Source organism: Providencia sp. PROV122 (assembly GCF_028482365.1).
In the GTDB taxonomy this organism is placed as follows: Bacteria; Pseudomonadota; Gammaproteobacteria; order Enterobacterales; family Enterobacteriaceae; genus Providencia; species Providencia stuartii.
On the sequence record NZ_JAMPQI010000016.1, the window covers coordinates 1 to 42,267 of the forward strand.

At 42.7% G+C, this 42,267-nt stretch carries 30 protein-coding genes, 1 tRNA gene and 1 riboswitch; of the genes, 15 read left to right on the forward strand and 16 right to left on the reverse strand.

Annotated features, from left to right (window positions below):
* Window positions 1-77: transfer RNA gene (locus tag PSE69_RS13010), tRNA-Met, on the forward strand.
* A 96-nt stretch (window positions 78-173) separates the two neighbouring features.
* Here PSE69_RS13010 and amiC read toward each other — a convergent pair.
* Window positions 174-1,424, reverse strand: coding sequence for an N-acetylmuramoyl-L-alanine amidase AmiC (amiC, locus tag PSE69_RS13015; RefSeq protein ID WP_014657669.1), 1,251 nt, complete (start codon window positions 1,422-1,424; stop codon window positions 174-176).
* A 246-nt stretch (window positions 1,425-1,670) separates the two neighbouring features.
* Between amiC and argA the strand changes: the two genes are divergently transcribed.
* Entirely contained in the window at window positions 1,671-3,014 is a 1,344-nt protein-coding gene (gene argA, locus PSE69_RS13020; RefSeq protein WP_014657668.1) for an amino-acid N-acetyltransferase, read from the forward strand.
* A 53-nt stretch (window positions 3,015-3,067) separates the two neighbouring features.
* Here the strand turns inward: argA and PSE69_RS13025 are convergent, their stop codons facing one another.
* The 13 genes from PSE69_RS13025 to rppH all read right to left on the reverse strand — a co-directional run bounded on the left by PSE69_RS13025 (window position 3,068) and on the right by rppH (window position 22,388).
* The gene (locus tag PSE69_RS13025) at window positions 3,068-3,637 is read right to left on the reverse strand and encodes a hypothetical protein (protein WP_053110613.1); all 570 of its coding nucleotides are present in this window, start codon (window positions 3,635-3,637) and stop codon (window positions 3,068-3,070) included.
* A gap of 50 nt (window positions 3,638-3,687) precedes the next feature.
* Complete coding sequence (gene recD / locus PSE69_RS13030) at window positions 3,688-5,544, reverse strand: exodeoxyribonuclease V subunit alpha (protein WP_171831082.1); 1,857 nt, start codon at window positions 5,542-5,544, stop codon at window positions 3,688-3,690.
* Window positions 5,544-9,152 carry an exodeoxyribonuclease V subunit beta gene (gene recB, locus PSE69_RS13035; RefSeq protein WP_154610304.1) on the reverse strand — a complete coding sequence of 1,203 codons (3,609 nt, stop codon included), beginning with the start codon at window positions 9,150-9,152 and terminating at the stop codon, window positions 5,544-5,546. Before recB ends, recD begins: the two co-directional genes overlap by 1 nt.
* A gap of 5 nt (window positions 9,153-9,157) precedes the next feature.
* Entirely contained in the window at window positions 9,158-12,055 is a 2,898-nt protein-coding gene (ptrA, locus tag PSE69_RS13040) for a pitrilysin (protein WP_036943241.1), read from the reverse strand.
* Window positions 12,056-12,073: 18 nt separating this feature from the next.
* Complete coding sequence (gene recC, locus PSE69_RS13045) at window positions 12,074-15,448, reverse strand: exodeoxyribonuclease V subunit gamma (RefSeq protein WP_121874940.1); 3,375 nt, start codon at window positions 15,446-15,448, stop codon at window positions 12,074-12,076.
* Window positions 15,426-15,803 (reverse strand): prepilin-type N-terminal cleavage/methylation domain-containing protein, encoded by a 378-nt coding sequence (locus PSE69_RS13050; protein WP_004924951.1) that lies wholly within the window; start codon window positions 15,801-15,803, stop codon window positions 15,426-15,428. Before PSE69_RS13050 ends, recC begins: the two co-directional genes overlap by 23 nt.
* On the reverse strand, window positions 15,800-16,243 hold the full coding sequence (locus tag PSE69_RS13055) for a YgdB family protein (protein ID WP_004924954.1): 444 nt from the start codon (window positions 16,241-16,243) through the stop codon (window positions 15,800-15,802). Before PSE69_RS13055 ends, PSE69_RS13050 begins: the two co-directional genes overlap by 4 nt.
* Window positions 16,240-16,827: a prepilin peptidase-dependent protein gene (locus PSE69_RS13060; protein ID WP_004924958.1), complete on the reverse strand. Its 588-nt coding sequence runs from the start codon at window positions 16,825-16,827 to the stop codon at window positions 16,240-16,242. The genes PSE69_RS13055 and PSE69_RS13060 overlap by 4 nt, the downstream gene beginning before the upstream one ends.
* A gap of 9 nt (window positions 16,828-16,836) precedes the next feature.
* Complete coding sequence (locus tag PSE69_RS13065) at window positions 16,837-17,322, reverse strand: prepilin-type N-terminal cleavage/methylation domain-containing protein (protein WP_121874941.1); 486 nt, start codon at window positions 17,320-17,322, stop codon at window positions 16,837-16,839.
* Window positions 17,323-17,591: 269 nt separating this feature from the next.
* Window positions 17,592-18,443, reverse strand: coding sequence for a thymidylate synthase (locus PSE69_RS13070; RefSeq protein WP_004924967.1), 852 nt, complete (start codon window positions 18,441-18,443; stop codon window positions 17,592-17,594).
* Window positions 18,444-18,625: 182 nt separating this feature from the next.
* Window positions 18,626-19,528, reverse strand: coding sequence for a prolipoprotein diacylglyceryl transferase (gene lgt / locus PSE69_RS13075; RefSeq protein ID WP_004924969.1), 903 nt, complete (start codon window positions 19,526-19,528; stop codon window positions 18,626-18,628).
* A gap of 75 nt (window positions 19,529-19,603) precedes the next feature.
* A complete protein-coding gene (gene ptsP, locus PSE69_RS13080) occupies window positions 19,604-21,850 on the reverse strand; it encodes a phosphoenolpyruvate--protein phosphotransferase (RefSeq protein WP_154610303.1) in 2,247 nt (748 codons plus the stop codon).
* A 4-nt stretch (window positions 21,851-21,854) separates the two neighbouring features.
* A complete protein-coding gene (gene rppH, locus PSE69_RS13085) occupies window positions 21,855-22,388 on the reverse strand; it encodes an RNA pyrophosphohydrolase (protein WP_004924973.1) in 534 nt (177 codons plus the stop codon).
* Between the two features lie 113 nt (window positions 22,389-22,501).
* Window positions 22,502-22,600: riboswitch (TPP riboswitch) on the forward strand.
* Between the two features lie 59 nt (window positions 22,601-22,659).
* Between rppH and thiB the strand changes: the two genes are divergently transcribed.
* The 6 genes from thiB to rluA all read left to right on the forward strand — a co-directional run bounded on the left by thiB (window position 22,660) and on the right by rluA (window position 32,441).
* Entirely contained in the window at window positions 22,660-23,664 is a 1,005-nt protein-coding gene (gene thiB / locus PSE69_RS13090; protein WP_004924974.1) for a thiamine ABC transporter substrate binding subunit, read from the forward strand.
* Window positions 23,640-25,253: a thiamine/thiamine pyrophosphate ABC transporter permease ThiP gene (thiP, locus tag PSE69_RS13095; RefSeq protein WP_121874943.1), complete on the forward strand. Its 1,614-nt coding sequence runs from the start codon at window positions 23,640-23,642 to the stop codon at window positions 25,251-25,253. The genes thiB and thiP overlap by 25 nt, the downstream gene beginning before the upstream one ends.
* Window positions 25,237-25,944, forward strand: coding sequence for a thiamine ABC transporter ATP-binding protein ThiQ (gene thiQ / locus PSE69_RS13100; protein ID WP_121874944.1), 708 nt, complete (start codon window positions 25,237-25,239; stop codon window positions 25,942-25,944). Before thiP ends, thiQ begins: the two co-directional genes overlap by 17 nt.
* Before the next feature lie 53 nt (window positions 25,945-25,997).
* On the forward strand, window positions 25,998-28,349 hold the full coding sequence (locus PSE69_RS13105) for a DNA polymerase II (protein ID WP_004924981.1): 2,352 nt from the start codon (window positions 25,998-26,000) through the stop codon (window positions 28,347-28,349).
* Window positions 28,350-28,729: 380 nt separating this feature from the next.
* Complete coding sequence (gene rapA, locus PSE69_RS13110; protein WP_121874946.1) at window positions 28,730-31,636, forward strand: RNA polymerase-associated protein RapA; 2,907 nt, start codon at window positions 28,730-28,732, stop codon at window positions 31,634-31,636.
* 151 nt (window positions 31,637-31,787) lie between these two features.
* The gene (gene rluA, locus PSE69_RS13115) at window positions 31,788-32,441 is read left to right on the forward strand and encodes a bifunctional tRNA pseudouridine(32) synthase/23S rRNA pseudouridine(746) synthase RluA (protein WP_004924987.1); all 654 of its coding nucleotides are present in this window, start codon (window positions 31,788-31,790) and stop codon (window positions 32,439-32,441) included.
* Between the two features lie 95 nt (window positions 32,442-32,536).
* On the opposite strand, the gene djlA is transcribed toward rluA, so the two are convergent.
* A complete protein-coding gene (gene djlA / locus PSE69_RS13120) occupies window positions 32,537-33,352 on the reverse strand; it encodes a co-chaperone DjlA (RefSeq protein WP_004924988.1) in 816 nt (271 codons plus the stop codon).
* Window positions 33,353-33,533: 181 nt separating this feature from the next.
* Here djlA and lptD point away from each other — a divergent pair, with 181 nt between their 5' ends.
* The 6 genes from lptD (at window position 33,534) to apaH (ending at window position 40,367) form a co-directional block, all read left to right on the forward strand.
* Window positions 33,534-35,900, forward strand: coding sequence for an LPS assembly protein LptD (lptD, locus tag PSE69_RS13125; RefSeq protein WP_272675276.1), 2,367 nt, complete (start codon window positions 33,534-33,536; stop codon window positions 35,898-35,900).
* 138 nt (window positions 35,901-36,038) lie between these two features.
* Entirely contained in the window at window positions 36,039-37,358 is a 1,320-nt protein-coding gene (surA, locus tag PSE69_RS13130) for a peptidylprolyl isomerase SurA (RefSeq protein ID WP_004924993.1), read from the forward strand.
* The gene (gene pdxA, locus PSE69_RS13135; protein ID WP_036944132.1) at window positions 37,339-38,334 is read left to right on the forward strand and encodes a 4-hydroxythreonine-4-phosphate dehydrogenase PdxA; all 996 of its coding nucleotides are present in this window, start codon (window positions 37,339-37,341) and stop codon (window positions 38,332-38,334) included. Before surA ends, pdxA begins: the two co-directional genes overlap by 20 nt.
* The gene (rsmA, locus tag PSE69_RS13140) at window positions 38,331-39,140 is read left to right on the forward strand and encodes a 16S rRNA (adenine(1518)-N(6)/adenine(1519)-N(6))-dimethyltransferase RsmA (RefSeq protein ID WP_014657655.1); all 810 of its coding nucleotides are present in this window, start codon (window positions 38,331-38,333) and stop codon (window positions 39,138-39,140) included. Before pdxA ends, rsmA begins: the two co-directional genes overlap by 4 nt.
* Window positions 39,141-39,159: 19 nt before the next feature.
* Window positions 39,160-39,537: a Co2+/Mg2+ efflux protein ApaG gene (apaG, locus tag PSE69_RS13145; protein ID WP_004924999.1), complete on the forward strand. Its 378-nt coding sequence runs from the start codon at window positions 39,160-39,162 to the stop codon at window positions 39,535-39,537.
* A gap of 2 nt (window positions 39,538-39,539) precedes the next feature.
* Window positions 39,540-40,367, forward strand: a complete 828-nt coding sequence (apaH, locus tag PSE69_RS13150; protein WP_004925002.1) for a bis(5'-nucleosyl)-tetraphosphatase (symmetrical) ApaH — start codon at window positions 39,540-39,542, stop codon at window positions 40,365-40,367.
* Window positions 40,368-40,549: 182 nt separating this feature from the next.
* Here the strand turns inward: apaH and folA are convergent, their stop codons facing one another.
* The gene (folA, locus tag PSE69_RS13155) at window positions 40,550-41,053 is read right to left on the reverse strand and encodes a type 3 dihydrofolate reductase (RefSeq protein ID WP_121874947.1); all 504 of its coding nucleotides are present in this window, start codon (window positions 41,051-41,053) and stop codon (window positions 40,550-40,552) included.
* Between the two features lie 169 nt (window positions 41,054-41,222).
* Here folA and PSE69_RS13160 point away from each other — a divergent pair, with 169 nt between their 5' ends.
* Window positions 41,223-41,837 (forward strand): LysE family translocator, encoded by a 615-nt coding sequence (locus tag PSE69_RS13160; protein ID WP_272675275.1) that lies wholly within the window; start codon window positions 41,223-41,225, stop codon window positions 41,835-41,837.
* Window positions 41,838-42,267 lie beyond the last annotated feature (430 nt).

Here is a 42,267-nt window from a genome sequence, read left to right on the forward strand (position 1 = left end):
CGCGGGGTGGAGCAGCTTGGTAGCTCGTCGGGCTCATAACCCGAAGGTCGTTGGTTCAAATCCGGCCCCCGCAACCAATTCTTATTTTTCCTATTAAATCAATGCAATAATAAAAAAGGCAACTCACTTTTCAGCCAGTCACCTTTTCTAATTTATCGATTTTATTCTAGCGGCTAATTTCTAATCGCTAATTCGCCGCCATTACGAAAATAGGCTTTAATCCCTTGGAAGATAGATTCCGCCATCTGCTGCTGGAACTTCGCGGTTTTCAATTTACGCTCTTCTTCTAAGTTACTGATAAAGGCTGTTTCAACCAAGATTGAAGGGATCTCCGGCGCCTTCAATACCGCAAAGCCTGCCTGATCAACTTTATTTTTATGTAGCCGATTGACTTTGCCCATGCGCTTTAAAACCTCATCACCAAATTTGAGGCTGTCATTAATGGTTGCTGTTTGCACTAAATCAAGCATGGTATGGTCAAGGTAAACATCACCACTTTTGCTCACCCCACCAATTAAGTCAGCCTCGTTCTGTGTCTGAGCGAGGTAACGAGCGGTATTACTGGTGGCACCTTTAGTCGATAAGGCAAACACAGATGAACCGTGAGCTGAGCGATTGGTAAAGGCATCAGCGTGAATCGAAACAAACAAGTCTGCCTGCATTTTTCGAGCCTTAGCGACCCTAACCTTCAATGGAATAAATACATCCTCGTTACGAGTCATATAGGCACGCATTTTGGGATCTTTATCGATTAACGCTTTCAAACGGCGAGCGATTTGTAAAACCACATCTTTTTCTCGCGTTTTGTATTTCCCCATTGCGCCGGGATCTTCCCCCCCATGCCCTGGGTCAATCATAATAATAATGGGGCGATCTCGACCTGCTTTACCCGGTTTCTTCGCCTGAGCAGGCATTTTCTCTTCTAAATCGCCTTTATTATAATCTTCCAATAAGGCAAGCAATGGATCGTCCGATGTTTCTACCCCTTTACCCGGATAGAAATCTAACACCAAACGGTTTTTAAATTCAGCAACGGGCGCGATAGTAAAAATCTGTGGGCTGACTTTATTTTTGACTTCAAAAACAAGACGCACTGTTTTTGGATCAAACTGCCCGACCCGTACTAATTTTAAATGCGGGTCGCGAGATTGGATTTGAGTTCCCATCTGCTTCAGAATGTTGTTCAGCTGTACCCCTTCCAAATCGATAACGATGCGTTCAGGGTTATGCAGTACCAACTGGCGATATTTTAATGGAGCACTCGATTCTAGCGTCACGCGCGTATAACTTGATGCAGGCCAGATACGTACTGCGATCACATTTGTATTCGCAGCAAAGCCAAATGGGCTGACACTAAGCAACATAACCGCTGCCGCTCCTTGTAAAAGGCGGCGTTTAGATGGACAGTGATCTGGGTGACTCATCAATAATTCCGAACCTAAAACTGAATATCAGGTGATTTTAGAACAAAAGCCAAATAGAGGCCAGAAACATAAACTCTAGCGAATCATTCGCATACTGTCATCAAGAATACACATTTAAATATAGAGATATGTAAACCCAAATAATAAAAATGTTACAAGTCTTATCCTATATTTTGCTTGATATTTATCGCTAAAAAGAATAAAAATACATTAATAGCGAATAAAAATTCAGTTAAGAGGGTGGTTATGAAAGAGCGCAGCACCGAATTGGTAGATGAGTTTCGCCATTCGGTTCCTTATATCAATGCCCACCGTGGCAAAACATTTATTATTATGCTTGGTGGAGAAGCAATTGCGCATGAGAATTTTCCGAGTATTGTCAATGATATAGGATTATTACATAGTCTTGGTATCCGCATTATCGTAGTTTACGGCGCTCGCCCTCAAATCGAAGATATTTTAGCCGAGCATAATTATGAGGCTGTTTATCATAAACATACCCGCGTAACGGATGCGAATACACTTGAATACGTTAAGCAAGCCTCTGGTGCCTTATTACTTGATATTACGGCTCGTTTATCGATGAGTCTGAGTAACACACCTTTACAAGGCGCTCATATTAGTGTTGTCAGCGGTAACTTTGTGATCGCGCAACCACTCGGTGTGGATGATGGCGTTGATTACTGCCATAGCGGGCGTATCCGCCGCATTGATGAAGATGCTATCAATAAACAACTGGATAATGGCTCTATCGTACTTATTGGTCCGGTTGCCGTGTCTGTTACTGGTGAAAGTTTTAATCTCACTTCTGAGGAAATAGCCACTCAACTCGCAGTGAAAATGAAGGCTGAAAAGTTAATCGGCTTTTGTTCTTCACAAGGAGTCGCTGATAAAGATGGCAATATTTTATCAGAATTATTTCCCGATGAAGCCGAAGATAGGATCCAAGAGCTGGAATCCGAAGGGGATTATTATTCAGGTACTGTGCGCTTTTTACGTGGCGCGGCGAAAGCTTGCCGCCGCGGTGTTCGTCGCAGCCATTTATTAAGTTATCAAGAAGATGGCTCGCTAATCCAAGAGCTCTTTTCGCGCGATGGCATTGGTACGCAAATTGTCATGGAAAGCGCCGAACAAATCCGTCGTGCTAATATTAATGATATCGGCGGTATTCTTGAGTTAATTCGCCCTCTTGAGCAGCAAGGCATCCTTGTAAGACGTTCACGGGAGCAACTTGAGATGGAAATCGATAAATTTACGATCATTGAACGAGATAACTTAGTGATTGCTTGTGCGGCTCTCTACCCTTACCCCGAAGAAAAACTGGGGGAAATGGCTTGTGTCGCCGTGCATCCTGACTACCGTAGCTCTTCGCGGGGAGAAGAACTTTTACATCGTGTTTCCCTACAGGCTAAGCAATTAGGGTTAGCAAAGCTATTTGTTTTAACCACACGTAGTATTCATTGGTTCCAAGAAAGGGGCTTTATTCCCGCAGAGATTGAGATGTTGCCATTGAAAAAACAGGCGCTATATAACTACCAACGCCGTTCTAAAATTTTGATGCTAGATTTACATGCAAAAGCCGATAAATAGACTTTAGCTCGACTAACCTGACAATTTACTTACTGTCAGGTTAGTCAATCAACCTAGGCGATTTGTACCACTCTTGATTTTTGGCATAGCGGTATGCTATCGATTAAAGGTTGTAGCAGTGATGACATTTCGGCAAATGATGCGCCATAGAAATAGAACGCTGTTTCTGTAGGGCCTTCCCACACACCATGGATCGCACCAATATCTTCTACAGCCTCGTCTAATTTATCGAAAATATCGTTAATATCGCTATTTTCATAAACTTCGTCGGGCAAATCAGTACCATTTAAATAAAGGGCTAACCCTTCTTCATCACCAAATTCAATCACAGTGTCTTCACCATGAATAACTAAACGTGATCCTTTCGGCGCCAACATGGATGAAAACAATTGAATAATTAAGCTGATATTTTCATCATTCGCCTCTGCAACAGATAACTCAATATCACACTCATCAATTTCACCATTGTCTGAAAGTAACGTGCCACCACCTGTCACATGAATATCTTTTTCCATACTTTGCATAACATGCATAAAGGCATCTTCTAAGTCTGCACGTCTTTCTGGCTGAATTCTCGCTTTAAGCGTGACTGTTATTGCCGTCGTTGTTGGCTGGGTATCCATATTATTACCTTTTGCATTTAAGTCTAATTATGTAGCCAAGGCTACTACGTTTATTTTACATTCATGAGCTGTATTGCTAAGCCACTACGTCGTTTCGTCGGTGTCTCAATGGCACGGCGTAAAATCTTAATCGTGCAATACAAAGAAAGTTCTTTTTTGGCGCGAGTTATTGCAGTATACACAAGCTCTCGAGTGACGACTGGTGAATATACCTTCGGTAGTACTAAGGCGGTATGAGCAAACTCTGAACCTTGTGATTTATGTACAGTCATTGCATATGCTGTTTCATGTAAAGGCAACCGATTAGGTTGGATCCCCTTAATTGAGCCATCGGGATACTGAAAATAAGCTCTAAGTGCCCCTTCTTCATCAGGCAGGATTATCCCTATATCGCCATTAAATAGCCCTAATGGACTATCATTTCGGCTGATCATAATTGGCCTACCTGCATAATGTTTATTTATTTGGTTTAATGGCCGATGAATAAGCCCCTGCCGATGAAGCAGTTTTTCTAATTTTTCGTTTATCCCTGTTACACCATAGGGGCCATCTCTCAAAGCTGTCAACAAACGAAATTGATTAAATTTAAATAAAATCTCAGCCGGATCCTGTCTAGCTTTTACTGATAGAAGATAATCTCGATAGAAATTAGATGCCGCTATCAACATCTGTGCATAATCATCCTCACTTTCTTGTAAATAAGTATGCACGTCATTTAATGTGCTGTTTAATAACTTTTCAGCACGCTTGGTATCTCCATCATTAACCGCAAAAGCAAGCTGCCCGATACCCGAAGAAGCCGAAAAACGGTAACTTTTACGCAGTAGGCAGAGGCTATCTCTGATCAAAGGGCCTGTATTTGATGTAAAGTGATCGAGTGCGTATCCTGTCAGTTGAGCCAATTCTTGGGCACGTTGGGGGCTATATCCTTGATCCGCAAATTGGCAAATATCTCCAAGTACAGCCCCCGCTTCGACGGATGCTAATTGATCTTTATCCCCTAAAAAGATCAATTTGGCATTTACTGGCAAGGCTTCGATTAATTTACCCATCATGGGTAAATCCACCATGGAAGCCTCGTCAACAATCAAAATATCCAGTGTTAATAAATTATCACGGTGATAGCGGAATTGCTGGCTTTCAGGTTGTGCCCCTAATAGCCTATGCAGTGTTTTTGCCTGATTAGGCAACATATGTCGCTCTTCATCGGTCAATGACAAGCCATCGAGTGCTGCCCCCAACGACTCTGTTAAACGTGCCGCAGCTTTACCTGTCGGCGCTGCTAATTCAATTTGAATACGTTGTTTATTCTCTACAGCCAATTTAACCAATGCCGCTAAAATTCGAGCAACTGTGGTTGTTTTCCCCGTGCCAGGCCCCCCTGAAATCACGGAAACTCGGCTAGTGACAGCCACTGCGGCAGCTATTTTTTGCCAGTCAATTTCATCACTTTGCGGGAAAAGAGCGTCTAATATTCCTTTAATGCGCAGAGCATCATATTGAGGTAGTCCGGTGTGTGAAAAGTAGTCTGAAACACTTTGCTCATATTGCCATAGCCGCTGAAAATATAAAAACTCCCCCGATAACACCAAGGGGGATAATTCACTTTCCCCCGCTAGGCAGACAAAAGGAGCATTTTTAACTAGGTGATAAATGGTTTCTGGATCAGGTGTACCTATTGCGTGCCAAAATTCGTCTGCAAGTTCAGGATGGCGCCCTGCAAACAGTTTTTCCTGACTGAAATCAGATAATGACAAGCAGACATGCCCCGCCATCGTCTCAGCACTCAATAATGCGGTAAGCAGTAATAATGTTGGGTTTTGCTCTTGTGTAATGTTATAAGCAAACTGGATATCAAGGGGAGTGAATAATCGCGCTTCGAGCGCTTTATTAAACAGCGCTTTCATCATGGCTCACTTCCCTCTTGTGCGTTACGAAATAGTTGGTCCAGTTCGTCGATAAATGCCTTTTCTGGCCGATAATAAAAAATACCATTTTTTGACTCTGCCCGATCAATGCCACGAAGAAAGAGGTAATAGACGCCACCAAAATGAACATCATACTGATAGTTAGGTAATCGCTGTTTAAGGTAACGATGCAGCGCTAATGAATATAATTGATATTGAAGATCATAACGGTGGTCAATCATCGCTTCAGCCATCGCAGATTGCGTATAGCTAGCCGCATCATCACCGAGGTAATTTGATTTATAATCAAGGAGATAAAATTTCCCTTTCCATAAAAACGTTAAATCGATAAACCCTTTTAAAATACCTTGTACTTTTTCAAAATTAAGCGGAGGGCAAGCCGCAGATAGCGGATCATATCGATGAGTAATGCGATCAACATCTTCAGCTTGAAGCAAGTTATCAATAGGAAGATAAAACTGTAGTTCATCTAACATATCTTGAGGCGCTAATGCAGACAAGCATAAACCATCATCTGCCAGTGGCGCATCCACAATAGCCGCCAACCATGCCTGTAACATGTCAGCCCATTTGGTATCAAACCCTGCTCCTTGCAATTTCTCAACTAACCATTCAAGGGGGATCTCTTGTGAAAAGTCCATTTCTTCCATAAGTTCATGAAGAAAAGTTCCCGGTGCAGTTCCGCGGGGAAACAGATGTGGTGTCAACGTAAATTCATCGATTTCTGGTAAAGTGGCATCTAAGCTAGCTTCCACATCTATTTTAGGTGCCAGTGAGGTCGCAAGCTGCTCAGCACTTATCGCTTGCTCATTACCACTGCCACTATGACCACTGCTATAGCTCAACCCTGAATAACTGGTTACTCTCCAATGGTAGTCAAAGAAGCGAGTAATATCCCTAGCTGACAATGACTCATTATCATCTTGATCAAAAGACATTGAGATAGATTCTGTATACTCAATGCGCTCCACACTAATCGCAGTACCGGCGAGCTCTGCTAATCCTTTATTGAGTAAGCTAAAATCCCCTGCTTCTCCCTTTTGAATTAAATACCCCAAAGCAGATAAGTGTAGGTCGGTTTCACCACTTTTCTTGCGGTTACCTTTAATTATTGGCGCAATACCAACACTACAATGATAGATTGCACGTGTTAAGGCAACATAGAGTAGCCGTAAGTCTTCCGCCAAACGCTCTTCATCCGCAAGCGCAACGTTCTCTTCACTATCATCTAAGTCTAAATGAGTGCCGTAATTCTCCCTGTCATGGTACAGCGCCTTTGATTGTGGTAAAAAATTACTCGCAAATGGCAGCCAAACAATCTTGTATTCAAGGCCTTTTGATTTGTGGATGGTACTGATTTGAACTAGGTGTTTATCACTTTCTAAACGCATTTGCTGTGCGTTCGATTGATGATCAGGATGAGCAATTTGCTGTGTTAACCAACGCACTAATGTGTGCTCACCTTCTAATTGAAGAGACATCTCTTGAAGCAGTTCACCAATATGCATCAAATCCATTAAACGACGTTCACCTTCCACGGCAGAAAGCAATGATTCTGCAATATGGCGCTCCGCCATCAGAACCCGAAGCATCGGCAGAACCCCGCGCTTACGCCAAATTAGCGCGTATTGAGAAAACTCATCCACCAGCGCTTCCCATGCCTTTTCATCGTAATTTAGCGCATCAATCTCTTTGGCGTTTAGCCCTAAAGTTCCCGTTGCTAGTGCACTACGTAAAATACGCTCTTTTTCTGGCGACAGTACCGCTTGTAAAATCCATAAAAGGTCACGCGCTTCTTGGGTCGCAAAAACACTTTCTCTATTCGATAGGAAGACAGATGGGATACCCAACTGATTGAGTGCATCACGGATCAGTGTTGCTTCACGTCGGCTTCTCACCAAGACTGTAATATCAGCCGCAGAAACCGGATGTTGTTTTCCATCACTATGCTGAAATAAGCTTGTTCCCTCAGCTCCCCCTTGTAACCATTGACTGATCTGTGCGGCGCATTGTGATGCCATTGTTTGCTCATAATCAGCAATAGAAACCGCTTCTGCATCAATTTGCCAAAATGTTAGCGCTTTTACTGCTTGACCATGATGCTTTAATATCTTGCCCGCATTTTTGGCTGCAAAGTTGACAGGGTTAAATGGGATCTGCTCAAAAATAAAAGGTTTTTCGCAATGGCTAAAAATACGGTTAACAGCTTCAACCATTTGCTCGGAGGAGCGATGGTTAGTTTCTAGTGTATAGTGAGCACTAACCTGCTTTTTCGCTGCAATGTAAGTAAAAATATCAGCGCCGCGAAACGCATAAATAGCTTGTTTAGGGTCACCAATAAATAACAATGCACTATTTTCAACCTCATGATAAATCCGCTGAAAAATACGATATTGTTGAGGGTCGGTATCCTGAAACTCATCAATCATCGCAACAGGGAAACGCTGGCTAATGGCTTTAGCTAAGTAATCTCCGCCCTGCTTTTTTAATGCGTTATCTAAGCGAGTGAGCAAATCATCAAACCCCATTTCGCCTCTACTGTGTTTTTCTCGGGCAATGTTTTGCCTAACTTCTGTTATGGCAACGGGAATAATCAGATCTTTAATGGTTAGGGATTGCGAAAGAAGTTCATCAATGAGCGCGAATACCTCGTGCTCAGGGCCTGAGCCACTTTTCGATTTATCATGTAAGGCAGCTTGCGAAAACCGAATAATTTCTTTTGGCAGTTGGTAATCTTGTGTTTCTTCCTCTGCCCAGCGTGCCATTTTATCTAACCAGCTCGGTAAAAAGCGCGAGCTATAACTACGTTTATCAACATCCGAGCTAACAATCCGTTTTTCAATTTCAGAGCACCCTGCTAGCCATAAAGACTTCACTTGAGTAATGAGTTCGATTAAACGCTGGTGACGCTCTTCAAAGGTTTCTTTATTTGGCGTTTCATTAACTATGTATGGCATATCACCTTGTAAAAAAGGCTTAATATCCGCCAGTAATGCTTCCGGACTATTCCATTGTGACAAAACAACTTTTGCCATTGAATAATCGAGTGGATAGAAATGACGCCGCCAAAAATCAGCACAAGCTTGCTTTTGAATCGGAAGTTCATCTTGGATCATCGTCTGTTCAAATAAAACGCCTGATTCAAAAGCATTGTGAACTAACATTCTCTGACAAAAGCCATGAATGGTATAAATCGCAGCTTCATCCATTTGACGCTCAGCGGTAAGTAACCAATTTATGGCAAACTCACGTTGCTCTGGTGTTGGAATTTGCGAGAGTAGCTCTAAATATTCCGGCTCTTTTTCGAAACCGACCCCATCACGGATACAAGCAAGGCGCATTTTATGAATTCGCTCACGTATACGCCCTCGTAATTCATTAGTTGCGGCTTCTGTAAATGTCACTACGAGAATTTCTTCAACTGTAAGAGGTCGGGGGAAAGCATTCTCCCCCCCTAACCCTAATAGTAAACGCAGATAGAGTATCCCTATCGTATAGGTTTTGCCTGTACCCGCAGAGGCTTCAATTAACCGTTGGCCTTGTAATGGTAACGAAAAAGCATCTAACAATTGGGAACTTATCTGCATTTTACTCACTTCGCATCTTCCTTAACTGGCAAGATTTTTTGAAATTCTGACGCATTCGGATAGAACACCCAGCCTTTTAGTGGTGCATATCCTGTTTTTTCATTGACATCTTGACCAATAACTTGAGATGCCAACGCTAACCCTTGACGTTTCATCACCGCTTTTTGGTAGTACTCAATCACTTGCTGCTGAGTCACTTTCTCAAATAACGCGAGTACTTTCTCTCGGGTATCGAACGTAAAAATATTGCGGTTAAAGTCTGAAGAATAACGTCCAACCTCTTCATAGAAAGTTTGTGGAGGTTGTTTCATTTCAGTAATAATCGATTGTTTATACTGTTCAAACTCTTGGGCTGGTAGTTTGTTCAGCTTATCGAGCGCAACTTGATAAAACTCTTGGTAACGAGAGTTCAAGTAGTCCGGTGTTTTTGCGTTACTTTGCAATAAGAAACCAATTCCCCACTGGTCACCTAACCCAACTTTGAAAGCAAAAACCGCATACCCAAGTTGCTCATTTGTTCTTAGTTGATCGTAAAACCAAGGCTGAATGATATTAGACAGAAGGCCAGACAATACCGCCCCTTCAATACGGCTATAACCTTCAGGGATAAATATCTCTGCCAAAGCGTTATCTGTACTTTGAGCTTGGTGATGGAAATCCGCTAAATATGGTTTATCAACAACGACGATATCACCACGCCACCAATTTGTTCCTTTGCTCTTAAGTAACTTTTGGGCATCTTGGATCACTTTCACGCTTTGTTTATCGGTTAAATTACCAATAACCATCGCCTGTAGCGCTGCACTATCCACAACTTTGCTACGATAATCTGTAATATCTTTTAGCGAAATGCTATCAAGCACTGATAACCGTTCTTCTTGCTCAAAATAAGGTACGGTATCGATACGACGCAGTGGTTGCATCGCTAATTCATAAGCTTTGGCATTATTAGCAACTTTAATTTGCTCCTGATACCAAGATTTCGCCTGAGCCAGTTCCCTTTCGGTAGGTTCAAAGCTGACATAAAGCTTGGTCATTGATAAAAACAACTCAGGTAAATGCTGTGTATAACCACTCGCATTAAACTGTAAGCCAAGTCCTTGGGAAACAGAAACAGACATCCCAGCAACGGATGCTTGGTATTGCAATTCATCCATTTTTAAAGAAGCAATATATTGCAGTAACGCGCCTGTCACTTGCGATTTAGCATCCTGCATCCCCTCTTTCGTTCTAAGAGATAAATTAATTGTTGCCTTCGGTTCGTCCGCGAAATATTGGCTAGGCATATAGAGCACTCGAGTGTTATCTGTTTGATAGATAAGCTCTGGGTGCTTATATGTCTTATCAACCTTAATTAATGACAAGTTATCAGGAATGTATGGGTTTAATTCAGGCAATCTAAATTTCATTTTAGATTCCAATTTATCCCATTGTGCTAACTGCTTTTCTGTAATTTTATCAACCTGATAAGGTGCATTCACAAAGTAAGCTTTTTTGTTATGAGGCTCATCCGGGCTAATAAACCAAATCCTCGCATCTTTTGCCGTTAATTCAGATAGACGAGCCTTAATGGCAGCAGGATCATACTTGTCTGCAATATAATCTGAGTCCAGTACATGCTTCACTGGTACATTGATCATTTGGTCTGATAACCACTCAATGTAATTCATATCTCTGACAATGGAGCCATAACGAAAAGAGAGATTCAGTACATTGGCAATTTCTTCAAAATAATTTTTATTAATACCGTCTTTTTTCAGTAAATCGATATAAGAGAAAACAGCCGCAATAATCTGATCGCGCTCTGCTAACCCTTTATCGGTTAACGTAATATAAATTGAGAAAACACCATCATTGCGATCTGCATTTGGTGTTGATGACGCACTGATCCCTTCGGCAAGCCCTTGAGATATTAACCAATCAGCAAGCGTACCTGGGCTGCGATTCCCAATTAGGTAACCAATATACTCATCACTTTTACTACGAAAGTCAGCCATATTGTTTTTTATACTAAACTCAAGCTGAATTGCTTTTTGTGGCTGAGCGGGAACATAGTGAATGATGATCCCCTTTTCGTTATCTGTAACGGCTGGCACATCTGTCGATGGTGCAGTGACTTGACGATCTGGGATGCGTCCAAAGGTTTCTGCTGCTATTTTTGCCAATGACTCTATAGACTGGTCGCCATAAAGCACACCATTCATCAAATTTGCAGAGTAGTATTGCTTATAAAAACCCACCAGCTCTGCTTGTAATTTACTGTTCGGTTTATCTTGTAGCGTCTCTAAGTTTCCACCGGAAAAACGTGAGTTCGGATGCTGAGGATTTAACGTTTCCGAACGAACCTGCCATAACCGCATGCCATCACGGGAGCGCGCCATCGTCAGTTCAGCATTGACCGCATTACGCTCTCTGTCTGCATTAGTTGGGTCGAGCAATGGATCTGCCAATGCATCAGCCAATCGATCGGTTGCTTGTTGAAGTGCACTATTTTCAACTTCCAAATAATAAGCAGTACGATGAGCGGCAGTACTTGCATTATGACTACCACCGTGTTTTTGCAAAAACTCAGACAAACTGCTTGGTTCTGGATATTTTTTAGAGCCCATCAACACCATGTGTTCTAAATAGTGCGCTAACCCCAATTGACTATCTGGATTTTCTAGACTTCCAACAGGAATGGATACCGCCGCTAATGACTTTGTCGCTTTAGGATCGGACACCAATAGAACAACCATGCCATTATTTAACTTGATGGCTTGATAAGTTCTTGGGTCATTTTCACTCTTATTGATAGTCTCAGGTAAAACTTGCCAAAGGGGTTGTGCGGCTACCGCTCCCCCCCAAGCCACTAAGGCCAACAACAAGAAAAATTGAGCGATACTTTTGGATAAACGTAGCATCCTTTAATGCTCCCCTTTTTATTTTAAATGTTCTGCCATTGGCAGAAGGTAACGCTGAGTATTTTCCAACAGCGCCTGAATTAAGTTCTGATCGATGTTTCTACAAACTCGTAAAACATAATCGTCTTCCATTTCACCTCTTTTCATTGAAGAACCTTGAAGACTTTGCATTAATGCGGACAGTGCTTTTTGCTGAATCTCCTCAGAAACAAAGTCATACTGTTTGCTCTTTTTATCAAAGCAAGCGGACAACCAGTTCCAACCGCTTTGATTTAACAATAATAGTGGTGAATTTAGCCCATCACAGTAACCTGTGATTAATTGCTCTAAGTATTTTTTCGCATCGTCTTGTTTTACACTAGAAAAGTGCCAAATGCTATTCTCTCTACCAAGCGCGATACTCTCACCTTCAGCGATAGCAAAATTAAATAATAAGTGTTCAACCCACAGCTGAACGCCATCATTTGCGGTTAAATAGGCAGGCCGATAGCGCAACACCCCTTTTTCATGAATATTCTTTAATACCCCATTAATTTTGATGCCATTAATTTGAATATCAATAACGTGATCAAATAGTTGTGCATTCTGCTCTTTAATCTTCTCCGCAAGTGGCGCAATATCCTTAACTTGCTGCTCCCAAAAAAGCTGACCAAATTGTTTTGCAGGTAGCTGCCCCGCCGCCCTTAATGCCTGATATAAAGGTGCCGGATTCTCATCTTTAATGAGTAAGGCTAAAAGTCGCTCATTCACTTTATAGCGCTGTAACCTATCCAGAATAAAAGGTTCATCTTCTGGTAGCTCTGTTTCTTCAATCGTAAAATGAATTTTTAAGCGCTGCTGGAAAAAAGCCCTAATTGGGTGCCGATAGAAGCGTAACAGTTGTTCAATCGAAATATCGGTCACTGGCTCTCGTTCATCCAAGGTAGAGATAAATGATTTGTTCCCTTGAAAAGTTGTTTTGGCCGCTGGTAACCACTCACTCGCAAAGCTTTGATAGGGTGAATTAGCTATAAAGTTTTCTTTCGCAAATGGCACTCTATTGTGTTGGAACACCAAATGCTCTTTTAATTTTATCGCGCTGTCATCAATATTAAGGGCTTCATCGCCTTCCAGACAGAAACTCTGGCAAATATAATCTAACAACTCGGTAACCAATACCGATGGGTTACACACCTGATTATCCTGGATAGATAAGCCGATATAACTGATATAGAGCTGTTGTGCAGCTGAATTCAATGCTTCCAAAAACAGATAACGGTCATCATCCCTACGCTTCCTATCCCCTCTAGCTGGTTTTTCTGCCATTAAATCGAACCCTAATGGCGGAATTGTTCGAGGATAGATACCATCATTCATGCCTAGCAAGCAGACCACCTTAAAGGGCACTGAACGCATAGGCATTAGTGTACAAAAATTGATAGCTCCCGCTAAAAAGCGTTGGCTGATCTTCTCTTCATCGAAACAGACTGCCAATTCATCCCGAATTAAGCGTAAAGGCACCTGTTCATCATAGCCAGAGCCCTGCGCATTTTGGATAACTTTATGCCACTGCTCTGTAACAAGAGTAAGTACTAACTCAGCATCTCCGTCAACGTGAAAGAAGCTGTCAATTAGCTGCTGGCAAACCTCTTTCCACTCATCAAGAGTTCTTTCAATGTCTAGTAAGGTTCGCCATTCTTTTAGTGTATTCACTAATAAAGCGAGTTTACCTGCTAATTGAGCAGCTAAACCACTACTCTCATCATACGGTAAAACATCATGCCAAGGGCCATATCGACTGTCCATCGCATAACCTAACAGCATGCGACTTAAACCAAACTCCCAGGTATTTTGCCCTATCACTGGAAGCGATAAAGCGCGAACGTTATCATCATCCAATCCCCAGCGGATACCTGACTCATTAACCCACCTGCGTAACAAGCCTAATTCCCTTTCATCAATATCAAAGCGTGCAGCAAAAGCAGAGACCTCAAGTAATGTGAGTACTTGCTCCGTTGAAAAACGGCTTTGAGGCAGGTCGAGTAACAGTATAAATGCCTGTAAGATTGGGTGTGCTTGTAAGGCTTTTCTATCTGAAATAGAAAACGGGATATATCGCTTAGACGCGGTATTACCAAAGACGGCTTGGATAAATGGAGTATAACTATCAATATCCGAAACCATCACAATGATATCCCTCGGGGTCAATGAGGGGTCTTGTTCAAACAGCGCCAATAATTTGTCTTGTAAAACTTCCACTTCCCTTTGAGCACTGTGGCAAGAATGAAATGTGACGGATTGATCAGATAAGGTTAATACCCGCTTATTTTGACTTGTATTGTAATCCGTTAATGTGGTTCCTAGCTGAGCATGGTTTTCGAGATCTAAAATGTCTTGCTGCAAATGCTCTAGTAAACAACTACGATCGGTATCCACAAATGCTGAAATTTCATTTGCACCATCGATTTGTGAAATAAAATAGAGGTTATCTCTCCCCAATTTTCCCCATGATGCCAGCAGTGGGTTCGCTAACTCTTGCTCTCCCTCTGCATTAAATAACCCTTGAGCATGCTCATCTATTTTAAAACGTGATATTTCATGCTTATCAATATAATGATGCAGTTTTCTTTTTTGAAGTTTTGCGAGAAAAGCGTGGCTATGGATATCCCCCCAATAGTAGCGGCAAGGGTTAGTAAACATTAAATGGATATCTGTGTGTTCTGCAATGGCATTCAATGCTTGCAGGTAAACAGGTGGTAATGAAGAGATACCGCAAATAAAAATGCGTTTTGGTAGAGCATCTCGTACGCCCTGAGTGGTGGACAATTTATCGATAAAGCTCTGATAAAGATTCGCTCGGTGCCATGGGGATTGCCCAAGTGAGTCAGTATAAGCAACTAACCGCAGCCATAACCGTTTCTGCCATAGCTGATTGGTTCCTAAACCATCAATAAGCTCATTTTGTTGCCATTTTTCAATCCACTGAGGCCGATATACTAAATATTGGTCAAATAGATCCGCGACACGCCCAGCAAGTTGATGTAGCTTACGTTTATCTAAGTCATTATGAAGGTAATGGCGTAGTGGCTCAAATTCATCTTCATCGATCACTTCAGGTAAGATTTTCATCAACTTCCATGTCATCGCCTGCTTAGTGTAAGCGCTCTCTTTTGGTATATCCGGTAATACCCGTCGAAACATATCCCAAATAAAGGTTGCCGGTAATGGATAATAAATATTCGCTGCTATTCCGAAGCGTTTTGCTAATTCTATCTGTAACCATTGAGACATACCGGGGCTTTGTACCAAGATTATCTCTTGTTCGAACGGGTGAGAAAGAGGCTCATTCTCCATTAAGTGAGCTATCAGTTCCTTTAACAGCTCTAACTGATTAGAATGATAAACCTGAAACATTGTTATCTCCTGTTCTACAAAACCAGCGGTTTAGAGAAAGTGCTTGCCTAGTCGTTGATAGGGTTACTTTGATATCACGACAACCATCTAATACGGTGAATGTCTGTGAGCTTAGCTGCCAATCGGGGTACATACCCCCTGAATTTTCAGGGATGGGCACCACACCTACCGTTGTGCGTTCCAAATTGCTCTGTAACTCTCTTAATGCTATTGAATTATGAAATATCCAATTGAAATTCAAGGTAATATATTGGCTGTAGTTTAACAGAGCAATTAACAAAATAGCAAAAACAACGAGGGCGATCATTGATTCTATTAATGCGAAACCTTCCTGTTGACTGGTGGGCGACCTCATGAACAAAATCCTTTTTGATTAACAGGGCAATAATCCAACCAACCTTTTATACGTGGCCTGACTTTTTGGGTTTTAGAGATAGGCGCGACCCAACGATAAACCGTCACATAGTGCCGCCCTTTATATAGACCTTTGCCCGATAAAACAAACTGCCCACTCTTATAATGTTTAATACAGCTCACCCACGTTTGAGTTGGTGGTCGTTGGCATTGCCAATTTGCCCCTCTGTACGTCGTTAACCGCCAAGATTGCTTTAACCCCCACGCTAGCGCTGATTCTGCTTGGTTAAAAGCTTCGATATAGTTTTTTTCACGAAAAAACTCATCACGGGCATTATCTTGATAAAAATGTAAGGTTTTTAATAATAATAACCCCATAGTCATCAACACAATGACCATGACTAACGCAATGTTTCCTCTTTGCTCCCCAACTCGCCTCATCGTAAGTTTCTCAGCAAAACAGCGGTACGATAATGCAGCACTTTGTGAGGCAAATGAGGGCTTTCAATATCAAGGCTCATTTCAAGTATTGATTGTGATTGATCCCAAGTAAATCTCATTGAATTCACTTTAATCATTAAGGGGTCAAACAAGGATAACCACCGATTGCCATCACAATCCATCACATTACGGTTTGACTCTAATTTTCTATCATTGAGCCGGTAACCAAAAAAATCAGACTCCTTATTTCTGCCTCTGACAGGTCTCCATGTACCTGATAAATTTTGGTCGTAAGCGAAAATAATGCAGGAATTAGGGTGACGACCTAAAAATTTAGCACCGATCTTGATAGGCTCTCCTTGGCAAGAGAAACTACTACAATAGCCAATACGCCTAAAATCCTTTTCCATATTAATAAGCACCTGCCTAACCTCCCTATCTACCTGATACTGAATATAAGATTGGTGAGTCTGTTTAAACAAATTCGGGAGAACAGCAATGGCAGCAAGACAAACTAAGCTACTGATAGCCATTGCTATCAATGTTTCAACTAAGGAAAAACCGTGTTGTTCATTGATTTTCATAAGAGAAACTCAACAACGCGGAATTCCAGTCAGTTTATCATTGCTACACACCCTGATCCGCCCCATCGCTGACATGAATACCGTGATCTGCCCAAAATCATTTTTCAATTCAAGACGAAAAGAGTGGCTAGTCCCTTGCTTCCCATAAAAATCAACAGATAAACGAGAAGCCGTTTTAATTTCAATGCCTTCAAATTGGGTCGATGCTAATGCTGCAATGGATTTTCTAGTTCCGGCCTCTTTGATGCTTAACGTCCATTCTCCTTGAGAGAGTGCTATCGATAAAATGCGATGTCGATTTAAATAAACACTCTCCATCAAATGACGGTAAATAAATACGGTAACCTGCCGTGCAGCATCAATTAAGCGTAACTTTTGCTGTTGTTGCTGCCAGTTATATAACGCGGGCAACAAAGCTAAAGAACAAATAAATAACACCACTAAAAGCTCAATGAGCGTGAAGCCTTTCTCTCCTTTCACTATTCGAATTTCCATATATCGCCGCCATTATCTTCGCAAAATGTGCACTTAATATTGTCGACGATGGCAAATAAAAACAGCGTGATTAGTTCACTCTACATAGCCTTTCGCAAACTATTATGAAATTCATAATAGCTGTTTCGTTATTTTAGGAAGCGCTTCGCAAAAAATGATGAGGGCGAAAAAAAGAGGTAACAAACTGAATTTGGAAAAGGTAAAAAAAAACCAAGGCGCGGTTCAAAATGACCATACGCCTTGGTTTATCAACGTATCTCTAGGTTGCGTTATACCGTAAATGGATACTTGATAGCTTCGTGGCACTGATACCCCTCTAGGGTGAAGTCATCAGTGCTAACCCAAGTTTCAATATCTTCCAACGTTTTAATTTGAGGGTTTATCGATAATGAAGGCAAAGGGAAAGGTTCACGCTTCAACTGTACATCACGCATCAATGGCAATTGGTTTTCATAAATATGCGCATTCACAATTTTATGGTACGCCTTACCTGCTTTATGACCCGTAATTCGTGCCATTAATGCCAATAATACAAAGCACTGCACTTGGTTAAAGTTTAAACCTAGTGGTACATCACAACTACGTTGATAAGAGGTCAAATGGAGGGTATCACCTAATAATGAAAATGTATGGGTGTGCATGCAAGGACGCAGACACCCCATTTCAAATTCACCGGGGTTATAAAAAGTAATGATTTCAGCGCGGTCATCAATACCATTTTTTAGGTTATTAACTACCTTTTTAAGCTGATCAAGGTGTGAACCATCAGGACGTTGCCAAGAGCGACCTTGGACACCGTATACACGCCCCATATCATCTTCACCTTTTCGATGGGGATTATTTAGCCATGCTTGGTTTTCATTAGCATTAGCATTCCATGTATTACAGCCAATTTCACGAAACTGAGCAGCGCTATCATAGCCACGTAGGTAGCCTAATAGCTCGGCAATAGCTGCCTTATAAAAGCTTTTTCGGGTCGTGATTAATGGAAACTGGTTATTCGCAACATCATATTCCAGATCAGCATTAATCACAGTTAAACAACGTACCCCCGTACGTTTATTTTCAACCCACTGGCCTTCATCAATGATGCGCTGACATAACTCAAGATACTGCTTCATAATCACTCTCTTACTCAATAGGCTACAAAATTGCCGATAACTGTAACCTTATAATATTAATAGATTTTAACTAACGCGAAGTACCGCTTGGCGGCAAATAAATCAACCACTCAGGTTGTGGCTAATGTGAGGAAACTTAGCCGACAACCTAACTACTTGGAGTATGACAACCCTATATTGATTTATTTACTTGGCTGCTGCTCTTTATTATCAGGCTTATGTGCGGGAACATTTTTACCATACTTATATGCCCAAATGATCATCAACACACCAATAATAATCATTGGTATTGATAAAATTTGGCCCATACTGATCCCACTGAATAAGCCTAGCTGAGCATCAGGCTGCCTAAAGAACTCAACGATAATGCGGAATGCACCATAACCAATTAAGAATAAACCTGAAACACTGCCCATTGGGCGAGGTTTACGGACAAATAAGTTAAGGATAAGGAATAACACAACGCCTTCTAAAAACATCTCATAAAGTTGAGATGGGTGGCGAGGAAGCACGCCATACTGCTCTAGAATAGGGATTAATGAAGGGTCTTGTGCCGCAAGTTGAATATCTTCACTACGGGAATTAGGGAATAAAAATGCCCATGGGGTATCAAGTGTTACACGCCCCCACAACTCACCATTAATAAAGTTACCTATCCGCCCCATGCCAAGACCAAATGGGATCAGTGGAGCGACAAAATCTGAAACTTGCAAAAAACGACGGCGTGTACGATGCGCAAACCACATCATTGCACAAATAACACCAATTAAACCGCCATGGAACGACATGCCGCCATCCCAAACCTTAAATAAATAAAGGGGGTCATCTAAAAATACAGGAAGGTTGTAGAAGAAAACATAGCCGAGTCTTCCACCGACAAAGACACCTACAAAGCCAATATAGAGTAAGTTCTCAACCTCATTTTTTGTCCAACCGCTATTAGGTTTGCTTGCACGGCGACTAGCAAGCCACAATGCGAAAACAAACCCTACAAGATACATAAAACCATACCAGTGTAGTGATACTGGCCCAATTGAGAACATTACGGGATCAATTTCCGGAAATGCTAAGTAGCTGTTACTCATCGTTCCCCACTTTATTTGTTAATCTAAAATCATAGCGCATCATAGCATAGCTCATACGCAGGTGAATAAGGCAGATTAGATCCCGCCTCGAGCAAAGCCACCAAGCCCATTTTTCTCCATAAATAGACTTATTATTTGCCTAATACTGTCGCTTGTTTCCGCAGTTAAAAGCTCAGGCACTAGCTGCTCAACTTTTTCAGGCTGTAGCCCTCGAATAAGATACTTCACTCTTGGTACGCTTCTTCCACTCATACTTAAGGAACGATAGCCTAATGCAATTAACGCCATCACCCCAAGGGGTTGCCCCGCCATTTCACCGCAAACACTGACTGATATCCCAACCCGTTGACACTCTTCATGAACTTTTGCTAAAAAACGGATCATTGAAGGATGGAGGTTGTCATAAATGGTGGCAACATGCGTATTGTTGCGGTCAACTGCAAGTAAATATTGCGTCAGATCATTCGTTCCAATTGAGATAAAATCTATCCGTTTTTTTAACTCAGGAAGAAGAAACAGTAAAGACGGAACTTCAAGCATTACCCCAATTTCCGGCATAGGAACGGTTTGCCCCGTTGCTAAACTTACTTCTTCTTTTGCCCGCTTAATCAATGTGATCGCTTCATCCACCTCATTGATACTCGTGATCATCGGCAGTAATATGCGCAAGTTTTGTGTTGCAACATTTGCATGTAGCATAGCTCTAAGTTGGATTAAGAAAATTTCTGGCTGATCTAGCATCACGCGAATGCCTCGCCAACCTAAGCATGGGTTTTCTTCATTGATTGGCATATAAGGTAATTGCTTATCTGCACCAATGTCTAATGTCCTCAATACCACAGGCTTATCGGCAAATAACTGCAAAATCTCTTGGTATAACTGCTTCTGCTCATCCTCTGACGGGAAGCCATTATGGAGCATAAAAGGGAGTTCTGTGCGGTATAACCCAACACCATCAACAGCGACATTGATCTGCTGTTCATAACGGGGGCTTAAACCTGCATTCAGATGGATATGTACGCGCTCGCCATTTTTTAACTCTGATTCCTGCTCAAGTGCACCTTCAGCGAGCCGACTCAGTACATCTTCCTCTGCAATAATTTGTTTATATTCCTGAGCAACAATATTTTCAGGCTCTATGAAAATTTCACCACGATAACCATCAAGGATCAAAAAGCGGTTGTGAAGCAATGAAGGGTCAATATCCGCCCCCATTATCGCGGGGATCCCCATTGCCCGTATCAAAATAGCCGAATGAGAGTGTGTCGCGCCATCTCGCACGATAACACCTGCAAGTTGCTCTAATGGCATTTCAGCTAACAAACTCGCGCTCAATTCGTCCGCCACTAAAATAAAACGTTCAGGCCACTGATCCATTGAAGTCAAGCTGTCATCCAGATGAAATAGCAAACGCTGTCCTAACGCGCGTAGATCGGCTCCTCTTTCGCGAAGGTAGAGATCACGTAAGCGTGAAAACTGCTCAACATAGTCCTCAATAACGATTTTAACCGCCCACTCCGCCATTGAGCCTTGTTCGATTGCGGAAAATAAGCGTTTTTTTAGTTGAGGGTCATGGAGTAGATGATTGTAGAGGTCGAAAATCGCAGCACTCTCTTTTTGGGAGTTTGCAATAAAACGTTTGCTGATACGGCGGCATTCTGAGGCGGCACTTTCTATCGCAGTTATTAAACGCTGTTTTTCCGCATTTTGGTCTAAGGCACACGCCTCACAAATACTGTCGAATGACGGTTGTGAGCTATCTTGCCAGCCATATGCCATGACAATTCCCTGAGAAACTGAAATGGCTTTAATACGGCTTTGCCTATATTGACCAAACACCCCTTTGGTTTGCGCTTGCGACAATATTACGGCTAATTGCATGGATAGCGTCACCATAAAAGATTCTTCGGTTTCGCTAAAGAAACGTCGCTCACGTTGTTGAACGACTAACACCCCAAGTAATTGGCGACGATATACGATAGGGACACCTAAAAAGGCTTTCAATCGCTCTTCTTTTAATTGGGGAAGGTATTTAAATTCGGGATGTTCACGGATATCAGCAAGATTCAACATCTCAGACTGGCGTCCAACCGCACCAACGACTCCCTCATCAAAACCAAGGCGAATAGCAACACCGCTAGGCTTTTTTAACCCGCGGGTTGCCATTAGGTAATAGCATTGACGTGAGTGGTCTGCCAAATAAATTGAACAAACGTCAGTCTGCATGGCATGACAAGTTTCATTGACCAAAACTTCTAGCGCTCCGGTTAAACTTGTCGCCATGGCAACTTTTTCAACAATCTCACGTAGACGCGTCAACATGATATTATCTCGCTCCACGCCTACGATGAGTGAATGCAGGTCTTTGTACTGGCTTTTGTTCCTGTAATGACATGACAACAGGTGCAAATTCTTTCATAACACGGCGATACACTTCCCGTTTGAAAGAGACCACTTGCCTCACAGGATACCAATAACTGACCCATCGCCAGCCATCAAATTCTGGCGATTTACTGCGCTGAACGTTTATATCTGCTTCATTGCATTGAAGTTGTAGTAAAAACCAACGCTGTTTCTGCCCGATACAAACAGGTTTTGTGTCCCAACGCACCAAACGCTTGGGTAATTTGTAACGCAACCAATTGCGAGTTGAAGCTAACAACCTAACATCTTTACGTTGTAGGCCAACCTCTTCGAACAATTCACGGTACATAGCCTGTTCTGGCGATTCCCCTGGGTTGATTCCTCCCTGAGGAAATTGCCATGAATGTTGACCATAGCGGCGGGCCCATAAAACCTGCCCTTGCCGATTACAAATTACAATTCCTACATTCGGGCGGTAGCCATCATCATCGATCACCAGACTACCTCAATAACCAAATTTGAAAGATAACTAATTGTTTCACACATACCCTAACTGGTAAACCTATATCAATAGAGTTTGCAGATATGAGTAAAGACACTACAATAGCGTCTATCTCAACGGGGTGCCAAACATTATTTAGGCTGAGAATTAACCCGTAGAACCTGATCCGGGCAATGCCGGCGTAGGGATTTGAGCTACCATCAACATAATTTGTTATGGTGCCCTCTCAAATCCTGTGTGCTTTCTCTCTAACGCAGGAAAAAACATGTTTAAAAAATCGCTCCTTCAGTCACTCTTTGCACTTACTGCTCTCGGTATTACCCATATAGCATGGGCAGAAAAGCCGACTTTAACCGTTTACACCTATGACTCATTTGCTGCCGAATGGGGACCTGGACCACAAATTAAAAAAAATTTCGAAAAACAATGTCATTGTGAACTTAAGCTCGTTTCGTTAGGAGATGGTGTCGCTCTTCTCAATCGTTTACGTATGGAAGGGAAAAAAAGTAAAGCGGACATCGTGTTAGGGCTAGATAATAACTTGATAGATTCTGCCGAGAACACAGGGTTATTTGCGCCAGCAGAGATCAATACTGACGCAATGAAATTACCTATTGAGTGGAATAATTCAACTTTTATCCCATATGACTATGGTTATTTTGCGTTTATCTATGACACAGATAAAATCAAAAACCCACCCAAAAGCATGAATGAGCTACTCAATAGTGAGCAGCCATGGAAAATTATTTACCAAGACCCTCGAACCAGCACACCCGGCTTAGGCTTAATGCTGTGGATTGAAAAACTCTATGGCGATAAATCTGCCGATGCGTGGCAAAAAATAGCGAATAAAACCCTAACAGTGACAAAAGGTTGGAGTGAGTCCTATGGCTTATTCCTCAAGGGCGAAGGTGACTTTGTACTTAGCTACACTTCATCGCCGGGTTATCAAATACTCAATGATAATAAAGATAATTATGCGGCTGCCTTATTTGATGAAGGGCACTATATGCAAGTGGAAGTTGCAGCAAGATTGAAAAATAGCTCGCAACCTGAGCTGGCAAAGCAGTTTTTACAATTTATGTTAACGCCTGAATTCCAAAATACACTCCCTACGACTAATTGGATGTATCCTGTCATTGATACACCACTCCCTGAAGTTTATAACGTCCTTCCTGTGCCTAAAAAATCACTGCAATTTAGTGCACAAGAAGTTGCCAAAGAACGTCAGTCATGGGTCCGTTTATGGCAATCCGCCGTCAGTCGTTAATTAATTTATCACTTATACCGGGGGCTTTGGCCTCTGGTTTATTAGTGTCTGTTGCACTATTGGCTTTTGGTGCACTGTGGCTTTTTTCGCCTGAAACTTCATGGAGTGAGATTTTTAGCGACCGCTACTTATGGCATGTGATCGGCTTTACTTTTTGGCAAGCCTTTTTATCAGCGCTGTTCTCTGTACTGCCTGCCATTCTCCTTGCCAGAGCGCTCTATCGACGCCGCTTCCCCGGTAGAACGCTATTTTTACGCCTCTGTGCAATGACGCTTGTTTTACCCGTCCTTGTCGCTGTTTTTGGTATTTTATCTGTTTATGGAAAAACAGGCTGGCTCTCATCACTCTTTCAGTTGGTCGATATCGAATACCAATTCACCCCTTATGGCCTAAAGGGGATCTTACTTGCCCACATTTTCTTTAATATGCCACTTGCTACTCGTATGTTGCTGCAATCGCTCGAAAGTATATCAATAGAGCAGCGGCAAATTGCAGCACAACTCGGGCTTAATGAGTGGCAACAATTTCGTATTTTAGAGTGGCCATATTTGCGTAGACAGATGCTACCTACCGCAGCGTTAATTTTCATGCTCTGTTTTGCCAGCTTTGCAACGGTTCTTGCTCTTGGTGGTGGCCCCGCAGCAACGACGATTGAACTGGCTATTTATCAAGCTCTTAATTACGACTTTGATCCGGGGCGTGCTGCAATTTTGGCGCTCATCCAGTTATTTTTCTGTGTTGGATTAATGTTTCTCAGTCAGAAAATAAACAGTTTGTTTTCTATTGGTCATAGCCAACACAATCATTGGTATGATCCCGCAGACAATATTTTTCGCCGAGTACGAGATGCCCTTGTGATCACCGCCGCTATTTTGCTGCTGCTTCCGCCCCTGCTCGCAATTATTGCTGATGGGGTTAATGGCCGTTTGTTGGATGTTCTTAACCAATCCGCGCTTTGGCAAGCCGCTTCCACATCGCTATTTATCGCGTTATGTGCTGGCCTATTGTGTGTCTTGCTCACCATGATGCTGTTATGGAGTAGCCGCGAATTACGCTTACGCCATGCAATAAAATTAGGGCAAACGATGGAATTAAGTGGGCTTGTGATTTTAGCCATGCCTGGCATCGTACTTGCGACTGGTTTTTTTATTCTCTTTAATGAAACGATTGGTATTCCTGAATCGCCCTATGCGTTAATCATATTGACTAATGCCCTACTTGCCATCCCTTATGCATTAAAAGTCTTAGAAAACCCAATGCGGGATCTGGCTGAACGCTACAACCCTCTTTGCCAATCACTAGCGATTGGTGGCTTCAATCGATTACGGATCATTGAATTAAAAGCGTTAAAAAAGCCCCTCGCTCAAGCTCTCGCTTTTGCTTGCGTTATTTCTATTGGTGACTTTGGGGTCGTGGCGTTATTCGGTAATGAAGATTTTCGTACTCTCCCTTATTACCTTTATCAGCAAATAGGGGCTTATCGAACAAATGACGGTGCCGTAACAGCGATGTTACTCCTTTTATTATGTTTTACTTTATTTAGCCTACTCGAACGTATATCAGGAAAAGATTATGATAAAGTTAAATAACATTGATTATCAATATGATAACCTGAATATGCAATTTGATTTCTCCATCAAAGTAGGCGAGCGCGTTGCTGTAATGGGGCCTAGCGGTGCGGGCAAAAGTACACTGCTTAGCCTTATTAGTGGCTTTCAATTTGCCAAAAGCGGCTCAATTCAGCTAGCAGGGGCTGATCATACCTTCACGCCTCCTGCCAAACGCCCAGTTTCGATGTTATTTCAGGAAAATAACCTATTTGCTCATTTAACGCTCAGACAAAACATTGGATTAGGGTTACATCCGGGGCTGCGGTTAAGCCGAGAACAAATACAACAGGTTGAATTAATTGCTACGCAAGTTAGCCTCGATGAGTTTCTTGATAGGTTACCCGCCCAATTATCAGGGGGGCAACGCCAGCGGGCCGCACTGGCTCGCTGTTTGATCCGCCAGCAGCCAATCCTCTTATTGGATGAACCTTTTTCAGCTCTCGATCCCGCCTTACGCAATGAGATGCTATTACTCCTTGATGAGATCTGCCAATCACGGGATATCACACTGGTCATGGTATCGCATAATATCGAAGATGCACTACAAATCGCCCCAAGAACGCTAGTGATTCATGAAGGTGCTGTGGCGTATGACGGCTGTACCAAAACACTGTTATCAGGTAGTAATTCAGCCTCTGAATTATTAGGCATAACAAAAAATACTGTATAAAACCCCACCCATGTCGTATAGTAGGCTTGTTAATTATTGATGCGAGCCTCTCTATGCCTCAATTTATGTCTCCTGCTGAAAAAGGCTTTATTTTAAGTCGTCATTGGAAAGACACCCGCCATGGGGTTGAGGTTAGCTATTGGCTTATCACTGATAATGGCCCTCGTAAAGTGACGGTTCCTCTGCAACAAGCCATCGCTTTTGTTCCCCTTTCATCACTACCGGCGATCAAACCTCTGCTTGATGAACAAGCAAACTTATCCTATCGCCCCGTTGAGTTATCCGATTTTCGTCGTGAAAAAGTTGCAGCTATTTATTGTCAACAATATCGCCAATTACAAAATCTGGATAAACGCTGCCAAGAACTCGGTATTGAATTGCTTGAAACGGATATTCGCCCCTGCGAGCGCTATCTTATGGAGCGTTTTATCACTGCGCCTGTATGGTTTTCACAAAATCAGCAAGGTGAATACCAACTCAAACCTTGTGATAGCTATCGTCCACTGATTAAAGCTGTATCGTTAGACATAGAAACCAGCCAATACGGTGAATTATATTCAATTGGGTTATCCGGCTGCGGTGATAATGTGGTTTTTATGTTAGGGCCAGAGCAAGGTTCTGCACTCAACAATACCCATCGGCTTGTTTATGTGAATAGCCGCCCACAATTGCTTGATAAACTGAATGAATGGCTACAACAGTATGACCCTGATGCCATTATTGGCTGGAATCTCATCCAATTCGATTTAAATGTACTCCAAAAGCACGCCGAACGTTATGGCATCCCACTCCAGCTTGGTCGCCAAGGGAAAAAGCTGGAGTGGCGTGAACATGGCTTCAAACAAGGTGTATTTTTCGCTTCGGCAGAAGGTCGTTTAATTATTGATGGCATAGATGCGCTCAAAGCAGCGACATGGAACTTTCCCTCATTCAGTCTTGAGTTTGTTGCGCAAGATTTACTGGGTGAAGGGAAAGCCATTGACAGCCCTTATGACCGTATGGATGAGATCAATCGCCGCTTTCATCATGATAAGCCCGCGTTGGCTCACTACAATATTCAAGACTGCCTATTAGTCCATCGTATTTTTGAAAAAACCGATTTAATGGCTTTCTTGCAAGAACGCTCGACTGTCACTGGGCTGGCGGTAGATCGTATGGGTGGCTCCGTGGCGGCATTTTCACATTTATACATTCCCCGCCTGCATCGCTTAGGGTTTGTGGCACCAAACCTGACAGAGCAAAAGCTACAACATAATCCGGGGGGCTTTGTGATGGATTCACAGCCCGGTTTATATGACTCGGTATTAGTACTCGACTATAAAAGTTTGTACCCTTCGATTATTCGTACTTTTTTGATTGATCCTGCCGGTATGATTGAAGGGCTAGCTCACCCTGATCAGCAACATTCTGTTCGCGGTTTTCGTCAAGCTTGGTTTTCACGTAAAACACACTGTTTGCCTGATATTGTCAGCCATATATGGCAAGGCCGTGATAAAGCCAAACGAGAAGGTAATGCGCCATTATCTCAGGCACTTAAAATTATTATGAATGCCTTTGCTGGCGTCCTTGGTGCTGAAGGATGTCGTTTTTTTGATCCCCGTCTTACCGCATCCATTACCATGCGGGGTCATGAGATCATGAAAATAACCAAGCAATTAATCGAAGCCAAAGGCTATCAAGTAATTTATGGGGATACTGACTCCACTTTTGTCTGGTTGAAAGAAGCCCATACACAGGAGCAAGCACAAAGAATTGGCTTCGAGCTGCGTGATTACGTGAATAATTGGTGGAAACAGCATTTGCGGGATGAATGGCAGCTAGAAGGGGTACTTGAATTAGAGTACGAAACCCACTATCGACGTTTTTTAATGCCGACTATTAGAGGTTCCGAGTCAGGCAGTAAAAAGCGTTATGCTGGACTTAGTGGGGATAAAATGGTGTTTAGGGGATTAGAGACAATCCGCTCCGATTGGACCCCGTTAGCACAATTGTTTCAAAAAGAGCTGTATACACGTATTTTTCATCGGCAACCCTACCGCGAATTTATCCGTGACTATGTGCAAGCGATTCGTAATGGCGAATACGATGAACGCCTTGTTTACCGTAAGCGTCTACGCCGCAAATTATCTGATTATCAACGTAATGTGCCGCCTCATGTAAGAGCCGCTCGCAAAGCCGATGAATACAATTTACAACAACAGCGCCCACAACAGTATCAAAATGGGGGATGGATAAGCTATATCATCACTCTCGCGGGGCCTGAGCCTTTAGAAATTATCACGGCAAAGCCTGACTATGAGCACTATATTTTGAAGCAGATAAAGCCTATTGCCGACGCCATTTTACCTTTTTTACAAGATGATTTTGATACTATTTTAACGGGCCAGATAACTTTACTCTTTTAAGATTGGGGTTAATTTTTACTCAATTTTTTGCTAAAATGGGAAACCATCAACCAAACTTCTGGTTGAAAACCTTCATTGCTAGAATCAAAAGGGAAAATACCTGATAGCACAATAGTGAGAAACACTATTGCTTCGGTATTGTTGTTTTTTTAACAGGTGACGATAAGCCTTGCTTGAATTAATATAACGCCCCTTTGGTATCTCGCACTTCGTTTCTACACTATGTTTGCGAGACAATTAACAATAATTGTCCTTTGGGCAGCGACTACAATTCATATTCACATTGCCCTTGTTTACTAACACAGAGTGAAGGCAAATATATAATTTGTCTTAAAAAATCTAAAAATAAACTATTAAATTTATGGAACTGAGTTAAACCTATGCCATTTACTCTTGGTCAGCGCTGGATAAGCGATACAGAAAGCGAACTCGGATTAGGCGCCGTTGTGGCTATTGATGCCCGTATGGTGACTTTACTTTTTCCCGCCAGTGGTGAGAATCGTCTCTATTCACGTAATGATGCACCTATTACCCGAGTTATGTTCAATGAAGGTGATATCATTACCAGCCATGAAGGCTGGCAACTCAAGGTCGAAAGCGTCACAGAAGATGACGGCCTGCTCACTTATATTGGTACTCGCCTTGATACAGAAGAGCAAGGCGTTAGCCTAAGAGAAGTTTTTCTCGACAGCAAACTCACCTTCAATAAACCTCAAGATCGCCTATTTGCAGGTCAAATTGACCGTATGGATCGCTTTGCTTTACGTTATCGCGCACGTAAATTTCAAAGTGAGCAAGTTAAGCACCAAGCGACAGGTTTACGTGGTATTCGCGCAAGCCTTATCCCACATCAGCTACATATCGCTAATGAGGTAGGTAAACGCCACCACCCTCGCGTATTACTGGCCGATGAAGTGGGTCTGGGTAAAACCATTGAAGCTGGGATGATCATCCATCAACAGTTAATGGCAGGCCGTGTTGAACGTGTGTTAATCATTGTGCCTGAAAGCTTGCAACATCAATGGCTCGTTGAGATGTTACGTCGTTTCAACCTCCGTTTTTCACTGTTTGATGATGGTCGTTATAGTGAAGCGCAACATGACAGCGATAATCCATTTGAAACAGAACAGTTGGTGCTGTGCTCATTAGACTTTGTACGTCGCAACAAACAGCGCTTCGACGAGCTCGTTGAAGCGGGTTGGGATATGATGATTGTCGACGAAGCTCACCATTTACAATGGAGTGAAGCAGCTCCTAGTCGTGAATATCAAGTGATTGAAACCTTGGCAGAGAATATCCCTTCTGTTCTGCTGCTAACCGCAACGCCGGAGCAACTGGGCCAAGAAAGTCACTTTGCACGTCTTCGCCTGCTCGATCCCAATCGTTTCCATGATTATCAAGAGTTTATTGATGAGCAAGCCAACTATCGCCCTGTTGCGGATGCGGTCGCACTGCTATTAACTGGTGAGAAACTCACCAATGACCAACAAAATCTACTCAATGATCTGATCAAAGAGCAAGATATTGAGCCGTTATTGAAAGCCGCTAACGTTGACAGTGAAGATGGCAACGCGGCTCGCCAAGAGTTGATCAGCATGTTAATGGATCGCCATGGTACTAGCCGTCTTCTATTTAGAAATACCCGTAATGGTGTTAAAGGCTTCCCTCGTCGTGAATTGCATTCGCTGAAAATGCCGCTTCCTACCCAATACCAAACAGCAATCAAGGTTGCAGGTATTATGGGGTCGAAAAAAGATCTCGAAACGCGCGCTAAAGAGATGCTCTATCCAGAGCAAATTTACCAAGAGTTCGAAGGTGAAAATGCAACTTGGTGGAACTTTGACCCTCGCGTTGAGTGGCTCATGGGCTACCTAATGGCTAACCGTAACGAAAAAGTTTTGGTGATCTGTGCAAAAGCCGCCACAGCGTTGCAATTAGAGCAAGTATTGCGTGAACGTGAAGGGATCCGCGCCGCGGTATTCCATGAAGGTTTGTCACTACTTGAGCGTGACCGTGCGGCAGCTTACTTTGCTTCAGAAGAGGATGGTGCACAGGTTCTACTTTGCTCTGAAATTGGCTCTGAAGGACGCAACTTCCAGTTTGCTAACCAATTGGTGATGTTTGACCTCCCCTTCAACCCAGACCTATTAGAGCAACGTATTGGTCGATTAGATCGTATTGGGCAAACACGCGACATCGTTTTAAGCGTACCTTACTTAGAAAATACTGCACAAGCCGTGTTATTGCGTTGGTACCATGAAGGTTTAGATGCTTTTGAGCACACTTGCCCTACCGGACGCTCCATTTACGATAAATATTATCAACAACTGCTGCAATATATGGCTGAGCCAACGGTAACCGACGGTTTTGAAGAGTTCTTAAAAACCTGCCGTGAAGAGCACGAAGCATTAAAAGCACAGTTAGAACAAGGCCGCGACCGTCTACTTGAAATGCACTCCAACGGGGGGGAATCAGGTATTCAATTAGCCGAAACGATCGGTGCGGAAGACAATGATACTGAATTGGTTAATTTTGCCCTTAACTTGTTTGATATTGTTGGCATTAACCAAGAAGATAAAAGTGATAACTTGCTGATTTTGACCCCATCCGATCATATGTTAGTTCCTGATTTTCCAGGGCTACCTCAAGATGGTTGCACAATCACTTTTGACCGTGAGCAAGCGTTATCTCGTGAAGATACCCAGTTTATTAGTTGGGAGCACCCGATCATCCGCAATGGCTTAGATTTAGTCTTGTCTGGTGACACAGGGAGCTGTGCCGTTTCTCTGCTTAAAAATAAAGCGCTTCCTGTTGGAACATTACTTACCGAATTGGTGTATGTCCTAGAAGCACAAGCGCCGAAGCACTTGCAGATTAGCCGTTTCTTGCCTGCAACCCCGATCCGCTTGTTGATTGACTTAAAAGGGAACAACCTCTCTTCACAAGTTGAGTTTGAAAGTTTTAACCGTCAGCTCAATGCGATTAATCGCCATATGGCAAGTAAATTGGTTAATGCGGTACAAAATGAAGTGCATTCGGTCCTGAAAATGTCCGAAGCGATGGTGGAAAAAGAAGCCGAAACGCTTATCGCGAATGCGAAAGAGGCCGCGGATAAAGCTCTTTCACTAGAATTAGCTCGTCTTGAAGCACTGAAAGCGGTTAACCCAAATATCCGTGATGAAGAGTTGGATGTGATCGAGGAAGAGCGTCAGCAACTGCTCACCAATATTGGGCAAGCAACATGGCGTCTTGATGCTATTCGTTTAGTGGTTGTCACTCACCAGTAGCCACACGTTTTTAATTAAACTAACACCGCTTGGTTATTTCTCTCACTAAGGGAGAAATAACCTTGCTGATAACGCAATGAATTGGCTTTTGGCGTTTATCCACGCGCGATGCTGATCATTGATTTAGTGAGATCTTGGAGCCTTATTGTCTATGATGGAGCCTTACCATCCCCCTACTGATCCTTGGCTATATGTTCTGTATCAAGATGAACATATCATTACGGTGAATAAGCCAAGTGGGTTACTGTCTGTTCCCGGTAAAGCCCCTGAACACCATGATAGTATTATGAGTCGCATACAGCGCGACCATCCACACGCTGAGTCTGTCCATCGCTTAGACATGGCAACCAGTGGCGTCATGGTTGTCGCACTAAATAAAGCCGCTGAACGGGAATTAAAGCGCCAATTCCGTGAGCGAGAGCCTAAAAAACACTATATTGCCCGAGTTTGGGGCCATTTAGAGAAGCAGGAAGGTTTAGTGGATTTGCCGCTTATTTGCGACTGGCCAAATCGACCAAAGCAAAAAGTCTGCTTTGAAACAGGAAAAGCCGCACAAACAGAGTATCAGGTCTTGGAATATGAAGAGCAAGCAACCCGTGTAAAGCTATCCCCTATTACAGGCCGCTCTCATCAACTCCGCGTACATATGTTAGCGCTAGGCCATCCAATTCTTGGAGATAGGTTTTATGCCCATGAGCAAGCGCGTGCACTTGCCCCTCGCTTACAGCTTCACGCCCAAGAGCTTTACATCACGCACCCTGCCTATGGCACACCGATGCATTTTAGCTGCCAACCCGATTTTTAAATTTATTCATCAACTATTAGGCCGTAATAGCAACAATGCTACGGCCTATTGGCTAAATAAAAACCACATCGCAGAGTGCGATATGGCGAGAAAATTTATTTGAAGCCGCGCTCTTTTTTGATTAAATCATAAGCCGCTTGTATTGACTGAGCCTTCTGTTTCGCAAGTTCCATCATCTCGGGGGGCAACCCTTTCGCTATCAACTTATCAGGGTGATGTTCACTCATTAATTTACGATACGCCCGTTTAATTTTCGTTGGTTCATCATTAATAGAAACACCAAGTACCTTGCAAGCATCTTCAAGAGTTGGGCCATTCGATGATTGATAGTATCCGCCTGATTGCTGATGAGAATAGCCGTGACCAAACTGTCGGCCACCTTGGATCATATTTAAAAACTGTTCAAATTGTGTTTTAGAGATCCCTAACTCTTCTGCAATAATAAACAGAACCTTTCTTTCGTTTGGGTGCAAGCTGCCATCGGCAAATGCCGCCTGTAACTGAATTTCCAGAAACATCTGAATTAAGTCGAAACGACCATAGCAAGCCATACGTAATTGCTTCAGTACATCACGTAGTGGAAAGTCCGGTGATTTACCTTCCCTAAACGCTTGTTGCGCCGCTTTTCGTGTTTCCCCATGTATTTGCATTCTATCCATCAAATTTGATGCTAACTGAATGTCTGTCTCGGTTACACGGCCTTTTGACTTAGTTAGATGACCCAATATTTGGAAGGTACTGGCGAAAAAAATAACCTGACGATCACGTTTATTCATTGCACTAGCAAACTTACGTTGTGCCAAGGCTTTATCAAAACCATGCCCTAAAATTAAACCAATTAGCGTGCCCCAAATGCCAAAACCAGAGGCTATTGCCAGTACGACACCAATAATTTTGCCCCAATAGTGCATATATCCCTCAATTCTTCAATGCTCAGAATCCAATTTTGCATTATCATACTATCCATTCTGCTCGGTGCATAACTACAAGCGCGTAAAGTTTTATACATTATACTGGCGCAATGTAGTTGGCTAAGTTAGTCTTTGAGCGTTTGTCGGCTATGCCAATTACGACGGAACCGCATATTTAATGATGAAAAAAAGTTATCCAACACTACTTGCATCCATGGTATGGATGGCAATTTATAGTCAGCAAGCGCATGCTGACCTAGCAGCACAATGTATGCTGGGCGTCCCGGTTTATGACAAACCACTAGTTGAGGGCGATCCCAAAGATTTACCGATCCGTATCACCGCTGAAGATGTTCAGGGCGAATACCCTAACTTTATTGAATACAGCGGCGATGTGGATATCCAACAAGGTAACCAAACGCTGACTGCCGATAGCGTTAAATTGACGCAGGTTAACCCTGATAGTGCTGATCCAATCCGTGAAGTTACTGCAACAGGTAACGTTCACTATGATGACCCACAAATTATTCTCAAAGGCCCTAGTGCTTGGTCTAACCTGAATAATAAAAATACTGACGTGAATGACGGCAACTATATGATGGTGGGTCGTCAGGGTCGCGGTGAAGCGAAAAAAATGAAAATGCGTGGTGAAAACCGCTATTCCATTATGGAAGACGGTACATTCACCACCTGTTTACCGGGCAATAATAGCTGGAGCGTTGCAGGCTCCGAAGTGATTATTGACCGTGAAGAAGAAGTGGCTGAAATTTGGCATGCACGTTTTCGCTTGGGTGATGTCCCGGTATTTTATAGCCCATACATGCAATTACCTATCGGTAACAAACGTCGCTCCGGTTTCTTAATTCCAACAGGAAGCTACTCTAATAATGATGGCCTAGAGTTTTCACTGCCTTACTATTGGAATATCGCGCCTAATTACGATGCGACAATTACCCCACAATTCATGACCCACCGTGGCATAAAATTAAATAACGAATTTCGTTACTTGGTCACGCCGGGAACGGGAACTATCGCCTTCGATTTTATTAATCACGACCGCGCGTATGTGAAAGATAAAGAGCGTAATAAACGTGATGCACGTGACAGTGATGACCGCTGGTTATTCTACTGGCGCCATTCAGGAACTTATAACCAACATTGGAACTTCAACGCCGATTACACCAAAGTAAGTGATCGCCAATACTTTACGGACTTTAGCTCGCAATACGGGAATACAACAGACGGTTATGCGACGCAAAAATTCAGTACTGGCTATTCGGCTGAAAACTGGAATGCAACCCTAACGCATAAGCAGTTCCAAATTTTTGTGGAAGATCCCAATCGCCGTGCTTATAAAGCTGAGCCGCAGTTGGACTTTAACTACTACAAAAATAATTTAGGTGCCTTTGACTTACACACCTATGCGCAAGCTGCTCGCTTTACCAGTGTTGGCAAAAATAACCCAGATGCAACGCGTTTGCATATCGAGCCTGAATTAAGCCTTCCGCTGTCAAACGGCTGGGCGAACATGAACAACAGCTTCAAATTGCTGGCAACCCATTATGATCAAGATATTCCTAAAGCGAATAACAACGCCAGCTTAGAGAAAAATGTCACACGTGTTCTTCCTATATTTAAGAGCGATGCCAAAGTCGTTTTCGAACGAGATCTACTTGAAGGCAGTGACTTTGTTCAAACCTTAGAGCCTCGTGTCCAATATCTCTATATTCCATATAAAGATCAGGACAACATTAACAACTATGACTCGGCCTTACTCCAGTCAGACTATAATGGTTTGTTCCGTGACCGAATTTATAGTGGTCTTGATAGAGTCGCTTCCGCGAACCAAATCACGACAGGTATCACAACGCGTATTTATGATGAATCCTTGGCCGAACGCTTTAACTTCTCTATCGGGCAAATCTACTATTTTGAACGTCCGCGTGCGGGTAACTCCAGCCTGAAAATCGACGATAAAAGTAATACTGGCTCGTTATTGTGGGCAACAGACTCTTACTGGCGTATCAACGATAAGTGGGGGATCCGTGGTGGGCTACAATACGATCGCCGTTTAGGCAACGTCACCATGGGGAATGCTGTGACCGAGTATCGCATTGATGCTGATCGTTTGTTACAGTTAAACTACCGTTTTGTCGACCGTGACTATATTCAAGCGACCTTCCGTCGTGATGAATCAGGTGGCAACACTTATACCCTACCGGAATACCAAAAAGGGATTTCCCAAGTGGGTGCGGTATTAAGTTGGCCATTAAGTGAGCGTTGGGGCTTTGTTGGCTCTTATTACTATGATACTAAGCAGCAACAATCCGCCAGCCAATTAATTGGTTTACAATACAATACTTGTTGTTGGGCGTTCAATGTAGGTTATGAACGTAAGATTGTTGGATGGCAAGAAGACAAGTTCAGCAGTGAATATGATAATAAATGGTCATTCAATGTGGAACTTAGAGGCCTAAATAACAATCATAGTTTAGGTAGTCAGGAAATGCTTAATAGAGGTATCATCCCTTATCAGCGTGCTTTCTGATAATAAACACAAGCTATTTGATGCCGCTGCTTACTCACAATAAGGCGAGTTATCTGCTCGCCAAATAGTAAGCAGTGTCGCATAAATAAAACGATTAACCTGCCTCTGGCGGAACCTAAATCAATAGATAGGACCATTATGAAGAATTGGAAAACGCTTATTCTGGGACTGATGTTTGCAAGCTCCACAGCATTGGCTGCACCACAGCAAATGGATAAAGTTGCTGCTGTAGTCAATAACGGAGTTGTGCTGGAAAGTGACGTCCAGAATATGTTAAACACAGTAAAACTGAACGCACGCAATGCTGGCCAACAAATTCCAGATGATGAGACTCTTCGTCACCAGATCCTTGAGCGTTTGATCACTGATAACATCATGTTACAGATGGCAAATCAGATGCAAATCAATATCCCTGAAGAAGCCGTTAATGCCACAATTGCGGATATTGCTCGCCAAAATGGTTTAACTTTTGAGCAGATGCAAGCACGTCTAAAAGCGGATGGTATTGATATGGCAAAATACCGTAGTGAGATCCGTAAAGAGATGCTGATCGCTGAAGTGCGTAATAACGAAGTACGCCGTCGCGTGACTATTTTACCCCAAGAAGTTGAGTCTCTCGCAAAACAGATCAGCAGCCAAGCAGACTATGAAGCGAGCGTTAACCTAAGTCATATTCTCATTCCATTACCTGAAAACCCAACTCAAGAGCAATTACAAAAAGCAGATGCGATTGTTGCTAAGATCATGGATGAGATCAAAAAAGGCACCAACTTCGGCAAACTGGCTATTGCTTACTCCGCAGATCCACAAGCACTGAAAGGCGGTAATATGGGATGGTCTCGCCTACAAGAGCTACCAGTTGTTTTCGCTGAACAGTTGAAAAGTGCGAAGAAAGGCGATGTTGTAGGCCCTATTCGTTCTGGTGTTGGCTACCATATTTTGCGTGTTAACGAAATGAACAGTGCCAATAAAACCATTTCAGTCACCGAAGTGAAAGCTCGCCATATCCTTATTAAGTCATCACCAATTATGGATGATAACCAAGCGAGACAAAAGCTCACTCAGATCACACAGGATATTCGTAGCGGCAAGACCACATTTGAAAATGCGGCAAAAGAGTTCTCTGAAGATCCGGGCAGTGCGCTTAAAGGCGGTGAGTTAGGCTGGAATATGCCAGATGTATACGATCCCGCTTTCCGTGATGCCTTGATGAGACTTAATAAAGGCGAAATCAGTCAACCTGTTCGCTCAAACTTTGGCTGGCACCTTATTCAGCTAGAAGATACCCGCAATGTTGATAAAACAGATGCGGCACAAAAAGATCAAGCCTACCGTTTATTGTTCAATCGTAAATTCAACGAAGAAGCACAAAGTTGGGTACAGGAGCAACGTGCGGCGGCATATGTTAATGTCATCGATGGACGTGATAACCAATCTAATGACGAAAAATCTCAATAAACCAATCGTAATAACCCCCGGCGAGCCTGCCGGGGTAGGCCCAGATCTACTTATTCAACTTGCCCAAGAGTTTTGGCCTGTTGAGCTTGTTGCGTGTGCTGATCCTGAATTACTACTCGCTCGAGCCAAACAACTCAACCTGCCACTGTCATTAAAAAACTATCAATCAGGTAATGAACATGACGCCCAAGTACCGGGAACTCTGTCTATCCTTCCCGTCAATTTGAAAGCACCAGCGCAAGCCGGTGTGCTAAACATTGCCAATGGGAAGTATGTTACTGAAACATTAGCAAGAGCCTGTGATGGTTGCCTAAGTGGAGAATTTTCTGCCATTGTGACTGGCCCTGTCCACAAAGGGGTGATTAATGATGCGGGGGTTCCATTTAGCGGGCATACTGAATTTTTTGCCGATAGGAGCCATTGTCACCGTGTGGTGATGATGTTAGCCACAGAAGAGTTACGTGTGGCTCTCGCCACGACCCATTTACCCTTAAAAGATGTTTCAGCGGCAATCACTCAACAAAGTCTGCGGGAAGTGATTACAATCTTAAATCACGATTTACGTACAAAATTTGCGATTGATACACCAAATATCTATGTCTGTGGCCTAAACCCGCACGCGGGTGAAGGAGGACATATGGGAATGGAAGAGATAGAAACCATTATCCCAACACTTGAGAGTCTTCGTGCTGAAGGTATGAATCTCATCGGGCCGCTGCCCGCTGATACCCTATTTCAGCCTAAATATTTAGAAGATGCGGATGCCGTACTCGCAATGTATCACGATCAGGGTCTTCCTGTGTTAAAATACCAAGGTTTTGGTAGAGCCGTGAACATTACGCTGGGTCTGCCTTTCATTCGTACTTCTGTTGACCATGGCACTGCGCTAGAGTTAGCAGGTACGGGTCGTGCCGATGCGGGCAGCTTTATTACCGCATTGAAGTTAGCTATCCAAATGACATATAAGAATTCATGAATAATCGAGTCCATCAGGGGCATCTTGCCCGCAAACGTTTCGGGCAGAACTTTTTAACTGACCAATTTATTATCGACAGTATTGTAGATGCAATACATCCACAACCAGGGCAAGCTATCGTCGAGATTGGCCCCGGTCTTGGCGCACTGACTGAACCTGTTGGTAGTAGAATGGATAAGATGACGGTTGTTGAGCTAGACCGTGATCTCGCTGCGCGCTTGCATGTTCACCCACAGTTAAAAGATAAGCTTACAATTATCCAGCAAGATGCCATGACAGTGGATTTCGGTGAATTAGCGAAGCAGGCAGGGCAACCTTTACGTGTTTTTGGTAACCTGCCTTATAATATCTCGACCCCGCTAATGTTCCACCTATTTACCTTTACAAACTCTATTGCTGACATGAACTTTATGCTGCAAAAAGAGGTTGTAAACCGCCTAGTTGCAGGTCCTGGGAGTAAAGCCTACGGCCGTTTAAGCGTTATGGCGCAATATTACTGCCAAGTTGTTCCGGTGTTAGAAGTGCCACCAACGGCCTTTGCACCGCCACCAAAAGTTGATTCTGCGGTTGTTAGGCTTATACCTCATCGCGAGAACCCTTACCCGCTGAAAGATATTAAAATGCTCAGTCGTATTACCACACAAGCATTTAACCAGCGTCGTAAGACGATCCGCAATAGTTTGGGGGATTTACTCAATGTTGAGCAGCTCACAGAGCTAGGCATTGATCCCGGTACTCGCGCTGAAAATATTTCCGTTGAAGCTTATTGCAAAATGGCGAACTACCTAGCAAGTTTGTCTGAATAAGTATCGAAAAGGAGGCACTATGCTTAACGAACCTAATGTTAGCATCCAAGTACAGAGTGTCTATATCGTCAGCCAGTCTCAACCTGAAATAGGACGATATGTATTTGCCTATACCATATCTATCCGTAACTTAGGCCGAGAGCCACTACAGTTAATGAGCCGCTATTGGCTCATTACTAACAGTGATGGTCATAAAACTGAAGTTCAAGGCGAAGGCGTTGTCGGTGAACAACCAATCATCCAGCCCGGTGCGGTATATCGTTATACCAGTGGAGCAATATTAGAAACTCCCATGGGTACAATGGAAGGTTATTACGTCATGTTAAACAGCCGAGGAGAACACATTCATGTGGATATTCCTCCATTCCGCCTTGCTTTACCTACTTTGATTAATTAATTATGTCGACATATCTTATTGGTGATGTACACGGCTGCTATCGCGAATTGCGTGCATTACTCGAACAAGTGAATTTTGAGCCGCAAAAAGATACTTTGTGGCTCACTGGCGATCTGGTTGCCCGAGGGCCTGACTCATTACAGGTCCTTCGCTATGTCAAAAGCCTCGGTGATTCCGTACGCATAGTGCTAGGTAACCACGATCTGCACTTATTAGGTATTTACTGCAAAATCAGCCGGAATAAACCGAAAGATCATCTCGATGAGCTACTCAATGCGCCCGACGCTGATGAATTAATCAATTGGTTACGCCGCCAACCGCTGCTACAGGTCGATGAAGAGAAAAAGATCATCATGGCTCACGCTGGGATCACACCACAGTGGGATCTGCCGACAGCACGCATGTGCGCACGGGAAGTAGAATCGGTTTTATCAAGCGATGCTTATCCGCTATTCATTGATTCTATGTATGGCGACATGCCAAATAATTGGTCTGAGAATTTAATGGGGCTACCGCGTTTACGCTTTAGTACAAATGCATTAACACGGATGCGCTACTGTTTCCCTCATGGTCAACTGGATATGATTTGTAAGGAAAGTCCAGCCAAAGCCCCTTCTCCCCTTAAACCTTGGTTTGCACTGCCCAATAAACTCCCTGAAGGCTATTCTATCTTTTTTGGTCATTGGGCGTCTTTGGAAGGGAAACATACGCCAGAAAATGTGTATGGGCTAGATACTGGTTGTTGCTGGGGGGGAGAATTGACGCTGTTCCATTGGGAAGCAAAACAGTATTACCACCAAAAATCACACCAAAAACGCCGTAAAGATTAATCATTAAGTTATGTTTATTTCCCTTAAATAGACATAACTTAAAAGCTATTCTTTTTAATTTAAACTGAATAGTGGTAATAAATTCATTAGATTTATTTTTGAATAGTGATTTAATTCGCTACTTTCATATATTAATAAGCAAAAACGGAGCAATACGCTCCGTTTTTAAAATTACGACGCTATTAAATTCTTTTGGTTAAAATCTCAAAACAATAACCATGTGAATTGTTCTCATCCGCCTCATGGTACTCGGTGAAAATAGAATCCCACTCATCTGGCTCGTAAATTGGGAAATGAGTGTCGCCAATCACTTCTGCATCCACATGAGTTAAATACAGCTTATTCGCCAGAGGTAAAAACTGTTGGTAAACTTTTCCGCCTCCAATCACAATGACTTCGTCATCGTCAGAGCCTGTCTTGGTTTGCTTAGCCGCCACCAATGCTTCTTCTACGGAGGAGACCCAGATAACATTTTTATCCGAACCCGGCTTACTACTTAATACAATGTTGACGCGCTGTGGAAGCGGACGACCAATTGATTCGTAAGTCACTCGACCCATTATGACTGGCTTATTTAACGTATTACGTTTAAACCAAGCAAGATCACCGGGTAAATGCCAAGGCATCGCTTTTTCCATGCCGATAACCTGATCAATCGCCATCGCTGCGATTAAACTAATATTCATTGAGTCACCTTAGAGGCTAATATACAAATTTGTGCTCACTATACGTAAACAGAAATGCTTCGTCGACTAAATTTAATCTTCCTTAAAAAGTGATTATTAATTTATACTCAGTTAGTGATAAAGCCGACTAAAAATAACATTAAAAATAAAATCAATATAGAGAGTGCAAATGTACGAGACCTCCCTTTTAATTGCCACTATCGCCACATTAGGCATGCTTTCCCCCGGGCCAGACTTTTTTCTTATCGTTAAAAACTCAGCGCGCTATCAGCGTTCAGCAGCGCTCATGACTGCAATGGGCGTCATTTGTGCGGTTGCCCTACATATGACTTATTGTGTCGCTGGGCTTGCGGTTCTTATCACCACCACACCTTGGTTATTTAACGTATTAAAATACGCAGGAGCGGCTTATCTGATTTGGATTGGTGTTAAAAGTTTGATGCCAAATAAAGGACAAAACCTAGACCTCAACAATACACAACACGAAATCGTCACTTTCAAAAAAGCATTTATGCAAGGTTTCCTTTGTAATGTTTTAAACCCTAAAGCAACATTGTTCTTTCTTGCTGTTTTTACTCAAGTTTTAAGTTTTGATTCGACGTTTGGTGAAAAGCTGTGGATCGCCTTTATCATTTGGGGGCTTGCTGCTATTTACTGGCCACTGCTGGTGTGTTTGATCCAGAGTGCTCCTGTAAGAAAAGGGTTAGCTAAAGTACAAAAATATGTCGATAAAGTGCTTGGCGTTGTACTTATTGCTTTCGGGGTTCGAGTTGCACTCAGTTAATCAGATGAATAAAAAAATCCCTCAGCCATGATTGTTTAATGTCTGGGGGAAATACATAAATGGTTTTTAAACCATGCTCGCCTATTGTTAAAAACTCCCTATCAATCACGCTTATTTAACGATAGCTAATATAAAAATATTCACAAATAGCTTTAAACCCTAACTCTAAGATTGAAAGATCTGATCTCCTCCTACAGTTAATTAATTCCCCTATCGAATTACTTAATTATTTAACTCATACTTTTCATTATCATCAGTAAAAAGCATCGACTTAACTAAAACCAAAAACAAGAATAATCTTGTTCAGCCTTTTCATCAAATTGTATAATTTAACTTTAATAGATAAATAAAATTAAACATGGGCCTTATGATCATGGAACAAAATACGACTCTTTTTGATGAAGATGAAATGGAACAAATCAGTACTCTT

What these genes read in the sequence shown, in the direction of transcription:
- thiP (WP_121874943.1), top strand. Translation starts at nt 23,640, where the DNA reads ATGGCAATCCGCCGTCAGTCGTTAATTAATTTATCACTTATACCGGGG.
- PSE69_RS13060 (WP_004924958.1), bottom strand. Translation starts at nt 16,827, where the DNA reads ATGAAAATCAATGAACAACACGGTTTTTCCTTAGTTGAAACATTGATA.
- recC (WP_121874940.1), bottom strand. Translation starts at nt 15,448, where the DNA reads ATGTTTCAGGTTTATCATTCTAATCAGTTAGAGCTGTTAAAGGAACTG.
- amiC (WP_014657669.1), bottom strand. Translation starts at nt 1,424, where the DNA reads ATGAGTCACCCAGATCACTGTCCATCTAAACGCCGCCTTTTACAAGGA.
- surA (WP_004924993.1), top strand. Translation starts at nt 36,039, where the DNA reads ATGAAGAATTGGAAAACGCTTATTCTGGGACTGATGTTTGCAAGCTCC.
- rapA (WP_121874946.1), top strand. Translation starts at nt 28,730, where the DNA reads ATGCCATTTACTCTTGGTCAGCGCTGGATAAGCGATACAGAAAGCGAA.
- lgt (WP_004924969.1), bottom strand. Translation starts at nt 19,528, where the DNA reads ATGAGTAACAGCTACTTAGCATTTCCGGAAATTGATCCCGTAATGTTC.
- PSE69_RS13070 (WP_004924967.1), bottom strand. Translation starts at nt 18,443, where the DNA reads ATGAAGCAGTATCTTGAGTTATGTCAGCGCATCATTGATGAAGGCCAG.
- PSE69_RS13050 (WP_004924951.1), bottom strand. Translation starts at nt 15,803, where the DNA reads ATGAGGTCGCCCACCAGTCAACAGGAAGGTTTCGCATTAATAGAATCA.
- PSE69_RS13160 (WP_272675275.1), top strand. Translation starts at nt 41,223, where the DNA reads ATGTACGAGACCTCCCTTTTAATTGCCACTATCGCCACATTAGGCATG.
- thiQ (WP_121874944.1), top strand. Translation starts at nt 25,237, where the DNA reads ATGATAAAGTTAAATAACATTGATTATCAATATGATAACCTGAATATG.
- thiB (WP_004924974.1), top strand. Translation starts at nt 22,660, where the DNA reads ATGTTTAAAAAATCGCTCCTTCAGTCACTCTTTGCACTTACTGCTCTC.
- apaH (WP_004925002.1), top strand. Translation starts at nt 39,540, where the DNA reads ATGTCGACATATCTTATTGGTGATGTACACGGCTGCTATCGCGAATTG.
- argA (WP_014657668.1), top strand. Translation starts at nt 1,671, where the DNA reads ATGAAAGAGCGCAGCACCGAATTGGTAGATGAGTTTCGCCATTCGGTT.
- PSE69_RS13105 (WP_004924981.1), top strand. Translation starts at nt 25,998, where the DNA reads ATGCCTCAATTTATGTCTCCTGCTGAAAAAGGCTTTATTTTAAGTCGT.
- djlA (WP_004924988.1), bottom strand. Translation starts at nt 33,352, where the DNA reads ATGCACTATTGGGGCAAAATTATTGGTGTCGTACTGGCAATAGCCTCT.
- recB (WP_154610304.1), bottom strand. Translation starts at nt 9,152, where the DNA reads ATGCAGATAAGTTCCCAATTGTTAGATGCTTTTTCGTTACCATTACAA.
- folA (WP_121874947.1), bottom strand. Translation starts at nt 41,053, where the DNA reads ATGAATATTAGTTTAATCGCAGCGATGGCGATTGATCAGGTTATCGGC.
- pdxA (WP_036944132.1), top strand. Translation starts at nt 37,339, where the DNA reads ATGACGAAAAATCTCAATAAACCAATCGTAATAACCCCCGGCGAGCCT.
- ptrA (WP_036943241.1), bottom strand. Translation starts at nt 12,055, where the DNA reads ATGCTACGTTTATCCAAAAGTATCGCTCAATTTTTCTTGTTGTTGGCC.
- rluA (WP_004924987.1), top strand. Translation starts at nt 31,788, where the DNA reads ATGATGGAGCCTTACCATCCCCCTACTGATCCTTGGCTATATGTTCTG.
- PSE69_RS13025 (WP_053110613.1), bottom strand. Translation starts at nt 3,637, where the DNA reads ATGGATACCCAGCCAACAACGACGGCAATAACAGTCACGCTTAAAGCG.
- lptD (WP_272675276.1), top strand. Translation starts at nt 33,534, where the DNA reads ATGAAAAAAAGTTATCCAACACTACTTGCATCCATGGTATGGATGGCA.
- ptsP (WP_154610303.1), bottom strand. Translation starts at nt 21,850, where the DNA reads ATGTTGACGCGTCTACGTGAGATTGTTGAAAAAGTTGCCATGGCGACA.
- apaG (WP_004924999.1), top strand. Translation starts at nt 39,160, where the DNA reads ATGCTTAACGAACCTAATGTTAGCATCCAAGTACAGAGTGTCTATATC.
- rsmA (WP_014657655.1), top strand. Translation starts at nt 38,331, where the DNA reads ATGAATAATCGAGTCCATCAGGGGCATCTTGCCCGCAAACGTTTCGGG.
- PSE69_RS13055 (WP_004924954.1), bottom strand. Translation starts at nt 16,243, where the DNA reads ATGAGGCGAGTTGGGGAGCAAAGAGGAAACATTGCGTTAGTCATGGTC.
- PSE69_RS13065 (WP_121874941.1), bottom strand. Translation starts at nt 17,322, where the DNA reads ATGGAAATTCGAATAGTGAAAGGAGAGAAAGGCTTCACGCTCATTGAG.
- recD (WP_171831082.1), bottom strand. Translation starts at nt 5,544, where the DNA reads ATGAAAGCGCTGTTTAATAAAGCGCTCGAAGCGCGATTATTCACTCCC.